At 59.9% G+C, this 47257-nt stretch carries 43 protein-coding genes; 23 read left to right on the top strand and 20 right to left on the bottom strand.

Going from position 1 to position 47257, the window contains the following annotated elements:
* The first annotated feature begins 253 nt into the window (after positions 1-253).
* From pqqC to IAI51_RS24390, 4 genes are read left to right on the top strand one after another with little or no spacing between them, the layout of a single operon-like run.
* On the top strand, positions 254-1006 hold the full coding sequence (gene pqqC / locus IAI51_RS24405; RefSeq protein ID WP_187680800.1) for a pyrroloquinoline-quinone synthase PqqC: 753 nt from the start codon (positions 254-256) through the stop codon (positions 1004-1006).
* A complete protein-coding gene (gene pqqD / locus IAI51_RS24400) occupies positions 1003-1278 on the top strand; it encodes a pyrroloquinoline quinone biosynthesis peptide chaperone PqqD (protein ID WP_187680799.1) in 276 nt (91 codons plus the stop codon). Before pqqC ends, pqqD begins: the two co-directional genes overlap by 4 nt.
* A gap of 7 nt (positions 1279-1285) precedes the next feature.
* Positions 1286-2422, top strand: a complete 1137-nt coding sequence (gene pqqE / locus IAI51_RS24395) for a pyrroloquinoline quinone biosynthesis protein PqqE (RefSeq protein ID WP_410458018.1) — start codon at positions 1286-1288, stop codon at positions 2420-2422.
* Positions 2388-4196, top strand: coding sequence for a S9 family peptidase (locus IAI51_RS24390; protein WP_187680797.1), 1809 nt, complete (start codon positions 2388-2390; stop codon positions 4194-4196). Before pqqE ends, IAI51_RS24390 begins: the two co-directional genes overlap by 35 nt.
* Positions 4197-4306: 110 nt before the next feature.
* On the opposite strand, the gene IAI51_RS24385 is transcribed toward IAI51_RS24390, so the two are convergent.
* Both IAI51_RS24385 and IAI51_RS24380 read right to left on the bottom strand, forming a co-directional pair.
* Positions 4307-4465 carry a YqaE/Pmp3 family membrane protein gene (locus IAI51_RS24385; protein ID WP_003228885.1) on the bottom strand — a complete coding sequence of 53 codons (159 nt, stop codon included), beginning with the start codon at positions 4463-4465 and terminating at the stop codon, positions 4307-4309.
* Between the two features lie 196 nt (positions 4466-4661).
* Positions 4662-5945 carry an aspartate aminotransferase family protein gene (locus IAI51_RS24380; protein ID WP_187680796.1) on the bottom strand — a complete coding sequence of 428 codons (1284 nt, stop codon included), beginning with the start codon at positions 5943-5945 and terminating at the stop codon, positions 4662-4664.
* A gap of 169 nt (positions 5946-6114) precedes the next feature.
* Between IAI51_RS24380 and IAI51_RS24375 the strand changes: the two genes are divergently transcribed.
* The gene (locus IAI51_RS24375; protein ID WP_187680795.1) at positions 6115-7044 is read left to right on the top strand and encodes a LysR family transcriptional regulator; all 930 of its coding nucleotides are present in this window, start codon (positions 6115-6117) and stop codon (positions 7042-7044) included.
* Between the two features lie 227 nt (positions 7045-7271).
* On the opposite strand, the gene IAI51_RS24370 is transcribed toward IAI51_RS24375, so the two are convergent.
* The 10 genes from IAI51_RS24370 to bioB all read right to left on the bottom strand — a co-directional run bounded on the left by IAI51_RS24370 (position 7272) and on the right by bioB (position 19726).
* Positions 7272-9050, bottom strand: a complete 1779-nt coding sequence (locus tag IAI51_RS24370; RefSeq protein WP_187680794.1) for an acyl-CoA dehydrogenase C-terminal domain-containing protein — start codon at positions 9048-9050, stop codon at positions 7272-7274.
* Between the two features lie 211 nt (positions 9051-9261).
* Positions 9262-11058 carry an acyl-CoA dehydrogenase C-terminal domain-containing protein gene (locus IAI51_RS24365; protein WP_187680793.1) on the bottom strand — a complete coding sequence of 599 codons (1797 nt, stop codon included), beginning with the start codon at positions 11056-11058 and terminating at the stop codon, positions 9262-9264.
* Between the two features lie 90 nt (positions 11059-11148).
* Complete coding sequence (locus IAI51_RS24360) at positions 11149-12438, bottom strand: GGDEF domain-containing protein (RefSeq protein WP_187680792.1); 1290 nt, start codon at positions 12436-12438, stop codon at positions 11149-11151.
* Positions 12439-12660: 222 nt separating this feature from the next.
* Positions 12661-14466 (bottom strand): phenylacyl-CoA dehydrogenase, encoded by a 1806-nt coding sequence (locus IAI51_RS24355; RefSeq protein WP_187680791.1) that lies wholly within the window; start codon positions 14464-14466, stop codon positions 12661-12663.
* Positions 14467-14742: 276 nt separating this feature from the next.
* On the bottom strand, positions 14743-15039 hold the full coding sequence (locus IAI51_RS24350; RefSeq protein WP_187680790.1) for a pyrroloquinoline quinone biosynthesis protein PqqE: 297 nt from the start codon (positions 15037-15039) through the stop codon (positions 14743-14745).
* Positions 15040-15147: 108 nt separating this feature from the next.
* Positions 15148-15828 (bottom strand): dethiobiotin synthase, encoded by a 681-nt coding sequence (bioD, locus tag IAI51_RS24345; protein WP_187680789.1) that lies wholly within the window; start codon positions 15826-15828, stop codon positions 15148-15150.
* Positions 15825-16637 carry a malonyl-ACP O-methyltransferase BioC gene (bioC, locus tag IAI51_RS24340; RefSeq protein WP_187680788.1) on the bottom strand — a complete coding sequence of 271 codons (813 nt, stop codon included), beginning with the start codon at positions 16635-16637 and terminating at the stop codon, positions 15825-15827. Before bioC ends, bioD begins: the two co-directional genes overlap by 4 nt.
* A complete protein-coding gene (locus tag IAI51_RS24335; RefSeq protein ID WP_187680787.1) occupies positions 16630-17361 on the bottom strand; it encodes an alpha/beta fold hydrolase in 732 nt (243 codons plus the stop codon). The genes bioC and IAI51_RS24335 overlap by 8 nt, the downstream gene beginning before the upstream one ends.
* The gene (gene bioF / locus IAI51_RS24330) at positions 17354-18532 is read right to left on the bottom strand and encodes an 8-amino-7-oxononanoate synthase (RefSeq protein WP_187680786.1); all 1179 of its coding nucleotides are present in this window, start codon (positions 18530-18532) and stop codon (positions 17354-17356) included. The genes IAI51_RS24335 and bioF overlap by 8 nt, the downstream gene beginning before the upstream one ends.
* 138 nt (positions 18533-18670) lie before the next feature.
* A complete protein-coding gene (gene bioB, locus IAI51_RS24325; protein WP_064388191.1) occupies positions 18671-19726 on the bottom strand; it encodes a biotin synthase BioB in 1056 nt (351 codons plus the stop codon).
* Between the two features lie 91 nt (positions 19727-19817).
* Between bioB and IAI51_RS24320 the strand changes: the two genes are divergently transcribed.
* The 5 genes from IAI51_RS24320 to rarD all read left to right on the top strand — a co-directional run bounded on the left by IAI51_RS24320 (position 19818) and on the right by rarD (position 25676).
* A complete protein-coding gene (locus tag IAI51_RS24320) occupies positions 19818-20558 on the top strand; it encodes a ComF family protein (RefSeq protein ID WP_187680785.1) in 741 nt (246 codons plus the stop codon).
* A 192-nt stretch (positions 20559-20750) separates the two neighbouring features.
* A complete protein-coding gene (locus IAI51_RS24315; protein ID WP_187680784.1) occupies positions 20751-21515 on the top strand; it encodes a TOBE domain-containing protein in 765 nt (254 codons plus the stop codon).
* 69 nt (positions 21516-21584) lie between these two features.
* Positions 21585-23486, top strand: coding sequence for a PhoX family protein (locus tag IAI51_RS24310; RefSeq protein WP_187680783.1), 1902 nt, complete (start codon positions 21585-21587; stop codon positions 23484-23486).
* Between the two features lie 166 nt (positions 23487-23652).
* Entirely contained in the window at positions 23653-24627 is a 975-nt protein-coding gene (locus IAI51_RS24305) for a serine/threonine protein kinase (RefSeq protein ID WP_187680782.1), read from the top strand.
* 161 nt (positions 24628-24788) lie between these two features.
* Complete coding sequence (rarD, locus tag IAI51_RS24300) at positions 24789-25676, top strand: EamA family transporter RarD (RefSeq protein ID WP_187680781.1); 888 nt, start codon at positions 24789-24791, stop codon at positions 25674-25676.
* Between the two features lie 222 nt (positions 25677-25898).
* Here rarD and IAI51_RS24295 read toward each other — a convergent pair whose 3' ends face one another.
* Entirely contained in the window at positions 25899-26417 is a 519-nt protein-coding gene (locus IAI51_RS24295; RefSeq protein ID WP_187680780.1) for a glycine cleavage system protein R, read from the bottom strand.
* Positions 26418-26870: 453 nt separating this feature from the next.
* Between IAI51_RS24295 and IAI51_RS24290 the strand changes: the two genes are divergently transcribed.
* A complete protein-coding gene (locus tag IAI51_RS24290) occupies positions 26871-29048 on the top strand; it encodes a malate synthase G (RefSeq protein ID WP_187680779.1) in 2178 nt (725 codons plus the stop codon).
* Between the two features lie 248 nt (positions 29049-29296).
* Here IAI51_RS24290 and IAI51_RS24285 read toward each other — a convergent pair whose 3' ends face one another.
* Positions 29297-29758: a response regulator gene (locus tag IAI51_RS24285; protein WP_187680778.1), complete on the bottom strand. Its 462-nt coding sequence runs from the start codon at positions 29756-29758 to the stop codon at positions 29297-29299.
* 253 nt (positions 29759-30011) lie between these two features.
* Between IAI51_RS24285 and IAI51_RS24280 the strand changes: the two genes are divergently transcribed.
* From IAI51_RS24280 to IAI51_RS24245, 8 genes are all read left to right on the top strand, one after another.
* Positions 30012-31952 (top strand): DUF294 nucleotidyltransferase-like domain-containing protein, encoded by a 1941-nt coding sequence (locus IAI51_RS24280; RefSeq protein ID WP_187680777.1) that lies wholly within the window; start codon positions 30012-30014, stop codon positions 31950-31952.
* The gene (locus IAI51_RS24275) at positions 31949-32656 is read left to right on the top strand and encodes a PolC-type DNA polymerase III (protein ID WP_187680776.1); all 708 of its coding nucleotides are present in this window, start codon (positions 31949-31951) and stop codon (positions 32654-32656) included. The genes IAI51_RS24280 and IAI51_RS24275 overlap by 4 nt, the downstream gene beginning before the upstream one ends.
* Before the next feature lie 158 nt (positions 32657-32814).
* Positions 32815-33291, top strand: a complete 477-nt coding sequence (locus IAI51_RS24270; protein WP_222944273.1) for an RNA polymerase sigma factor — start codon at positions 32815-32817, stop codon at positions 33289-33291.
* Positions 33288-34262 carry a FecR domain-containing protein gene (locus tag IAI51_RS24265; RefSeq protein WP_187680774.1) on the top strand — a complete coding sequence of 325 codons (975 nt, stop codon included), beginning with the start codon at positions 33288-33290 and terminating at the stop codon, positions 34260-34262. The genes IAI51_RS24270 and IAI51_RS24265 overlap by 4 nt, the downstream gene beginning before the upstream one ends.
* Before the next feature lie 208 nt (positions 34263-34470).
* Positions 34471-36897, top strand: coding sequence for a TonB-dependent siderophore receptor (locus IAI51_RS24260; RefSeq protein ID WP_187680773.1), 2427 nt, complete (start codon positions 34471-34473; stop codon positions 36895-36897).
* A gap of 74 nt (positions 36898-36971) precedes the next feature.
* Complete coding sequence (locus IAI51_RS24255; RefSeq protein WP_187680772.1) at positions 36972-38102, top strand: PepSY-associated TM helix domain-containing protein; 1131 nt, start codon at positions 36972-36974, stop codon at positions 38100-38102.
* Complete coding sequence (locus tag IAI51_RS24250) at positions 38099-38278, top strand: hypothetical protein (protein ID WP_187680771.1); 180 nt, start codon at positions 38099-38101, stop codon at positions 38276-38278. Before IAI51_RS24255 ends, IAI51_RS24250 begins: the two co-directional genes overlap by 4 nt.
* Positions 38279-38412: 134 nt before the next feature.
* The gene (locus tag IAI51_RS24245; RefSeq protein ID WP_187680770.1) at positions 38413-39042 is read left to right on the top strand and encodes a glutathione S-transferase; all 630 of its coding nucleotides are present in this window, start codon (positions 38413-38415) and stop codon (positions 39040-39042) included.
* A 178-nt stretch (positions 39043-39220) separates the two neighbouring features.
* Here the strand turns inward: IAI51_RS24245 and creD are convergent, their stop codons facing one another.
* The 4 genes from creD to IAI51_RS24225 form a co-directional block, all read right to left on the bottom strand.
* The gene (gene creD / locus IAI51_RS24240; protein ID WP_187680769.1) at positions 39221-40591 is read right to left on the bottom strand and encodes a cell envelope integrity protein CreD; all 1371 of its coding nucleotides are present in this window, start codon (positions 40589-40591) and stop codon (positions 39221-39223) included.
* A gap of 174 nt (positions 40592-40765) precedes the next feature.
* Entirely contained in the window at positions 40766-42184 is a 1419-nt protein-coding gene (gene creC / locus IAI51_RS24235) for a two-component system sensor histidine kinase CreC (protein WP_187680768.1), read from the bottom strand.
* Positions 42184-42864 carry a two-component system response regulator CreB gene (gene creB / locus IAI51_RS24230; protein ID WP_187680767.1) on the bottom strand — a complete coding sequence of 227 codons (681 nt, stop codon included), beginning with the start codon at positions 42862-42864 and terminating at the stop codon, positions 42184-42186. The genes creC and creB overlap by 1 nt, the downstream gene beginning before the upstream one ends.
* Positions 42865-42937: 73 nt before the next feature.
* The gene (locus IAI51_RS24225) at positions 42938-43444 is read right to left on the bottom strand and encodes an ATP-dependent zinc protease (RefSeq protein ID WP_187680766.1); all 507 of its coding nucleotides are present in this window, start codon (positions 43442-43444) and stop codon (positions 42938-42940) included.
* Between the two features lie 276 nt (positions 43445-43720).
* Here IAI51_RS24225 and IAI51_RS24220 point away from each other — a divergent pair, with 276 nt between their 5' ends.
* Positions 43721-44608, top strand: a complete 888-nt coding sequence (locus IAI51_RS24220) for an acyltransferase (protein WP_187680765.1) — start codon at positions 43721-43723, stop codon at positions 44606-44608.
* A gap of 1 nt (position 44609) precedes the next feature.
* Here the strand turns inward: IAI51_RS24220 and IAI51_RS24215 are convergent, their stop codons facing one another.
* Positions 44610-45167 carry a DUF2780 domain-containing protein gene (locus IAI51_RS24215; protein ID WP_187680764.1) on the bottom strand — a complete coding sequence of 186 codons (558 nt, stop codon included), beginning with the start codon at positions 45165-45167 and terminating at the stop codon, positions 44610-44612.
* Between the two features lie 149 nt (positions 45168-45316).
* Here IAI51_RS24215 and IAI51_RS24210 point away from each other — a divergent pair, with 149 nt between their 5' ends.
* The 3 genes from IAI51_RS24210 (at position 45317) to IAI51_RS24200 (ending at position 47086) form a co-directional block, all read left to right on the top strand.
* Positions 45317-45952: an RNA polymerase sigma factor gene (locus IAI51_RS24210; RefSeq protein WP_187680763.1), complete on the top strand. Its 636-nt coding sequence runs from the start codon at positions 45317-45319 to the stop codon at positions 45950-45952.
* A complete protein-coding gene (locus IAI51_RS24205; protein WP_187680762.1) occupies positions 45949-46623 on the top strand; it encodes an anti-sigma factor domain-containing protein in 675 nt (224 codons plus the stop codon). Before IAI51_RS24210 ends, IAI51_RS24205 begins: the two co-directional genes overlap by 4 nt.
* A 139-nt stretch (positions 46624-46762) precedes the next feature.
* Positions 46763-47086, top strand: a complete 324-nt coding sequence (locus tag IAI51_RS24200) for a hypothetical protein (RefSeq protein WP_187680761.1) — start codon at positions 46763-46765, stop codon at positions 47084-47086.
* A 37-nt stretch (positions 47087-47123) separates the two neighbouring features.
* On the opposite strand, the gene IAI51_RS24195 is transcribed toward IAI51_RS24200, so the two are convergent.
* On the bottom strand, positions 47124-47257 hold a 134-nt coding region (locus tag IAI51_RS24195; protein ID WP_187677109.1), incomplete at its 5' end, for an integrase core domain-containing protein.

Here is a 47257-nt window from a genome sequence, read left to right as displayed (position 1 = left end):
TAGTCCATTACTGTGTCCCATGACTAACTCGTCGTATCGTTTTGTCAGTCGGGCATCTAGCCCGGTCATTTGATATCCATGCCGTCCTTTTATAGACCAGGATCGGGAGATGTGTAGATACCAATGCTCATCGCTGGCAAGCCAGCTCCCACAGGGTTCTGTGGCGTACACAAAAACTGTGGGAGCTGGCTCGCCAGCGATGACGTCCGAATAGACACAAGTGATTCCAACGGTTGTTCCCCGGAGAACCGCAATGACCGACCAACCGATGTCCCCCGCCGAATTCGAAGCGGCCCTGCGCGCCAAAGGCGCCTACTACCACATCCATCACCCGTACCACGTGGCGATGTATCAGGGCCGCGCCACCCGCGAACAGATTCAGGGCTGGGTCGCCAACCGCTTCTACTATCAGGTGAACATTCCCCTGAAAGACGCGGCGATCCTCGCCAACTGCCCGGATCGCGAAATCCGTCGCGAGTGGATTCAGCGCTTGCTCGACCACGACGGCGCCCCGGGTGAAGACGGCGGCATCGAAGCCTGGCTGCGCCTGGGTCAAACGGTCGGCCTCGACCCGGATCAATTGCGCTCCCAGGAACTGGTGCTGCCCGGCGTACGCTTCGCCGTCGATGCCTACGTCAACTTCGCCCGCCGCGCCAGTTGGCAGGAAGCTGCCAGCAGCTCGTTGACCGAACTGTTCGCGCCGCAGATCCACCAGTCGCGCCTCGATAGCTGGCCGCAGCATTACCCGTGGATCGACCCGGCCGGTTACGAATATTTCCGCACCCGCCTCGGTCAGGCGCGCCGTGATGTCGAGCATGGCTTGGCGATCACGCTGGAGCACTACAAGACGCGCGATGGCCAGGAGCGCATGCTGGAAATTCTCCAGTTCAAACTGGACATCCTTTGGAGCATGCTCGACGCCATGAGCATGGCCTACGAACTGAACCGCCCGCCGTATCACAGCGTGACCGAACAACGGGTCTGGCATAAAGGAATCACCCTATGAGTTTCGACCGCAGCAAGACCCCGACCTGGCGCCCCGGTTACCGTTTCCAGTACGAACCGGCGCAAAAAGGCCATGTGCTGCTGTACCCCGAAGGCATGATCAAACTCAACGACAGCGCCGCGCTGATCGGCGGTTTGATCGACGGTGAGCGCGATGTCGCGGCGATCATTGCCGAACTCGACAAGCAGTTCCCCGGCGTGCCCGAACTCGGTGAAGACATCGCGCAATTCATGGAGGTTGCCCGTGCGCAGCACTGGATCGAACTTGCCTGATTCGTCGGTGAACCTGCCGCCCAAGCCTGAGATCGGCCTGCCGCTGTGGTTGCTCGCCGAGCTGACCTACCGCTGCCCGCTGCAATGCCCGTACTGCTCCAATCCGCTGGATTTTGCCGAGCAGGGCAAAGAGCTGAGCACCGAGCAGTGGATCAAGGTATTCCGCGAGGCGCGGGAGATGGGCGCGGCGCAACTGGGCTTTTCCGGTGGTGAGCCGCTGGTGCGCCAGGATCTTGCCGAGCTGATTGCTGAAGCTCGCAAACTGGGCTTCTACACCAACCTGATCACCTCGGGCATCGGCCTCACCGAACAGAAAATCAGCGACTTCAAGAAGGCTGGTCTCGATCACATCCAGATCAGTTTTCAGGCCAGTGACGAGCAAGTGAACAACCTGCTCGCCGGCTCGAAAAAGGCTTTCGCGCAGAAGCTGGAAATGGCCCGTGCGGTGAAGGCCCACGGCTATCCGATGGTGCTGAACTTCGTCACTCATCGGCACAACATCGACAAGATCGACCGCATCATCGAGCTGTGCATTGCGCTCGAGGCGGATTTCGTCGAACTCGCCACCTGCCAGTTCTACGGCTGGGCGCAGCTCAACCGAGTCGGTCTGTTGCCGACCAAGGAACAACTGGTGCGCGCCGAACGCATCACCAACGAATACCGCGCCAAACTGGAAGCCGAAGGGCATCCGTGCAAGCTGATTTTCGTCACCCCGGACTACTACGAAGAACGCCCGAAAGCCTGCATGAACGGCTGGGGCAGCATCTTTCTGACAGTCACCCCGGACGGCACTGCCCTGCCCTGTCATGGCGCCCGACAGCTGCCGGTACAATTTCCCAACGTGCGCGACCACAGCATGCAGCACATCTGGTACGACTCGTTCGGCTTCAACCGCTTTCGCGGTTACGACTGGATGCCCGAGCCTTGCCGCTCCTGCGACGAGAAAGAAAAGGACTTCGGCGGCTGTCGCTGCCAGGCGTTCATGCTCACGGGGGACGCGAGCAACGCTGACCCGGTGTGCAGCAAATCCGAACAGCACGGCGTGATTCTCAAAGCCCGCGAGGAAGCCGAACACGCTACTCAAACCATCGAACAACTGGCCTTCCGTAATGAACGAAATTCACGCCTCATCGCTAAAGGCTGAGCCTTTCAGCGCCGCTCAAGCCGTCGCCGCCGGGATGGATTTCGCCGAACTGCAACTCGGTGCCAACGGTTTGTTCTGGAATGAATATCGTCCCGAAGATGCCGCGTGCCGGATCTGGCACTGGCGTGACGGCGTGGCGAAATGTCTGACGCCGGCCGGTTTCAGCGTGCGCAGTCGGGTGTACGAATATGGCGGTGGCGCGTTTTGTCTGACGCCTGACGGGGTAGTTTTCGTCGGCGAGGCGGATCAGCAACTGTATCGGCAAACGCTGGATGGCGAGCCTGAGGCGCTGACGTCGGGCGAGTGCCGTTATGGCGATCTGCATTTTGCCGATGGCCAGGTGTTGGCGGTTGAGGAACAACATGACACGCATCGGCTGGTGGCGATTGATCTGGCTGACGGCAAGCGTCATCTGCTGGCCGAAGGGGCGGACTTTTACGCCGCACCGACGGTAAGTCCTGATGGCCAGCGTCTGGCGTGGATCGAGTGGAGCCGCCCGCATCAGCCCTGGACGTCGACTCGGTTGATGGTGGCCGAAGGTGATTTTTCGGCGCCCCGTTGCGTGGCGGGCGAACAATTTGAGGAATCCATTCAACAGCCGCGTTTCGATGCTGAAGGCCGTTTGTATTGTCTGACCGATCGTGGCGGATTCTGGCAACCGTGGATTGATACATCGAATGGCCTTCAGCCTTTGCCAAGTGCTGAAGCCGATCATGCACCCGCGCCTTGGCAGCTAGGCGGTTGCACCTGGCTACCCGTTGGTGAGTCTTACCTGGCCAGTTGGAGCGAGGGTGGGTTCGGCTGCCTAGCGCTGAACGGCGAAGACTTTACCGGCGACTACAGCCGCTTTCGTCATCTGGCACTGGATCAGCAATTCATCTATTGCATCGCCGCGTCGCCGATCAGTCCTTCAGCGGTGATCGCCATTGATCGCGTATCCCGCGCAGTCAAAGTGCTGGCCGGCGGTGTTGCACCGTTGCCCGCCGAACGCATCAGCCGCCCGCAAACCCTGCGTTACCCCAGCGTTGCGGGCGAGGCCCACGGGTTCTTCTATCCGGCCATGAGCGGCGAGACGAAACCGCCGCTGGTGGTGTTCATTCATGGCGGCCCGACGTCGGCCTGCTACCCGATGCTCGACCCGCGCATCCAGTACTGGACGCAACGCGGCTTCGCCGTGGCCGACCTTAACTATCACGGCAGCAGCGGTTATGGCCGCGACTATCGACAGGCGTTGCATTTGAGCTGGGGTGACGTCGACGTCGAAGATGCCTGCGCGGTGGTGGCGTATCTCGCCGAGCGTGGCATGGTAGATGGTGATCGCGCATTTATTCGGGGCGGCAGCGCGGGCGGTTACACGACGCTGTGCGCCCTGGCGTTCCATCAGGTGTTTCGTGCGGGCGCCAGCCTTTATGGCGTCAGCGATCCGGTAGCCCTTGCCCGAGCCACGCACAAGTTTGAAGGCGACTACCTCGACTGGCTGATCGGCGATCCCGAGGAAGACGCCGAACGTTACGCCGCCCGCACTCCGCTACTGCATGCGAGCAATATTCGCGTGCCGGTGATTTTCTTTCAGGGTGAACTGGATGCCGTCGTCGTACCGCAACAGACCCGCGACATGGTCACGGCGCTGGAGCAGAACGGCATCCCGGTCGAGGCGCATTACTACGCCGATGAACGCCACGGCTTCCGCCGCGCGGTGAATCAGGCGCATGCGCTGGAACAGGAGTGGTTGTTTTATCGGCGGGTGATGGGGCTAACGTTCACACAGAATTAGCGGTGTCCCTTTCGCGAGCAGGCTCGCTCCCACAGGGGATTTGTGAACGACACAGATCCAGTGTGGGAGCGAGCCTGCTCGCGAAGGCAACCTACCTGGCGCTGCAGGACTCAGCGCTTGGCGATGATGTACACCGCATGCACGATCCCCGGAATGTAGCCACACAACGTCAGCAGAATGTTCAGCCAGAACGCCCCGCCGAACCCGACCTGCAGAAACACACCCAGTGGCGGCAACAGAATGGCGATGATGATACGAATGAAATCCATGGGTCAGCTCCTGATTGGGGGTTGGCTCACTTGAGCCATACAAGCTAATCGACATTTGCCGTTCGTCAGGGTTCAGTGCTATCGCCATTTGTTCGCCACTACCCCACACAAAAAAACGCCCCACGCCAAAAGAATCAGGCGTGGGGCGTGCGTTATACCGCGAGACGGTTCTTCAATTCGGGTAGGACGTTTCGGATCAGACGGCAATCCCTTTACGGCATTGCAGTTGCGCAGTGCGCACGCGGGAAAAGGCGCGGGCCAGACGCAGGAGCATTTCATCGATATTGGTTTTGCTGACGGTGAGTGCCGGGGTGAAACGCAGGCAGTTGGCTTGCGGGGCGTTGAGCAGCAGGCCTTCGTGCAGTGCGGCATTGATGACAGCAGCCGCAGAGTCGTCTGACAGGCTCAGTCCCCAGAACAGGCCTTGACCGCGCAGTTCACCGTGGCCGTAGCGGTGGGCCAATCGCGCCAGACCTTCGCGCAGGTGCTGGCCGTTTTCTCTAACCTGTTCGAGAAAAGTCCGGTCCTGCACGCTGTCGAGCACCACCAACCCCGCTGCTGTCATCAGCGCATTGCCGTGATGGGTGCCACCCAGTTCGCCGGCGTCGAAACAACACGCCTTGCCTCGCGCCAGCAGCGCCGCCAATGGCACGCCACCTCCGAGACCTTTGCCGAGCACGACGATATCGGCGTGTACACCGTAGGACTGTTCCGCGAGCAAGGTGCCGCATCGCCCGATGCCGGTCTGCACTTCGTCGAGGATCAACAGGATGCCCAGTTCACGGCACAAACGCTCGACGCCTTTGAGGTAATGCTCGGTGGCGGGAATGACGCCAGCATCGCTCTGGATCGGTTCAAGCATGATCGCTACGGTTTGCGCATCCACTGCAGCATGCATTGCCGGCAAATCGTTGAATGGCACCAGATCGAAGCCAGGCAACAACGGCGCGAAGCGGTTGGGCAGGTTCGCACTGTCCGACGCCGAGATCGTCGCCAGACTACGGCCGTGGCAGCCCTGCTTCGCAACGATGATCCGCGAGGCGCCGCCGCGATGCAGTTGACCCCACTTGCGCGCCAGTTTGATCGCCGCTTCACAAGCTTCGCTGCCGCTGTTGAGCAGATAAGCCTGATCGCTGGAGGTGCTCGCACACAGGCGTTCGGCGAGGCTGAGCATGACGCGATTGTGCAGATTGAAACCGGGATTGATCAGCGCCTGGGCCTGACTGGCGATGGCTTTGACCAGCGCCGACGGACTGTGACCGAGGCTGTTGGCGCCGCCAGCCTGAGAGAAGTCGAGATAAGCGCGGTCGTTGCTGTCCCACAACCAGGAACCCTGGCCACGGACGAAGACCTGCTGGGGCCGCTCGACGCTGGGCATCAGCCGATCGGCGTTCAGGCTGCCCCCAGCAACAGGCTGATCGGCCTCGAAAGCAAGGTCATCCAGACTCGGCACCGGGCGGCGCAAACTGAACAGATTCATTGGAAAAAACCTCCATTGAGGTTTTTTGAACTGCCTATGCAAACACTGTCGAAGCAAACGCTATTCATCGCGCTCTCTGGCCCTGTAAGCCTTGTGAATGCGGTTAGACTAGGCTCACTGACGGCTCCGGGCCATTTCGATTTCCCAGCATTTTCGATTAGCATTACTTATGGATTTCAAACAACTGCGTTATTTCGTCGCGGTCTACGAAGAAGGTCATGTCGGGAGGGCCGCCGAACGCCTGTCGATCTCGCAACCGGCACTCTCGCAGCAGATCCGCCAGCTCGAACAGAACCTCGATGTCACTCTGTTCGAACGCAGCAGCAAACGCCTTCTGCCGACCCTCGCCGCCCATACGTTGTACAACCACGCGTTGCCTTTGCTCGATGGTTTGCAACGGGCCCGGGAGGCGTTGGGCAACTTCAAGGGCCAGGCACTGCGCACGTTGGCAATCGGTGTGCTGCAAACGGTGCACACCAGCCTCGTCCCGCAAATGCTTGAGCGGGTGCGCAAGGCGCAACCGCATCTGGTTGTGCAGATCTATGAACTGACGGGACTGGAGATCGAGCGGCGCCTGCTCAATGGCTCACTGGATATCGGCATCAGCTATCTGCCGCCGCGTCAGCCCGGGCTGCATGGTGTGCTGCTGTATGAAGATGAGCTCACGCTGGTCATCCCGGCGGATCATCCGTTGCGTGAATTCAAGAAAGTCTCGATCCGACAGGCTGCCGAATTGCCGATGTTGCTGCTCGGAGAAGAGTTTCAGATTCGCCAGATCTGGCAGGCTCAATTGACCAGCCTCGGTCGGCGCCCGCAGGTGCAGGCAGAACTGAACAATATGGTGGGGATTCTCGACAGTTTGCCGCACACCAAACTGGCAACAGTGCTGCCAGGCCAATCGCAAAAAGAATACGACGATGAGGATTTGCTCTGGAAACCATTGAGCGAACCACGGGTGCCGCTGAAGGTGGGCTTGGTGTGTCGCGACGTACAACGTCAGCAGGCGTCTTTGGCGTTGCTGCGGACATTGCTGGAAGAAGTGATGGGGCGTGAAGAGAAACCGCTCAAGGGTGCGCCGCCGCTGGATTCCCGGGCCTGAAAACTTTTCTGCAGACAAAAGAAAACCCCGCCGAAGCGGGGCTTTGCAGACTGTTTCCCTGACATCCATTTCACTCCGCCACCCTGGCAGAATCCTACGTGTCCCTGTTGTTGCTTTGCGCTTCCTGCGCGACGTCCATGAAATGTAGATTAGCCGTGGATCCAATCTACGCATATGGGAGAAGAGCAGCACGTGATGTAAGCGAATGCTTACATCACGTCATCGCATCAGAATTGCGCTGCATCCAGAAGGAACAACGACTCGCTACCAGCCTTCACCGACGCGCTCAACGAGTGAATGCGCGGCAGCAGACGGGCGAAATAGAAGCGCGCGGTGCCGAGCTTGCTGGCGTAGAAATCTTCCTGCGATTCTTTGCCAAACGCGGCTTTGGCCATCAGTGCCCACATGTAGGCATAAGCGGTGTAACCAAACGCTTGCAAATATTCGACCGAGGCTGCGCCGATTTCGTTCGGATTGTTTTTCGCCCGATCCAGCAGCCACGCCGTCAACTCGTCGAGGGTATCGACAGCGTCGTTCAGCGGCTTGGTGAATTCCCCCAGATCACCACTCGCCGAAGCGGTGAAGTGGCGGATCTCGTCGGCGAACAGTTGATAGTACGCGCCGCCGCTGCCGACGATCTTGCGCCCCACCAAGTCCAGCGCCTGAATACCGTTGGTGCCTTCATAGATCTGCGTGATGCGCACATCACGCACCAGTTGCTCTTGGCCCCACTCGCGGATGTAGCCGTGGCCGCCGAAAATCTGCTGGCCGTGGACGGTGGTTTCCAGACCCAGATCGGTCAGGAACGCCTTGGCCACCGGCGTCAGCAAGGCGACCAGATCTTCAGCACGCTTACGCGTGGTTGCGTCTTCGCTGAACTTGGCCGTGTCGAGTTGCATCGCCACGTAGGTGGAAAATGCACGGCCACCTTCGTTCGAGGCTTTCATGGTCAGCAGCATGCGCCGCACGTCCGGGTGGACGATGATCGGGTCAGCGACTTTGTCTTTGTTCTGCGCGCCAGTTGGCGAACGGCTTTGCAGACGGTCGCGCGCGTATTCGACGGCGTTCTGATAGGAGCGCTCGCCAGTGGCCAGGCCCTGAATGCCGACGCCCAGACGCTCGTAGTTCATCATGGTGAACATCGCGGCGAGACCCTTGTTCGGCTCACCAACCAGATAACCGACCGCTTCGTCGAAGTTCATCACGCAGGTGGCGGATGCCTGGATACCCATCTTGTGTTCGATAGAACCGCAGTTCGCCGGATTGCGCGCGCCCAGGCTGCCGTCGGCAATGACCATAAACTTCGGCACCAGGAACAGCGAAATACCTTTCGGGCCGGCCGGTGCGTCAGGCAGCTTGGCCAAAACCAGATGAATGATGTTTTCCGTAAGGTCGTGTTCGCCACCAGTGATGAAGATCTTGGTGCCGCTGACCTTGTAGGAACCATCGGCCTGAGGCTCGGCCTTGGTGCGAATAATGCCCAGGTCGGTGCCGGCGTGCGGCTCGGTCAGGCACATGGAACCGGCCCAGACGCCGGCGTACATGTTCGGCAGGTACGCGGCTTTCAGCTCTTCGCTGGCGTGGGCGTTGATCGACAGGCAGGCGCCGGCAGTCAGCATTGGGTACAGACCGAAGGACAGGCTGGCGGAGTTGACCATTTCTTCGACTTGGGCCGAAACGGCTTTGGGCATGCCCATGCCACCGTATTGCGGATCACCGCCAACGCCGACCCAACCGCCTTCAGCGTAAGTCTGATAAGCCTGTGGGAAACCGGCCGGCGTGGTGACGGCACCGTCGGCCCAGTGGCAACCTTCTTCGTCTGCCACACGGCTCAGGGGCGCGATGCTTTTGCTGGTGACCTTGCCGGCCTCTTCGAGAATCGCTTCAACGGTCTCGGCGTCGACAGTCTCGGCCAGCGCCGGCAGTTCGGCCCAGAGTTTGGCGACTTCGAACACTTCATTGAGGACGAAGCGCATATCGCGCAGCGGCGCTTTGTAGTCAGCCATGGCAAACCTCGCAAGATCTAAAAAGGTATTCGTGGAAGGGTGTTTTCATTGAGGCCGAGTGTACCCCAACAACTTTTGCGACACATAGGGTCAACCGGTGACTGATTTGTTATTTTTAGTCACCAGAAAAAATCGCAGCCTTCGCCAGCTCCTACAGGTAAAACGCGATCCCGTGTAGGAGCTGCCGCAGGCTGCGATCTTTTGATCTTCCTTAAAGCGCAAACATTTCGGCCGGCAGCTTCATCAAGCAATCACTCCCCGCCTCAATCGCCGCACGGTGCGCAGCCGTTCTTGGCAGCAACCGCTTGAAATAAAACTCGCACGTCGCCAGTTTGCCCCGGCAGAAATCCCCATCGCCCTCGCCCGCCTCCAGTTGCGCCTGCGCCACCAGCGCCATGCGCAACCACAGATAACCGAGGATGATGTAGCCGCTGTACATCAGGTAATCCACCGACGCGGCACCGACTTCGTCCGGATTCTTCATCGCCGCCATGCCGACCTTCATGGTCAGGTCGCCCCACTGCTGGTTGAGGTCGTTGAGCTGCGCAACAAAACTGCCTAGTTGCGCATGCCCGGCATTCGCCGCGCAGAACTTGTGGACGATTTTGGTGAAACCGCGCAGCAGCTTGCCCTGACTGCCGAGCACTTTGCGCCCGAGCAGATCCAGCGCCTGAATACCATTGGTGCCTTCGTAGATCGGCGCAATCCGACAATCGCGAACCAACTGTTCCATGCCCCATTCACGAATGAAGCCATGGCCGCCGAACACCTGCATGCCGTGGTTGGTCACTTCCAGCCCGGTGTCGGTCATGAAGGCCTTGCAGATCGGCGTAAGGAACGCCAGCAAGTCTTCGGCCTCCTGACGCGCATCGGCATCACTGCTCAGGTGCGCGGTATCGAGCAGTTGAGCGGTAAAGTAAGTCAGCGCGCGGTTGCCTTCGTTGAAGGCTTTCATGGTCAGCAGCATGCGCCGCACGTCGGGGTGAACGATGATTGGGTCGGCCGGTTTATCCGGGGCTTTGGCACCGGTCAGGGCACGCATCTGCAAACGGTCGTTGGCGTATTTGATCGCGCCCTGGAAACTCGCTTCACCCAGACACAAACCCTGCATGCCGGTGCCGAGCCGCGCGTGGTTCATCATGGTAAACATGCAGTTCAGGCCTTTATTCGGCTCGCCGATCAGAAATCCTTTGGCGCCGTCGAAGTTCAACACGCAAGTAGCTGAAGCCTTGATGCCCATCTTGTGTTCGATCGAACCACAGGAAACGCCGTTGCGTTCACCCGCCTCGCCCACAGCATCCGGGAGGTATTTCGGCACGATGAACAGTGAAATCCCCTTGGTGCCCGCCGGCGCGTCCGGCAGCTTGGCCAATACCAGATGGATAATGTTGTCGCTCATGTCGTGCTCGCCGGCAGAGATGAAAATCTTGCTGCCGGTGACCGCATAACTGCCGTCGGCTTGAGGCACGGCGCGGGTCTTGATGATGCCCAGATCAGTGCCGCAATGGGCTTCGGTCAGGCACATGGTGCCGGTCCATTGGCCGGCCGTGAGTTTGCTCAGGTAAGTGGTTTTCTGATCTTCGGTGCCGTGGGCGTGTATCGCCGACATCGCACCGTGGGTCAGGCCCGGATACATGCCCCAAGAGGTGTTGCTGGAGCCGACCATTTCGCTGATCACCAGCCCCAGCGAACTCGGCAGACCTTGGCCACCGTAGGTCGGATCCGCTGCCAGACCATGCCAGCCGCCCTCGACGTATTGTGCGAAGGCTTGCTTGAAGCCTGTAGGCGTTGTCACCACACCGTTGTCGAAATGGCAGCCCTCTTCGTCACCGCTACGATTGAGCGGTGCCAGAACGTTCTCACAGAACTTGGCGCCCTCTTCGAGGATCGCGTTGATCATGTCCGGGCTGGCGTCGTGGGCGCCGAGGGCGGCGTAGTTGCCGTGGAAGTCGAAGACGTGGTCGATCAGAAAGCGCATGTCGCGCAGGGGAGCTTTGTAGTCGGGCATGGTGGCTTCTCCGTCAGCAGATTTCTTCAACCTACTGCCGGCCACCACGCCCCACAATCACTGTCCAGACGCTGAATGCGCCGTCATCACTCAACCTGCGGCGGAGTCCATGCGTACCGCGCCACGGCGGTTTTGCCCGAACGCCACCACGCAGTTACGTCCCGCGCCCTTGGCGCTGTAGAGCGCCTCGTCCGCGGACTTGAGGACTTGTTCGGGGTTGCGCTGCTCTATCCGTTCGGCGACGCCGATACTGACAGTGACCGAAACGCTGGAAGCACCGGAACCTGCGCGACGCTGACGACCTTGCTGATCGTCCTGCGGGCGGTTTTCCTGGTTGCGCAGTTGAATGTTGTAGGACGCGATCGACTCGCGGATTACCTCCAAGTGCGGCATGCACTCCTCAAGGGTTTTGCCTGCAAACACCAGGGCGAATTCCTCACCGCCATAGCGATACGCCCTACCGCCTCCACTGATTTTGGAGAGTTTGCTGGCGACCAGACGCAGCACCTGGTCACCGACATCGTGGCCGTGGGTGTCGTTGAATTTCTTGAAGTGATCGACATCACTCATCGCCAGCACATAGTTGCGGCCCAGACGCTGCATGCGTTCGTTGAGCGCGCGACGTCCCGGCAGACCGGTGAGTTCGTCGCGGAAGGCCATTTGATAAGCCTCGTGTGCAACGGCGGCGGCGATCATCAACATCACCTGGCTGCACATGATGTTCAGGGTAAACGGCAGGATGAAGGTTTTCGGCAGCATCCAGAACACGCCGAGCAACCCGACCAATTGCGCCGCGTGCAACGGACGCGGGTTGCGCCAGTATTGCCACGCCAACAGCAGGAATGCCGAGATAAAAACGGGATAAGACAACTGGATCAGGCTCATCCACGCGCCGTGCAGCGCCGGCCAGCGGATCTCCGAAAGCCACATCAGCAGCGCCTGTGGGTAACTTTGCTCAAGCCCCAGCGCCACGCTGCCGAACGCCAGCAGCACGGCAAACCGGGCGACCATGTCTTGAAACAGGTGGGTGCGCTCCTGCCACGCGGCGAATAACCCGAATAACAACGGCAGGAGCAGACAGACGAGATGGAACACCACCGCGGCGTCTTCGCGCACTTTGCCGTTGTCGCGGTAATAGTCGGTCTGGGTATCGAGCAGAAAGTAGGCGATGTACACCGTGAGCATCAGAAACAGTTCGCGCTGACGTCGGTAAACCGCGCAGTAAGCGCCACCCAACAGCAGCACCAGAGTGGGCAGTACGTTAAACAGGGACGTGAAAAACACGTTGAGGTCTTTGACGTACGCAGCCGCCAACCCCGCGAGCAACAACAGCAGTGAAGGTATGAAATGGCTGAAACGTACAGCGGAAGAACGCGGCAAGGGGTAGGACTCCGACCCGGCAAAAGATGGCATTGTGCCTGCATTTTGAGCAGTTAAGCACATGCGGTGTGACGTGCGTCACATCGAAGCCTCTTTAACGGCAGGAAAACCGCTTTTCTTAGCGTTTTAGTGGGGAATTTTCATCGCTTAAACAATTTTTCATCAGGCATGAAAAAGCCGCTGTCCCCGAAGGAACAGCGGCTGTGAAAACCTCCCTGGGACTTAGTAGCCCAGTGCGAAGTCTTCTTCTTTCATGTCCATCAGGTTGTTGGCGCCCGACAGCATGGTTGCCACGTGTGTACGGGTACGCGGCAGGATGCGCTGGAAGTAGAAGCGCGCGGTTTGCAGCTTGGCGGTGTAGAACGCCGCATCGCCAGTGCCTTCTGCCAGCTTCTCGGCTGCCAGACGCGCCATGTCGGCCCAGAAGTAGGCCAGGCAGGCGTAACCGGAGTACATCAGGTAGTCCACGGAGGCCGCGCCGACTTCTTCGCGATCTTTCATGGCAGCCATACCGACCTTCATGGTCAGCTCGCCCCATTCTTTGTTCAGTGCAGCCAGCGGAGTAACAAATTCCTGGACGGCTTCGTTGCCTTCGTTGGTCTGGCAGAATTTGTGGACGATCTTGGTGAAGCCTTTCAGAGCCTCGCCTTGAGTCATCAACACCTTACGGCCAAGCAGGTCGAGTGCCTGGATGCCGGTGGTGCCTTCGTACAGCATCGAAATGCGGCTGTCGCGGACGTTCTGCTCCATGCCCCACTCGGCGATGAAGCCGTGGCCGCCGTAGATCTGTACGCCGTGGTTGGCGGCTTCGAAACCGACTTCGGTCATGAACGCTTTGGCGATTGGAGTCATGAAGGCCAGCAGTGCGTCGGCTTTCTTCTTCTCTTCTTCGTCCACGCCGTATTTGACGATATCGACCTGTTTGGCGGTGAAGTACACCATCGCACGGTTGCCTTCGGCGAATGCCTTCATGGTCAACAGCATGCGGCGTACGTCAGGGTGCACGATGATCGGGTCAGCGGCTTTGTCCGGCGCTTTCGGGCCAGTCAGGGAGCGCATTTGCAGACGATCGCGAGCGTATTTCAGGCCGCCCTGGAAGCCGATTTCGGCGTGGGCCAGACCTTGCAGCGCGGTGCCCAGACGTGCGGTGTTCATAAAGGTGAACATGCAGTTCAGACCTTTGTTCGCCGGGCCGATCAGGTAACCGGTGGCGCCGTCGAAGTTCATCACGCAAGTAGCGTTGCCGTGGATGCCCATCTTGTGTTCCAGCGAACCGCAGGTCACAGCATTGCGCGCACCAACGGTACCATCGGCATTCGGCATGAACTTTGGAACGATGAACAGGGAAATGCCTTTGGTGCCAGCCGGTGCGTCCGGCAGGCGGGCCAGTACGATGTGGACGATGTTGTCGGCCATGTCGTGTTCACCGGCCGAGATGAAGATCTTGGTGCCGGAAACTTTGTAGGAACCGTCGGCCTGAGGTTCGGCCTTGGTGCGCAGCATGCCGAGGTCGGTGCCGCAGTGCGGTTCGGTCAGGCACATGGTGCCGGTCCACTCGCCGGAAACCAGTTTGGTCAGATAGGCTTCTTGCTGCTCAGGGGTGCCGTGCTCGGAGATGGTGTTCATCGCGCCGTGCGACAGGCCTGGGTACATGCCCCACGACCAGTTGGCTTCGCCAACCATTTCGCTGACCGCCAGACCCAGCGACTCAGGCAGACCTTGACCGCCGTGCTCGACGTCATGGGCAAGGCTTGGCCAGCCGCCTTCAACGAATTGCTTGTAAGCCTCTTTGAAGCCAGTCGGGGTTTTCACGCCGGACTCGCTCCAGGTGCACCCTTCGATGTCGCCCACGCGGTTCAGCGGCGCCAGTACCTGCTCACAAAACTTGGCGCCTTCTTCGAGAATGGCGTCAACCATGTCCGGAGTTGCGTCTGCGCAAGCCGGGAGGCTCTGATAGTGCGCTTCGTAGCCGAGCAGTTCGTCACGAACGAAGCGAATATCACGCAAGGGGGCCTTGTAGTCAGGCATAGCGATAAACCTCTGCTGATGTAACCGGGAATGAACGACCGTGTTGATTTGTTGTGACGGTCAAACAGTTGTTTGAAACATACGTTTACGCCGAAATCTTGTCAAGCGTCGATCTTTTGCCGTTCGTCATCGCATTTTTCAAACGCCGGACACAACAAACCGCCCTTGGCTCGATCGAGCCAAGGGCGATAAAAAAAGATTAGTTGAGATAGAGGGACTTAGAACGAAAAACGCCGCGACAAGGCGCGGCGTTTAACATGCACGGAGCTTAAAAAATCAGGCGAACGTGTCGATGATCGTGCCAAGCATTTCATCGGATGCTTTGGCGACTTTCACACCCAGCTCTGCCTGAATCTTGCCCTGAGACATCTCGACCATGTTACTGGCCAAATCTGACTGCTGGCTGCGATCCACGCCACGCAGACGATCAACCTGTACTTCGGAAGACTGGCTGGTGACTGAACGTTCGATGGTGTTATTGGCGATCTGGCTGGCTGCCTGATCGACACGATTCTGCCCGGTCTGAATGGAGCTCAAACCCGCATAAAAAGCTGTGTTACCGGAGATTTCCATAACAGTTCTCATCCTTGGGAAGGATCAATTGCCGCCATTGAAACAGAGGCGCCAGAAAAACACCCGTCAAAAACACTAATGGCACAGTGCCCGCTCATAGGCAAAAGCTTAGTCGAGCAGATCCAGTTGCAAATGTTCAGCCACGGCCTCAGCGCTCATCGCTTTCAATTTCGGCACCCGCCCCAGGCACGGCGCCGGAATCCGCTCGGCCAGTGTTGCCAGGTTTTCCTCCAGTCGCGATGTCTTCGGATCGATGATATTCGCCACCCAACCCGCCAGTTGCAGGCCATCCCGGGCAATCGCCTCGGCCGTCAGCAGCGCATGACTGATGCAACCCAACCGCACGCCGACCACCAGAATCACCGGCAGCTTCAGCGCAATGGCCAGATCCGAAAGATTATCCTGATCCGCCAGCGGCACCCGCCAGCCGCCCGCGCCTTCGATCAAAGTGAAATCGGCATTCATCGCCAGAATCTCGCGCATCGGCGCCAACAACGATTGCACCGTCAGCGCGACACCCGCCTCGCGCGCCGCCAGATGCGGCGCAATCGCCGGTTCGAACGCCACCGGATTGACCTGTTGATAACTCAGTGGCAATGAGCACTCGGCCAACAGCGCCAATGCATCGGCGTTACGCAAACCCTTGGGCGTCACTTCGCAACCGGAGGCGACCGGTTTGCCCGCCGCTGTGCTCAAGCCTGCCGAGCGCGCCGCGTGCAGTAATCCAGCAGCGACGGTGGTTTTGCCGACGTCGGTGTCCGTTCCGGTGATGAAATAGGCTGCGCTCATACGGGTTTCTCCAACACGGCATAAACCACTTGATAAGTCGCCGGCAGTCCCTGTGCCTGACGGAATTGCTCGTAAGCCTCGACCAACCCCAGAATCCGCGCACGCCCGGTCAATCCACCCGGGCGCCCGGGGTTCAGATTGTGCGCACCCAATGCCTTCAATTCATGGGTCAGACTGCGCACATCGGGGTAATGCAGCACATGCGCCTGCTTCTCCAGACTCACTGTTCGCAAACCACTGGCCACACACAACTGTTCATAACGGGCGAACTCGCGGAAGCGGTTGACGTGTACCAGGCCATCGACCTGACGCCAGCTGTCACGCAATTCGTACAACGTTCCAACACAAAGACTAGCAAACGCGAAAACACCGCCCGGTTTCAGCACGCGAAAAGCTTCGCTGAGCACCGCATCGAAATTCGCACACCACTGCACCGCCAAGCTGGAGAAGATCAAATCGCAGGTCGAATCCTGCAACGGCAGCCGTTCCGCATCACCGGCGATGAAATGCTCAGCGCCGCCCAACGGACGAGCGTGCTCAAGCATGCCCTCGGCGATATCCAGCGCCAGCCCTTGTCCATCGGCAAAACGCTCGGCCAATGTGCGAGTGAAATAACCGGTGCCGCAACCCATATCCAGCCAACGCGCCGGTACAAAATCCATCGGCAAGCGCTGCAGCAACTGTGTACCGACATCACGTTGCAACTCGGCGACACTGTCGTAGCTGGCCGCCGCGCGGGAGAAAGAGGCCGCGACCTGGCGCTTGTCAGGCAAGCCACCGGGCAGCGCAACAAGGGACAAATCAGTCATCACCGCACTCATGTAAAAAAGCCTGGATTGCACCCGCCACTCCATGGGGGTCTTCCAGAAGAAACGCATGGCTGGCCTGTTCGATCAGACCAATTTCGATATCCGGCAACAGGGCGAACAATTCGCCCGCCGCCTCTGCCGGCACCAATCCGTCCTGCCCGGCGAACAGATGCAACTGCGGGCCGCGAAACGCCTGCAAGGCTTCGCGCGTGTCCAGTTGCGCGAGCAGCTCCAGCCCGGCCATCAGTGTTGCCGGCGCAGCACTGGGAGCAGCGCCTAGTAACAGCCGTGACAAGCCACGCGGGTCTTGCGCGCCTTGGGCACACAGCAAAGAAAATCGTTTGAGGGTCATCCGGGGATCAGCTGTACATCCGGCAAGAAACGCATCGAATGTCTCGCCGGGCATCGCGCTCGGCCATTGTTCGTGGGCGACAAAAGAAGGATTACTCGCCAGCGTCAGCAAACCGCAGCACCGATCGCCCCGACGCGCCGCCAATTCGGAGGCGAGCATGCCACCCAGCGACCAACCGCCGAGCCACGCGTCTTGAGGAATGCGCTCGTCGAGTTCATCGAGCCAATCGTTCAAATCACTGGAATCGAGCTCCGGCAACGGCTCTATCTCGACATGCAGGTGTTCGTCGAGGCCTTGCAATGCGGCGGCCAAGGGTTCCATCGGCGAAACACCGAGGCCCCAGCCCGGCAGCAGAATCAGGCGATCACGCATGGCTTGGCTCCGACGACAGTTGCGCAAAGCAATCGGCCAGTCCTTCCAACAATAGCTGTACCTGCGCCTCGCTGTGGGCGGCGGTCAGGGTCACCCGCAGTCGTGCACTGCCAGCTGGTACGGTCGGCGGACGGATTGCAGTGACCATCAGCCCACGCTCACGCAGCATTTGCGACAGACGCACCGCGCGACCAGCGTCGCCGATCATGATCGGCTGGATCGGCGTGAAGCTGTCCATCAGCTCCAGACCGATCTGTTCGGCGCCGTGGCGGAACTGGCGGATCAACGTCTGCAAATGCTCGCGTCGCCAGTGTTCGCTGCGCAGCAATTCAAGGCTTTTCAGCGTTGCGCAGGCCAGTGCCGGCGGCTGGCTGGTGGTGTAGATGTAGGGCCGAGCGAACTGGATCAGGCTTTCGATCAGCTCTTCACTGCCGGCGACAAACGCGCCGGCAGTGCCGAAGGCTTTGCCGAGGGTGCCGACCAGCACCGGCACATCGTCTTGGCTCAAGCCGAAGTGCTCGACGATGCCACCTCCATTGGCGCCCAGCGGGCCGAAACCATGCGCATCGTCGACCATCAGCCACGCGCCTTTGGCCTTGGCCTCACGGGCCAGCGCCGGCAAATCGGCAATATCGCCGTCCATGCTGAACACGCCGTCGGTGACCACTAATGTATTGCCGGTGGCTTTCTCCAGGCGCTTGGCCAGACTGTCGGCATCGTTGTGCAGGTAACGATTGAAGCGTGCGCCGGACAACAACCCGGCATCCAGCAACGAGGCATGATTGAGCCGGTCTTCCAGCACCGTGTCGCCCTGCCCGACCAGCGCCGTGACCGCCCCGAGGTTGGCCATGTAACCGGTGGTAAACAGCAGCGCACGCGGGCGACCGGTGAGATCGGCCAGCGCTTCTTCCAAGGCGTGATGCGGGCCGCTGTGGCCGATCACCAGGTGCGACGCACCACCGCCCACGCCCCAGCGTTCGGCACCGGCGCGCCAGGCTTCGATGACTTGCGGGTGATTGGCCAGGCCCAGGTAGTCGTTATTGCAGAACGCCAGCAACGGCTGACCGTCGACCACTACTTCAGGTCCTTGGGGGGATTCGAGCAGCGGTCGCTGCCGGTAGAGATTTTCGGCACGGCGGGCAGCAAGGCGTGCGGCGAGATCGAAAGACATGCAGGCCTCACAATTTGAAAAATATCCTCCTGTAGGAGTTGCCGCAGGCTGCGATCTTTCGACTTTGGTTTTTAAAACCAGATCAAAAGATCGCAGCCTGCGGCAGCTCCTACAGGGGTTTGTATCGCATCAAAAAATTCACACCGCGGCGTTGTAGAACTGCTCGCTGCTCTTCTGCTCCACCAACGCCTGCTCGATGGCAGCCTGATGCACTTCATCGGCATGTTCTTCACGAGCTTCCGGTTGAATGCCCAGGCGCGCGAACAGTTGCATGTCCTTGTCCGCCTGCGGGTTGGCGGTGGTCAGCAACTTGTCGCCGTAGAAAATCGAGTTGGCACCGGCGAAAAACGCCAGGGCTTGCATTTGTTCGTTCATCGCTTCGCGGCCGGCGGACAGGCGCACATGGGATTGCGGCATGAGGATGCGCGCCACGGCGAGCATGCGGATGAAGTCGAACGGGTCGATGTCTTCGGCATTTTCCAGCGGCGTACCGGCGACTTTCACCAGCATGTTGATCGGCACCGATTCCGGATGCTCCGGCAGGTTGGCCAACTGGATCAGCAGATTGGCGCGATCATCGAGCGACTCGCCCATGCCGAGAATGCCGCCGGAGCAGATCTTCATCCCCGATTCACGCACGTAGGCCAGGGTTTGCAGGCGCTCGCTGTATGTGCGGGTGGTGATGATGCTGCCGTAGAACTCAGGCGAGGTGTCGAGGTTGTGGTTGTAGTAATCAAGACCGGCCTTGGCCAGCGCTTCGGTCTGGTCCTGATCGAGACGTCCGAGGGTCATGCAGGTTTCCAGGCCCATGGCTTTCACGCCTTCGACCATCTTCAGCACGTAAGGCATATCTTTGGCCGACGGATGTTTCCACGCCGCGCCCATGCAGAAACGGGTCGAGCCGATGGCTTTGGCGCGGGCAGCCTCTTCGAGGACTTTCTGCACTTCCATCAACTTTTCTTTTTCCAGGCCAGTGTTGTAGTGACCGGACTGCGGACAGTATTTGCAGTCTTCCGGGCAGGCGCCGGTCTTGATCGATAGCAGTGTGGAAACCTGAACGCGGTTGGCGTTGAAATGGGCGCGGTGCACCGTCTGTGCCTGAAACAGCAAGTCGTTGAATGGCTGTACGAAGAGTGCTTTGACTTCGGCCAATGACCAATCGTGACGCAGGGTGGCGGTGGTGCTCGCGCTCATGGGTAATTCCTTGGTTATGCTTGGCTGGCGTGTGGGTAAACGGAATACCCACAGGCGCTACACGGATGTTCGGCATATTTAAGGAAGAGTCATGCGCTGTCAACCACGATACGAAGGACAGGTTTACATCTGTTTAAAAAACGTACAGACCTGTTTGCTGTGCGATGAGCCGGTAGAAGCAGAAACGCCAATCTGCGTCCCCTGCGAAACCGAATTGCCCTGGCTCGGCGACCACTGTCAGACCTGCGCCCTGCCACTTCCCGCAGCGGGCCTGACCTGTAGCGAGTGCCTGCTAGAGCCGCCGGCGTTCGAACAGGTTGCCGTACCCTGGCTTTATGGCTTCCCGGTGGACAGTTTGATTACGCGCTTTAAACACAACGCAAAATGGCCGTTTGGTCACCTGCTCGCCGACGTTCTCGGACAATACCTGCTATATCGCTTCGATGAAGATTTGCCGCGCCCGGATATGTTGTTGCCGGTGCCACTGGCCAGCAAACGTCTGCGTCAGCGTGGGTTCAATCAAGCGGCGATGTTGGCGCGGTGGTTGAGCCGGCAGTTGGATTTGCCGTGCGATGAAAACGTACTGCGAAGAATCAAGGACACCAACGCCCAGCAGGAACTCGATGCCAAGGCGCGCAAGCAAAATCTGCGTAGTGCCTTCGGTCTGGCGCCGGATGCAGACGTCAAAGGCCGGCATCTGGCGTTGATTGATGATGTGCTGACCACTGGAGCGACCACCCGGGCTCTCGCTCGATTGCTAAGGGATGCAGGCGCTGCAAGGGTCGACGTGTATTGCCTGGCGCGCACTCCAAAACCGGGGGATGCCACCTGACCCAAGGACACTACAAAAACCTGTGGGAGCGAGCTTGCTCGCGATAGCGTCATCACTGCCAACATCCATGGTGGCTGATCCACCGCTATCGCGAGCAGGCTCACTCCTACAGGGATCTTTGTCCAGCTTGACTCGCGCGTCGCAAGCGGCCAACTTCAACTCCCACAGCCACAGCAAAAAAAGCATCCATTCATGTCCCTGCCCACCCTGTTGTCCCAGCACATCGTCCGCCGTCCGCAGCGTATTGCCCTGTTGCAACATATCGCCGAACAGGGCTCGATCACCCGTGCTGCGAAAAGCGCAGGCCTGAGCTACAAAGCGGCGTGGGACGCTATCGATGAGCTGAACAACCTGGCGCAGAAACCGCTGGTCGAACGTGCGGTCGGCGGCAAGGGTGGCGGCGGCGCCAGACTGTCCAGCGAAGGCGAGCGGGTGTTGCGCCTCTATCAAAAGCTGCAAGCCTTGCAGGCCCAAGTGCTGGAAGCAGCTGAAGATGCCAGCGACCTCGATCTGCTCGGTCGCTTGATGCTGCGCACAAGCGCGCGCAACCAGTTGCACGGCAAAGTCGTGGCGATCGAAAGCCAGGGACGCAATGACCTGATCCGCCTGCAACTGGCCGAGGGCCTGTGCCTTGACGCGCAAATCACCCACGACAGCACCCTGCATCTGGAGCTGCAAAACGGCACCGAAGTGGTGGCGCTGATCAAGGCCGGCTGGCTCGAATTGCTCGCCAGCGATCAACCGGCAACGTCCGGACACAATCTTCTCAAGGGCACCATCGAAGCGATTCTCGACGCCGAAGACGGCCCCAGCGAAGTGCGTATCTCCCTGCCCAACGGCCACACCCTCTGCGCGCTGGCCGAGCCGATCGATTTGCGCACTCGCGGGCTGACCGTCGAACAACCGGTGCAGGTGCAGTTTTCGCCGTCCAACGTGCTGATCGGCACACCGCTTTAATCTGCCCTGCAACGAAAGCGTCATCGACGCTCATTAAGGTAGCTGCCAAAACCTAGCAGGGAGCCTGATGTGAGCCTATTAGAAGAAAACCAATCCACTGATCTGGAAAAAATGGTCGGCCTCAGCCGTCGCGGTTTCATCAGCGCCGGTGCGCTGTGCGGCGCAGCGATGTTTCTCGGTGGCAACCTGCTGACCCGCAGCGCACTGGCTGCGGGTGTCAGCGCAGGCAACAGCCGTTTGCTCGGCTTCGAGAGCATTCCGGCGGCGACCACCGACGTCATCAGCCTGCCCAAGGGCTACAAATCCTCGGTGTTGATCAGTTGGGGCCAGCCGTTGCAAAAGAACGGCCCGGCTTTCGACCCGAGCGGCAATGGCACCGCTGCCGCACAGGAAGTGCAGTTCGGCGACAACAACGACGGTATGAGCCTGTTCGAATTCCCCGACGACAGAAACCGCGCGTTGATGGCCATCAACAACGAATACACCAACTACCGCTACCTCTACCCGCACGGCGGCATGCCGCAATCGGCCGAAGACGTGCGCAAGGCGCTGGCCTGCGAAGGCGTGTCGGTGATTGAAGTGCAGCGCAGAAACGGTCAGTGGCAGTTCGTCCAGGGCTCGCGCTACAACCGTCGCATCCACGGCAATTCGCCGCTGCGCATCGGTGGCCCGGCCGCTGGCCATGACTTGATGAAAACCAGTGCCGACAAGCACGGCAAAAAAGTCCTCGGTACGTTCCAGAACTGCGCCAACGGTAAAACCCCGTGGGGCACGTATCTGACCTGCGAAGAGAACTTCACCGACTGCTTCGGCAGCAGCAACGCCCAGCAGCAGTTCGACCCGGCGCAGAAACGCTACGGCGTCTCGGCCGCCAGCCGCGAGATCAACTGGCATCCGTTTGATCCGCGCTTCGACATGGCCAAAAACCCTAACGAACTCAACCGTCACGGCTGGGTGGTCGAGATCGACCCGTTCGATCCGCAATCGACCCCGGTCAAACGCACCGCGCTGGGCCGCTTCAAGCATGAAAACGCTGCTCTGGCCGAAACTGACGACGGCCGCGCCGTGGTGTACATGGGCGACGATGAGCGTGGCGAGTTCATCTACAAGTTCGTCAGCCGCGACCGCATCAACCACCGCAACGCCAAAGCCAACCGCGACATCCTCGATCACGGCACGCTGTACGTGGCGAAGTTCGATAACGGCGACAGCAATCCCGACCACCCGAAAGGCCAGGGCCAGTGGATCGAACTGACCCACGGCAAGAACGGCATCGACGCCAGCAGCGGTTTCGCCGATCAGGCCGAAGTGCTGATCCACGCGCGCCTCGCTGCCAGTGTCGTTGGCGCCACGCGCATGGACCGCCCGGAATGGATCGTGGTCAGTCCGAAAGACGGCCAGGTTTATTGCACCCTGACCAACAACGCCAAACGTGGCGAGGACGGCCAACCGGTCGGCGGGCCGAACCCGCGCGAGAAGAACGTCTATGGGCAGATTCTGCGCTGGCGCACCGACCGCGACGATCATGCGTCGAAGACGTTCTCATGGGATTTGTTCGTGGTCGCCGGCAACCCGGGCGTGCATGGCGGCACGCCGAAGGCTGGTTCGTCGAATATCACCCCGAAAAACATGTTCAACAGCCCCGATGGTCTGGGTTTCGACAAGGCTGGGCGGTTGTGGATTCTCACTGACGGCGATTCGAGCAATGCCGGGGATTTCGCCGGGATGGGTAACAACCAGATGCTCTGCGCCGATCCAAAGACCGGGGAGATTCGCCGGTTCTTGGTCGGGCCGATTGGTTGTGAAGTGACCGGGATCAGCTTCTCGCCGGATCAGAAGACGTTGTTTGTCGGGATCCAGCATCCGGGAGAGAACGGCGGGTCGACCTTCCCTGAGCACTTGCCGAATGGCAAGCCGCGGTCTTCGGTGATGGCGATTAGCCGAGAAGATGGCGGAATCGTCGGCGCCTGATAGACCGTTTTCGCGAGCAGGCTCGCTCCCACAGGGGATCGCATTCCAAATGTGGGAGCTGGCTTGCCAGCGATGGCGTCAGCAAAGACACCAACCAACTTCCCCGCTGCCATCTGCGCTACCATGCTGGGCCGGACGCGGCAGCCTGCTGCGCGCAGGAGTCAGCATGGCCCACCCGTTTGAAACCCTCACACCAGACCTCGTACTCGATGCCGTCGAAAGCATCGGGTTCCTGAGCGATGCGCGCATTCTGGCGCTCAACAGCTACGAAAACCGCGTCTATCAGGTCGGTATCGAAGACTCCGAACCGCTGATCGCCAAGTTCTATCGTCCGCAGCGCTGGACCAACGAAGCCATCCTCGAAGAACACAAGTTCACCTTTGAACTGGCCGACGTCGAGATCCCGGTGGTCGCGCCGCTGATCCACAACGGCGAAACCCTGCACGAGCACGCCGGCTTCCGCTTTACCCTGTTTCCCCGCCGTGGCGGTCGGGCGCCAGAGCCGGGCAATCTTGATCAGTTGTATCGCCTCGGCCAGTTGCTCGGGCGCATTCATGCGGTCGGCGCGACCAAGCCCTTCGAACACCGCGAAGCGCTGGGCGTGAAAAACTTCGGCCATGCCTCGCTGACCACTTTGCTCGAAGGCAACTTCATCCCCAAAAGCCTGCTGCCGGCCTACGAGTCCGTCGCCCGTGACCTGCTCAAGCGCGTGGAAGACGTCTACGCCGCCACACCGCACCAGAACATCCGCATGCACGGCGACTGCCACCCCGGCAACATGATGTGCCGCGACGAGATGTTCCACATCGTCGACCTCGACGACTGCCGCATGGGCCCGGCGGTGCAGGACATCTGGATGATGCTTGCCGGTGACCGGCAGGAATGCATGGGGCAATTGTCGGAACTGATGGACGGCTACAACGAATTCCACGATTTCGATCCGCGCGAACTGGCGCTGATCGAGCCGCTACGCGCGTTGCGCCTGATGCACTACAGCGCCTGGCTGGCGCGGCGCTGGGATGACCCGGCGTTCCCGCACAGCTTTCCGTGGTTCGGGACTGAGCGTTATTGGGGCGATCAGGTGCTGGCGTTGCGTGAGCAACTGTCGGCACTCAATGAAGAGCCGCTGAAACTTTTCTGATTAAAGATCAAAAGATCGCAGCCTTCGGCAGCTCCTACTCTGGAATACATTTCCCCTGTAGGAGCTGCCGAAGGCTGCGATCTTTTTCCTTTCTGACACGACACATCTATACAACCTCCTTACAATCCCTGCTTTGTTAGCTGCCTAAGCAAGGATTCTGCATGCAAGCCGCCAACCCGCGTCGCGGGTACATTCTGGGTCTGAGTGCCTACATCATCTGGGGCCTGTTCCCGATTTACTTTAAAGCCATCGCCGAAGTGCCGGCGGTCGAGATCATCATCCATCGGGTGCTGTGGTCGGCGCTGTTTGGCGCGCTGCTGTTGATGGTTTGGAAGCACCCGGGCTGGTTGCGCGAATTGCTCGACAACCCCAAGCGTCTGGCGATTCTGGCGTTGAGCGGCACGCTGATCGCCGCCAACTGGCTGACGTATGTGTGGTCGGTGAACAACGGGCGCATGCTTGAAGCGAGCCTCGGTTACTACATCAACCCGCTGGTGAACGTGTTGCTGGGGATGATGATTCTTGGAGAGCGTCTGCGGCGTATGCAGTGGCTCGCGGTAGGGCTGGCGGCGGTCGGTGTGGCGCAGCAGGTGTGGCAGGTCGGCAGTCTGCCGTGGGTGTCGCTGGTGCTGGCGTTGACCTTCGGTTTCTATGGCTTGATCCGCAAGCAGGCGCCGGTCAAGGCGTTGCCGGGGCTGGTGGTGGAAACCTGGATGCTGGTGCCTATCGCCATCGCCTGGTTGCTGTTCAATCAGACCGCGACCAGCGCTCAACCGGAATTCTGGACAACGTCGCAAGCCTGGTGGCTGGTCGCGGCCGGCCCTGTGACTTTGGTACCGCTGGTGTGCTTCAACGCCGCCACCCGGCACCTGCCCTATACCACCATCGGCTTCCTGCAATACATCGCGCCGACGCTGGTGTTGTTGCAAGCGGTGCTGCTGTTCGGCGAGCACTTGTCGTCGAGCACGCTGATCGCGTTCATGTTTATCTGGGCCGGTCTGGCCGTGTACAGCGTCGATGCGTGGATAAGTTTACGCCGCCGCACCTGATCAAAAAACGTACAAACCCTCACAGGCCACGGTTCTCGTGGCCTGCATCGTTCCTTCCCAAGGTTATCCACAGCGTGATCCCCGCCGTTTGTGCGCAAGTCACTGAATGTTGGCGGTTTTTTGATCAACTTAAGCAAAGCCACGGCCAACGTGGGCTGGCGATCAGTCTCTACAGGTTATCCACAGGCAGGCTCACCTTTAAACTGGATAACCTGACTCCGCTCAAACGTCTGTGCGTAACACCAGTTCCACCATCAAATCATCAGCCAGAGTTTCCAGGCGCGATTGCAGCACATCCAGCGACAGCGTCAGCGGCACCGCGAGAATCGCTTCGGCGTGGAACAACGGCTCGCTGCTCATCGGTGCCGGGCGCACTTCGGTTATCAGCCGTTCGAGGTTGACGCCCTGCTCGCTCAGCAGCCGAGTGATGTCGCGAACAATTCCCGGACGATCATTGCCCACCAACTCCATGGCGATTGGTTTCCAGGTGCAGGATTGCTCGATCCCGCTCTCAGCGATCAACACACGAATGCCGTGAGCCGACAGCGCTTGTAGGGAATCGACTAATTCGTCGTAAGCCTCCGCCGGTACGCCCACTCGAAGAATCCCGGCGAACTGCCCGGCCATCCGCGACATGCGGCTTTCCAGCCAGTTACCGCCATGTTCGGCGATGCATTGGGCGATGCGCTCGACCTGCCCGGGCTTGTCCGGAGCGAAGACGGTGAGTACGAGATGGTCCATGGCGCAGCCCTCTTGTCATGACTTTTGTTATAGAAGGGCAAGTATAGGCAAGGGATGGACTGTCGCCTCAGACGCTCGAAACAACAAATCGTGTACAACTTTTTATATTTAGCTGGAACAATCCAATGGTTTTTTGAGAACATCCCGTTCCGCGCTGTGACCGCAATGCGTCATGTGGTCGCAGAACGACGTAATTAGTCTGATTTTCACAAGCGCAACTCATCATGTAGTATGCCTCGGCACGCACTACATAACGCTGAATCGATGTCTGCCCAAGGCATGTTCGCAACCCTGAAAGCCCCGTCATCAAGGCCCCAAGCCGTTGATTGGTCCCAGCCCAGCCGCCAGCGATGGCATGTACTGGTCGGAAGGTTTGTGGTTTAAATGGCCAGAGGCTTCATTGTCAAATTGAAGAGCTGAAAAGCGAAATAGCTGAGCAGAGTGAGGCAAGCAATGACTGAACACGTTCAAGTCGGTGGCCTGCAGGTCGCCAAAGTCCTGTTCGACTTCGTGAACAACGAAGCCATTCCCGGTACCGGCCTCACCGCCGAAAAATTCTGGGAAGGTGCCGACAAGGTCATTCACGACCTGGCACCGAAGAACAAAGCCCTACTCGCCAAACGCGATGACTTCCAGGCCCGTATCGACGGCTGGCACCAGTCCCGTGCCGGTCAGTCACACGACGCCGTGGCCTACAAAGCCTTCCTGCAAGAAATCGGTTATCTGCTGCCAGAAGCGGCCGATTTCCAGGCAACGACGCAAAACGTCGATGACGAAATCGCCCGTACCGCCGGCCCGCAACTTGTTGTACCGGTGATGAACGCTCGCTTTGCCCTCAACGCCTCGAACGCCCGCTGGGGTTCGTTGTACGACGCCCTCTACGGCACCGACGCGATCAGCGAAGAAGGTGGCGCGGAAAAAGGCAAAGGCTACAACAAGGTGCGCGGCGATAAAGTCATCGCCTTCGCCCGTGCTTTCCTCGACGAAGCCGCGCCACTGGCCGCCGGCTCCCACGTCGACTCCACCGGCTACAAAATTGCTGACGGCAAACTGATTGTCACCCTCAAGGGCGGCAGCAACAGCGGCCTGCGTGACGACGCTCAACTGATCGGTTTCCAGGGCGACGCCAACGCGCCAATCGCAGTCCTGCTGAAACACAACGGTCTGCATTTCGAAATCCAGATCGACGCCAGCACCCCGGTCGGCCAGACCGACGCAGCCGGCGTCAAAGACGTCCTGATGGAAGCGGCGCTGACCACCATCATGGACTGCGAAGACTCCGTAGCCGCCGTCGATGCCGATGACAAAGTGGTGATCTACCGTAACTGGCTCGGCCTGATGAAGGGCGATCTGTCGGAAGAAGTCGCCAAGGGCGGCCAGACCTTCACCCGCACCATGAACCCGGATCGCAGCTACACCACAGTCGATGGCGGTGAAGTGACGCTGCATGGTCGCTCGCTGTTGTTCGTGCGCAACGTCGGTCACCTGATGACCATAGACGCGATCCTCGACAGCCAAGGCAACGAAGTGCCGGAAGGCATCCTCGACGGTCTGATCACTTGCCTCGCGGCCATGCACAACCTCAACGGCAACACCTCGCGCAAGAACACCCGCACCGGTTCCGTCTACATCGTTAAACCGAAGATGCACGGCCCGGAAGAAGCGGCGTTCACCAACGAGATGTTCGGCCGCATCGAAGACGTGCTGGGCCTGAAACGCAACACACTGAAAGTCGGGATCATGGACGAGGAGCGCCGCACCACGGTCAACCTCAAGGCCTGCATCAAGGCCGCCAGCGAGCGCGTGGTATTCATCAACACCGGTTTCCTCGACCGTACTGGCGACGAAATCCACACCTCCATGGAAGCCGGCCCGATGGTGCGCAAAGCCGACATGAAGGCCGAGAAGTGGATCGGCGCCTACGAGAACTGGAACGTCGATATCGGTCTGAGCACCGGCCTGCAAGGTCGTGCGCAAATCGGTAAAGGCATGTGGGCGATGCCCGACCTGATGGCCGCGATGCTCGAACAGAAAATCGCCCATCCACTGGCCGGTGCCAACACCGCTTGGGTTCCATCGCCGACCGCCGCCGCGCTGCACGCGTTGCACTACCACAAGGTTGACGTGTTCGCCCGTCAGGCCGAACTGGCCAAACGTGCCCGCGCTTCGGTGGACGACATCCTGACCATCCCGCTGGCAGTCAATCCGAACTGGACGCCGGAGCAGATCAAGAACGAACTGGACAACAACGCCCAGGGCATTCTTGGTTACGTGGTGCGCTGGATCGACCAGGGCGTGGGTTGCTCGAAAGTGCCGGACATCAATGACGTCGGCCTGATGGAAGACCGTGCCACGCTGCGCATCTCCAGCCAGCACATCGCCAACTGGCTGCGCCACGGCATCGTGACTGAAGCGCAAGTGATGGAAAGCCTCAAGCGCATGGCGCCGGTGGTGGATCGTCAGAACGCCAACGACGCGCTATACCGCCCGCTTGCACCGAACTTCGACAGCAACATCGCCTTCCAGGCGGCGGTCGAACTGGTGATCGAAGGCACCAAACAGCCGAACGGTTACACCGAGCCGGTGCTGCATCGTCGTCGTCGCGAGTTCAAGAAGGCCAACGGCCTTTAACTTGCGCTGAATGCCGGACATGAAAAAGCCCTGATCGAGAGATCAGGGCTTTTTTGTTTGTGCGGTGTGGGGGATTTGTGGAGGACTTTAGATCGATCCCCCTCACCCCAACCCTCTCCCCCATTGGGGGCGAGGGGGAAAGGGAGCCGATCTTTGTGCTTTGCAAAACCGGAGTTCGACTGAGGAATTTCAGTTCGGTGTACCTTGCACATCCACCGCGGTCAGTCCCCTCTCCCTTTGGGAGAGGGCTAGGGTGAGGGGCTAGCAGACTCAATACCCAATTCATGTTTGACCAGACCGAGCAACTTGGCCGTATCAATCGGCTTGAGCAGAAAATCCACCACGCTCAGGTGCATCGCCGCAATGGCGTCTTTTACATCGGCATCGCCGGAAACGATGATGATCGGCAGCGCCGCCCTTACCGATTCACGCACCTGACGAATCAGATCCAGGCCATCGACATTGCCCATGCGCAGATCAGTGATCACCAGCCCGATCGAGGGTTTCTCGGCCAACATCTTCAGTGCGGTTTCACCGCTGGCAGCGGTCATGCAGCGAATGCCGTCGAGCGCCAGAATCTCCGAGAGCAGCTCCCGGGCATCCTTGTCGTCATCGACGATCAGGACTCGCTGCGGAGGCAGATCAGGTTCGAGCATCACAGCGCTGAGTGCTTCGCGCTCGGCGTCGCTCAAAATATCGTGGTCGGGCATGGCGTTCTCTACGTTTTCAAATCAATCACCTGGCACAGTCGTCAGACATCGCCAGGCAGAGCTTCAATGTGCACTTCGTCGGATTTTTTTCCAATAGCCAAGCGGTCGAATTTCCGACTGTTTTTGTAGGGTTCTTCCCAAATGTGCTCAACGGCATGGCAAACCTAGACTTACGTCCAATGGGCACCCCGGCCAGAGGGGTCGACCATGGCTGCAACGATCCGACAACAACAATTCGAAAAAGACTGCGGTAATGGTTATGAGTAAAGCGGACGCCTTCACCCAGGCAGGGAAAACCGCGGTGTTGCAGAACATTCAGGGCACTCTGCAATTCCTCCAGCGCTTCCCGCCCTTCAATCAGATGGAACACGCCCACCTCGCCTATCTGGTGGAGCAATGTCAGCTGCGCTTCTACGGCCAGGGCGAGAGCATCATCAAACCCGCCGATGGCCCGGTTGAACACTTCTATATCGTCAAACAGGGCCGCGTTGTCGGCGAGCGTCCGCACACGGCCAAGGGTGGCACCGAAACCACGTTTGAAATCACCACCGGCGAATGCTTCCCCCTCGCCGCGTTGCTGGGTGAGCGGGCAACGCGCACCGAGCATCTGGCCGGGGAAGATACCTTTTGTCTGCAACTGAACAAACTGGCATTCATAAAGCTGTTCGCCCTGTCCAACACCTTTCGCGATTTCGCCTTGCGCGGGGTCAGCAGCCTGCTCGATCAGGTCAACCAGCAAGTCCAGCAAAAAGCCGTGGAAACCCTCGGCACCCAGTATTCACTGAATACCCGCCTCGGCGAGCTGGCAATGCGACACCCGGTGACATGCAGCCCTGAAACGCCGTTGCGTGAAGCGGTGAAATTGATGCACGAGCAGCAGGTCGGCAGCATCGTCGCGGTGGATGAGCACAAGGCGCCGCTGGGGATTTTCACCCTGCGAGATCTGCGCCATGTGGTGGCCGAAGGGGTGGACGATTTCAGCGAAGCCATTGAACGCCACATGACCCGTGCGCCGTTCTATCTTTCGCCGGATCACAGCGCCTTCGACGCAGCGATTGCCATGACCGAACGGCACATCGCCCACGTTTGTCTGGTCAAGGATCAGCGCCTGTGCGGCGTGGTGTCCGAGCGAGATCTGTTTTCCTTGCAGCGGGTCGATCTGGTGCATCTGGCCCGCACGATTCGCAGCGCCCAGCGCGTCGAACAACTGGTAACCCTGCGCGGCGAGATCGGCCAACTGGTCGAACGCATGCTCGCCCACGGCGCGTCGTCGACGCAGATCACCCACATCATCACCCTGCTCAACGATCACACCGTGTGCCGGGTGATCGAACTGACCCTCGCCGAAAAAGGCGATCCCGGCGTGCCGTTCAGTTGGCTGTGTTTCGGCAGCGAAGGCCGGCGCGAGCAAACGCTGCACACCGATCAGGACAACGGCATTCTGTTCGACGCCCGCGATGCCGCGCACGCGGCGGAAATTCGCGGCAAGCTGCTGCCCATCGCGCAGCAGATCAACCAGAGCCTGGCGCAGTGCGGCTTCACCCTGTGCAAGGGCAACATCATGGCCGGCAACCCGGAGCTGTGTCTGTCCCGGGCGGAGTGGGCGCGGCGCTTTGCAGCGTTTATTCGCGAGGCAACGCCGGAGAACCTGCTGGGCTCGAGCATCTATTTCGATCTGCGGGTGGTCTGGGGGGATGAACAGGGCTGCGCGCAATTGCGCCGGGGGATTCTCGATCAGGTCGGCGACAACCGTTTGTTCCAACGCATGATGGCCGACAACGCCTTGCGCAATCGCCCGCCGGTCGGGCGTTTCCGCGAGTTCGTGCTGGCGCGCAAGAACGGTGAAAAAGCCACACTGGATCTGAAAGTCCAGGGCCTGACGCCGTTCGTGGATGGCGCGCGCCTGCTCGCGCTGGCCAACGGCATCGACAGCAACAACACCCTTGAACGCTTCCGCCAACTCGTGGAAAAAGAAGTCATCGAGCGACTGGACGGCGCCGCGTATGAAGAGGCGTACCACTTCATTCAGCAGACGCGCATGCAGCAGCATCAGCTCCAGACCCGGGAAAATCTGCCGTATTCCAATCGTGTCGATCCCGACAGCCTCAATCATCTCGACCGACGCATCCTGCGCGAATCCCTGCGTCAGGCTCAGCGCCTGCAAAGCAGCCTGACCTTGCGGTATCAGCTATGAGCCTGTTCTCGTGGTTGCGTCCCGCCAATCCGGTGGTGCCGGTGGATTTGCAGCAGCGTCTGACCAAGCTGCCAGCGATCAGTGAACTGGGCGAATGCAGCCTGCGCGAACAGCGCTGGGTGGTGCTGGATCTGGAAACCACCGGGCTGAATATGAATAAGGATCGAGTGTTGTCGATTGGCGCGGTGGTGATCGAGGACGGCGCGATCGATTTCAGCCAGCAGTTCGAACGCACGCTGCAATGTCGTGAATTGAAGCTCAGCCCCAGCGTGTTGATTCATGGGCTGGGGCCGAATGCGATTGCCGCTGGCAGCGAACCTGCCGAGGCATTGCTGGAGTTCATGGAGTTTGTCGGTGACAGCCCGGTGCTGGCGTTTCATGCGCCGTTCGATCAGCACATGCTTGGGCGGGCGCTGAAGGAGCACCTGGGATACAAGTTGCAGCAGACGTTTCTGGATGTCGCGGATATTGCACCGCTGGTGTGCCCGCAGGCGAACATTCGCGAGGCCGGGCTGGATGAGTGGATCGACTGGTTCAAGCTTGAAGTGTTCGAGCGGCACAATGCGAGTGCCGATGCGCTGGCGACGGCGGAGCTGGCGTTGATCCTGTTCAGTCGGGCGCGGGGGCAGCAGATTCATAGCCCGCTGAATTTGCAGCAGCGGTTGAGTCAATGGAAGCGCAGGCAACAAACCCACTCTTTCTAACCCCCGAAGGAGCTGCGTCCCTCCCACCCGACCAGTGGCCAATTGCTAACCATTCCCACCTCTGCCAGAATCGCGAACAATTCTCGTTGGTTAACATTTCCCAATCGGTGCGTCTGGTGTCGTCAGTCCCAAGCCCTCACAGTGAGCTCGTCGGTGCGATGTATCGCGACCATCGCGGTTGGCTGCTGGCGTGGCTGCGGCGCAATGTGGCGTGTCCGCAACGTGCCGAAGATCTGAGTCAGGACACCTTCGTGCGTCTGCTCGGTCGCGATGAACTGCCATCGCCGCGCGAGCCCCGGGCTTTCCTGGTGGCGATCGCCAAGGGTCTGCTGTTCGATTACTTCCGCCGTGCCGCGCTGGAACAGGCCTACCTCACCGAACTGATGCTGATTCCCGAAGGCGAACAGCCATCGGTGGAAGAACAGCAACTGATCCTCGAAGACCTCAAAGCCATCGACCGTCTGCTCGGCAAACTGTCGACCAAGGCCCGCGCCGCTTTCCTTTATAACCGCCTCGACGGCCTCAGCCATGCCGAGATCGCCGAGAAGCTCGGCGTGTCGGTACCGCGTGTGCGCCAGTATCTGGCGCAAGGGATTCGTCAGTGCTACATCGCCCTGTACGGTGAGCCGACATGAGCCCGGCCAGTTCCAGACCTGTACCGGCGCATGTGCTGGACGCGGCGATTGCCTGGCAGCTGACGCTCGATTCGAGCAGCCCGCTGGAGCGCGAGGAATTCGCCAAATGGCACGCGGCCCATGAAGAACATGCCCGGGCATGGCGCCAATTGGGCATGCTCGATCAGCGTTTCAGCGTGGCCAAAGGGCCAGCCCGCAGCGCCTTGCTGCAATCGCGCGAAGGCATTCGTCGTCGAGTGCGCAAGCTGGGCAGCGGATTGGCCAGCGTGGTGGCGGTGGTGGGGCTGGCACTTTTTGCGGGCGATCGTTATCTGCCGCTGGATTACTGGCTGGCGGATCAGCGTACTGCGACTGGCGAACAGCGCACCGTGCGCCTGGCCGACGGTACCGTGCTCAACCTAAACACCCACAGCGCCGTGGATGTGCGCTTCGATGACAAGCAACGCCTGATTGTTTTGCAGGAAGGCGAAATCCTCGTCGAAACCGGCCACGGTGACGCGAGGCCATTCATTGTGGAAACACGCGAGGGCAGCATGCGTGCATTGGGCACGCGTTTCATGGTCAAGCGCGAAGAAGAAAGGACGCGCCTGAGCGTGTTGCAGTCGGCAGTCGCTGCGCATACGCAATCGAACCCTGAAGAACAGATCCTGCGTGAAGGCCAACAAGTGCTGCTGCGCCATGACGGACTGGACGCCATTGTCGCGCTCAACCCTGGCGCCGATGCGTGGACGCGCGGGATGCTGGTGGTCGATAACGCGCGGCTGGGGGATCTGGTGCACGAGTTGGGGCGTTATCGACGCGGGTATTTGGGTGTGGCACCGGACGTGGCTGACTTGCGGATAACCGGCAGCTTCCCGTTGCACGACACCGATAAAGCCTTGAGCGCCCTGCTGCCGACCCTGCCGGTGCAGATCGAACAGCACACGCCATTTTGGGTCACCGTAGCCAAGGCTGATACCAAACCTGATTAATGTGGTGCCTGAGCTTTAGCTTTCGCGAGCAGGCTCGCTTCCACATTGGGATGCGTTACCCCTGTGGGAGCGAGCCTGCTCGCGAAGACGTCATCTGCCACAACTCGATTTTCAGTTAATCGAAATTATTTTCATCCAGCCCTATCACTTTTCCGATCTCGTCCGGCACACAGGCAATTGAGAAATATTTCCATTCAGGAGCCGCCGTATGTCCCGTTCGCTAGACACCTTGTTGCGCCCCAGTCTGCTGGCTGTCGCCATCGCTCTGGGCGCCCCGCTGATCAGCAGCCCGTTGTTCGCCGCTGAACAAGCGTCCAGCGTGCGAGCCTACAACCTGCCGGCCGCGCCTCTGTCCACCACGTTGAACCAGATCGCCAGCCAGGGTGGCCTCGCGCTGTCGCTGAATCCGTCACTGGCGGCAGGCAAGACCTCGGCCCCGGTGAACGGCCAGTACGACGCCACTGGCGCGTTGCGTGCAGCGTTGCAAGGCACTGGCCTGCAACTGGAACAAAGCAGCACCGGCACTTACACCTTGGTCGCTGTGCCTGAGGGTGTGATGGCGCTGCCGGAAACATCGGTGATCGGTGTGGAAAATCTGGAAACCGCCTGGAGCCCTGTCGAGGGCTACACCGCCACGCGCACCGCCGCCGGCACCAAGACCGACACCGCGCTGGTCGAAGCACCGCGCTCGATCTCCGTCGCCACCCGTCAGCAAATGGACGACCGTGGCGTGCACAGCCTCGATGACGCCGTGCGCTACATGCCGGGCATCACCGCCAGCAGCTACGGCAGCGACACCCGCGCGGACTGGCTGCGCGTACGCGGCTTCGAGCCGACCCAGTTCCTCGACGGCCTGCCACTGCCAAAAGGCGTGTACGCCAATCCAAAACAGGAAACCTGGAACCTCGACCGCCTCGCCCTGCTCCGTGGCCCGGCCTCTTCGGTGTACGGCCAGACCCCGCCGGGCGGCCTGCTGGATATGGTCAGCCGCCGTCCAAGTGACATCGCCAGCAGCGAAATTCAGCTGCAATACGGCAGCGACAACCATCGCCAGATCAACTTCGCCAGCACCGGCAAGATCGATGAGGCGGGTCAGTTTCTCTATGGCATCAGCGGCGTCGTACGTGACAGCGGTACTCAGGTCGACCACGTTGACAACAAGCGCTACAACATCGCGCCGAGCCTGACGTGGAACATCAACGACGACACCAAATTCACCCTGTTGAGCCAGTTCACCCGCGACGATACCGGCATCACCAGCCAGTTCTTGCCGATTCAGGGCACCAAGATCAAGTCGCCGCTGGGTGACATTTCCCATCACAAGAATCTGGGTGACCCGGATTGGGAATATTACGACCGCACTTACTACGCGCTGGGCTACGCGTTCGAACATCGATTGAACGATACGTGGCAGTTCAAGCAGAACCTGCGTTACACCAAGTCGGATCTGTCGTTCCAGGCACTGACCGTTGGCTCTTACCCGTTCACCGAAGTGGATGATCAGGGCAACGTCGGCCGTACCAGCACCAGCGTCGATGAAGACATCAGCCAGTTCGCCGTGGACAACAACTTCCAGGCCGATTTCGCCACTGGCGATATCCGCCACACCTTGCTGCTGGGTCTGGATCACCAGCGCAGCAACACCAACTACACCTCGATATTTGGTGATGGTCTTCAAACCAACGTGATCAACCCGATCTACGGCCAGCCGATCGTGCGTCCGGCGCGTTCGACAGCGTTCTACGACTACAACCAGAAGACCTACCAGACCGGCCTCTACGTCCAGGATCAAATGGCCCTCGACCAATGGCGCCTGACCCTCGGCGGCCGTGAAGACTGGGTACACACCAGCACCCGATTCATCAACAAGGGCGATGCCACCAACACCCAGCGCGACAAGAAATTCAGCGGCAACGCGGCACTCAGCTATGTGTTCGACTCGGGCTTCGTGCCGTACCTGTCGTACGCCGAATCCTTCCAGCCGACCACGGGCGCCGACGCTACCTCCACCGGTTCGCTCAAACCAACCGAAGGCAAGCAATGGGAGCTGGGCATCAAGTACCAGCCGCCGGGCAGCAAGACGCTGTTGAGCGCGGCCGTGTATGACCTCACCCAGAAAAACGTCTCGGTCAACACCTTCGTCGACGGCGTGTCGATCACCAGCCAGACCGGCGAAGTGAAAGTCAAAGGCCTGGAGCTGGAAGCGGTCTCGGACGTTACCGATAACCTGAAAGTCATCGCCGCCTACACCCTGGCCAAGTCCGAAGTGCAGAAGGGCACCGACAAGGGCAATCGCCTGCAACTGATGCCCAACCAGCAAGCGTCGTTGTGGACCGATTACACCTGGCACACCGGCGTACTCGACGGCTTCGGCATCGGTGCCGGCGTGCGTTACACCGGCAACACCTACGGCGACAAGGCCAACACCTGGCTGGGCAAGGCGGACGCCTACACCGTGTTCGACGCGAGCGTGCATTACGACCTCGGCCGTCTGGACAACAGCCTCAAGGGCGCGTCGCTGGCACTCAACGCGACCAATCTGTTCGACAAGGAATACATTTCCACCTGCGACAGCTTCTACTGCTACTACGGCGACACGCGCAGTGTCGTCGCCAGCGCCACTTACAAGTGGTAAGCGATTGAGCTGAAACAGGTCATATCACCCGGCCGTCCTTCGTGGACGGCTTTGGTGTTTTTGAAGGTCATGAAATGAAAAGTAAAACAATTCGCCGCTGGTCGTTCATCCACACCTGGACCAGCCTGATCTGCACCGTGTTTTTGCTGATGCTGGCCTTGACCGGCCTGCCGTTGATTTTCAGCCATGAAATCGACCACCTGCTCGGCGATGCTCCGGTAGTACGCGAGATGCCGGCCGACACGCCGCGCCTGAATCTGGCGCAACTGGTCGAGGCTGCGGAAAAACATCGCCCGGATGACGTCGTACAGTACTTCGGCTTCGACGACGATGAGCCGAACGCCGTGCTGACGATCATGGCGAAAACCGCCGGCACCGAGCCCAACTCTTCGCACACCTTCATGCTCGATGCCCGCACCGGCGAAGCGCTGGAAACGCCTTCGGCGAACGGCGGTTTGATGCTGTTCATCCTGCGCCTGCACGTCGACATGTTCGCCGGGTTGCCGGGCAAGTTGCTGCTGGCGTTCATGGGGCTGTTGTTTGTCGTGGCGATAGTTTCCGGGACGGTGCTGTACCTGCCGTTCATGCGTCGTTTGAAATTCGGCACCGTGCGCCAGGACAAATCCACCCGCCTGCGCTGGCTCGACCTGCATAACCTGATCGGCGTCGTCACGCTGACCTGGGCGTTGGTTGTCGGCGTGACCGGTGTGATCAGCGCCTGCGCCGACTTGCTGATCGCTGCATGGCGCAACGACTCGCTCAATACCTTGATCGCGCCCTATCGCGACGCACCGCCGCTGACCCATCTGGCCCCGGCCACCCGCTTGCTCGACATTGCCGGCGAAGTCGCGCCGGGCATGAAGCCGGATTTCATCGCCTTCCCCGGCACGCGCTTTTCCAGCGAGCACCATTACTCGGTGTTCATGAAGGGCGGCACGCATTTGACCTCGCACTTGTTGACGCCGGTGTTGATCGACGCCACGACCCTGCAAGTCACCGCCGTGGCGGAACGACCGTGGTACATGGACGCCATGGGCATGTCCCAGCCGCTGCACTTCGGTGACTACGGCGGCATGCCGATGAAGATTCTCTGGGCCGCCCTCGATGTACTGACAATCATCGTGCTCGGCAGCGGCGTGTATTTGTGGGTAGTACGGCGCAGAGCGGCCAAGCCTGAACTGGAAACGACGGAGGCCTCCGCATGAAGCCGCGTCAGTCGAATTTCTGGAAGGTGTTCAGCACGCCGCTGGTGATCGCGCTACTCAGTGCGGCGGGGTTGTTTGCGGCGTTGTTGGGGGATGGCATCTGGGATGCATTGAGCTGGGTTGGGTTGGGCGTTCCGGCGTATCTGGCCATAAGAGGTTTGGTGGTGCGAAGCTGAACACCTGTAGGAGCTGCGGCACGCTGCGATCTTTTGATCTTGATCTTAAAAACAGGATAAAGATCAAAAGATCGCAGCGTTCCGCAGCTCCTACGGCTAACCTCCTGCTCTTCGACGATCACCGAGGTTTGCCAATGTCCGTCCCCAGCATGACCCTGTTCCACAACACGCTCTCCCCGTTCGTACGCAAAGTGATGGTGTTGCTGCACGAGACCGGCCAGCAGGATCGCGTCGCGTTGCAAGACTGTGTGCTCAGCCCGGTCAGCCCCAGTGCCGAGCTCAACGCCGACAACCCGCTGGGCAAGATCCCGGCACTGCGCCTGGCCGACGGCAATGTCATCCATGACAGCCGCGTGATCCTCGATTACCTCGACCACCAACACGTCGGCAACCCGCTGATCCCTCGCGACGGTTCGGCCCGCTGGCGACGTCTGACCCTGGCCTCGATGGCTGACGGAATCATGGATGCCTCGGTGATGGTGCGTTACGAGCAGGTGCTGCGTGCACCGGAAAAACACTGGGACGAATGGCTCGAAGCCCAGCGCGACAAGATCCGTCGCGCCTTGGCCGTTTTGGAAAGTGAAGCGATTGCCGAGCTGACCAGCCATTTCGATGTGGCCGCGATCAGCGTCGCCTGTGCGCTGGGTTACCTTGATCTGCGCTTCCCCGATCTGGGCTGGCGCGAGGCCAATCCGCAACTCGCCAACTGGTTCTTCGAAGTGAGCCAGCGACCGTCCATGATCGCGACCATGCCCAAGCCTTAAAACGGCGGCGCCTGTTCCGGCCTCTTCGCGAGCAGGCTCGCTCCTACAAGTGATTTGTGTTCATGCACAGTGTGGGAGTGAGCCTGCTCGCGATGGCACCACCTCGGTTCCGGCGGCAGTGACGCAAAGATCAGCGTCACCAACACCTCAGCCTCCCGCTGATCCTCACGCAGCCCGCTCATTGCACCACCCCGATATCAAACTCCAGCGGCTTTTGCGGCTTCTGCCCGATACCGTACCAATCCAGTTTGCGCGTCAGCACCATGAACACACCGAGCAAGCCGAACAGCAGCAGCGAACCCATGAGCAGCGCGTAATCCTCGGCACTCAACAAGCCATAGAGCAGGCCATACAACGCCGCCAACCCCGCCGAAAAACTCAAGCCATGACGCACGCTGTGCAGCACGTGGCAGACATAGAACCCGATCAGCAACACACAACCACTGGCCGACAACAGATACGCAGGGGCAAACCCGATGTGTTCCGACAGCGACAGCAGCAACAGGTAAAAGAACGCCAGCGCCACCCCCACCAACGCATATTGCACCGGGTGCACCGCCAGGCTCTTGAGCACTTCGAAGAGAAAGAAACCGGCGAACGTCAGGACGATAAACAACAGCGCATATTTGATCGCCCGGTCACTCTTCAGATATTGATCCACCGGGTCGATGAAGCTCACGCCGAAGCTACGGGCATTGAACCCATCGCAATCATTGCTGCTGACACAGCGGCTCATGGCGTCTTGCAGGTTGGTGGAGAAGAACGTGGTCTGCCAGTCGGCGCTGAAACCGGCGTCGTTGATTTCCCGTTTGGCCGGCAGGAAGTTGCCGATGAAGCTTGGATGCGGCCAGTTGGCGGTCAGGCTGACGCTGCTGCTCTTGCCCACGGGCAGCACCTGCAATGAACCGGTGCCTTGCAGACGCAGGTCGAAACCAAACGCCAGTTCGTTGGTTTTGCTGGTGTCGAGCTGCGGCAGCGTCACTCGCACCCCCTCGCCGAGCCAGCCGACTTGAGTCCCGGGAACGAAGTCCAGGCGCTGGCCGTCGAGTTCCAGTTTCAAGGCATTTTCGATGCCGCGAATGTCGCTGATGCCGACCGCGAGAAATGGCGCATCGAACTGGTAATCGGTGAAGTCTTCCTTGATGCCCAATTGCGCTGGCAGCGAAAAACTGCCGTTGATGCGGTTCTCGGCATGGAACAGCCGCGCTTCGTAAATGCCCCGGGCGCGCAGTTCGGTCTGTACCTGGCCATCGAGTTCGAACCGTTCCGGCAGAAAGTACAAACGCCCGCGTTCTTCGCTCGGCTCGTCATAGCGCTTGTTGGTTTTGTCGTTGAGCTTCCAGTTGTGAATCACTTTGCGGTACGGCACCACCATCACCGGGCCGCTGATCTGCTGGCTGTAACTGGAGCTGCGGGCAATGTCTTGCAGCACGCCGTCGCGCAGTTGCTGGCGCTCGTCGATGACCCCGTCGATCATCAGCAGTGGTATCAGCAACAGCAGGATCAACAGGGCAATGGCCCCGAGCTTTATGGTCAGATTCTTGTTCATGGGACTCTCCCTGTTTTGATGGGCAGAGTCTGGATGGGGTGTATGGGGAATTTGTGGGGGGAATGTGGAGATTGTGTGGAGACTTCACCGGCCCTATCGCGATCAGGCTCACTCCTACAGTTGATCGCATTCCCCTGTAGGAGTGAGCCTGCTCGCGATGGCCACGACGCGGTGTCAGGGCAAGCGCAGGGTCACCTCAACGCCGTTTTCAACATTGCGAATGCTCATTGAACCACCATGCAACTTGACCACTTCCTCGACGAAGTTGAGTCCCAGTCCGGTACTTTTGCGTCCACTGTCCGGGCGCGGCAATGAGTAGAAGCGTTCAGTCAAACGCGGCAAAGCGTAGTCAGGAATCGCCGCCGTCTCATTGAACAAACGAAATTCGATTTGCTCGCCAACCCGCTCGGCACTGAACCGCAGCAACCCCTCGACCGGGGTGAAATCCAGCGCATTCTCCAGCAGATTACCCAGCGCCTGACGCAGCAAAAATGGCTCGCCGATCAGCAGCAGACTCGCCGAGATCGCCTGTTCGATGCGCAATTGCTTGCCTTCGATCCGCGCCGCCTGCCCCTGCAACAACTCATCGACCAACACCGCCAACGGCACCGCCACCCGCTCTTCAAGACCCTGGCGCTGCTCCACCTGCGCCAGGTTCAGCAAGCGCTCGATCAACTGCTGCATCCGCGCACTTTCGCTGTCGATATTGCCGACAAAGCGCAGGCGCTGAACCGGCGGCATTTCACCTTGCAGCAGCTCCGCCGCACCGCGAATCGCCGCCAGCGGACTTTTCAATTCATGGGTCAGCGTGTGCACATAGCGTTCAACGTAGGCCTTGCCTTCCAGTTGCGTACGCATCTGCTCGACCGCCGTGGCCAGTTGCTCAAGTTCGCCACCGCGATAGTGCGGCACTTCCACTCGCCGGCCTTCACTGACGGCCTGGGCATAACCGGTCAAGCGATGCAGTGCGCGGCTCAGCCACCATGACAGCAAGGCGCCGAACAACAAACCGAGGCCAATCAGACCAGCGCCATAAAACAGCAAGCGCCGTTCGGTGCGATCAACGTAAGGCTGTAGCGAGCTGTTGGGTTTGGCCACGGTCACTACGCCAATGATCTGGCCGTTGTCGCGGATCGGCGCGCCGACGTGCATCACCGACGAGCTCGGGTCATCCGGATCGCTGCGGCTGGAACGCGCGCCGTATTCGCCGCGCAAAGTCAGGTAGACGTCATTCCAGCGCGAATAATCTTGCCCCACCGCCACACCGCTGGAATCCAGCACCACCCGGCCCTTGGCGTCGGTGACATAGATGCGATGGTTGACCTGATTCTTCGGCAGGCCCCAGATCGTTGCCTGCGGCTGGCGTTCGCCGTAGGCGCGCAGCAACTCGGGCCAGCGATTTTCGCTGAGGGTGCCAGCCTTGAAATCGTCGCGCAGGATTTCCGCCAGCAGGTTGGCGGTGTCGACCAGGGTTTCTTCGGTGGACTGACGCACACCGGGACGGATCTCCTCCATCACCGTGTTGAGCACGAAATAACCGGTCAGGCCGACAAACAGCACATACACCAGGAAAATCCGCAGCCCCAACGACATCAGCTGTGCCCCGGGCTGTAGCTGTAACCGAGGCCACGATGGGTCTGGATCGGCTCGGCTTCGGCACGCACCAGACGCAGCTTGGCGCGCACGCTTTTGATGTGGCTGTCGATGCTGCGCTCGTAACCGGCATCCGCCGCCACACCCAATGCGTCGAGCAATTGCTCGCGGCTGAACACCCGTTCCGGTTGGTCGAGCAGGCATTGCAGCAGGCGGAATTCGTGACGGGTCAGGCTCAGAGGCTGACCGCGATAAGCAATCTGCACGCGCTCGGGATCGATGCGAAACAACGCCGAGGACACCTCAACCGTGGGCCGTGGCGCCATGCGCTTGAGAATCGCGCGAACCCGCGCCGCCACTTCCCGTGGGCTGAACGGCTTGACCACGTAGTCGTCGGCACCGATTTCAAGCCCCACGACACGGTCGATCTCGGCGTCCCGCGCACTGAGGAACAGCACCGGCACTTCACTGAAGCGGCGCAGCTGTTTGCAGGTTTCGAAACCGCTGATGTCCGGCAGGCCGATGTCGAGAATGATCAGATCGGCCGGGGTCTGGCGCTGATGTTCCAGCGCCGCCGCGCCGAGGCTCACCCAAGTGGTGGTGAACCCATCGCCCTGCAAGGCAAAAATCAGCGTATCGGCAATCGCCGCTTCGTCTTCGACAATCAGGATATGAGGCATGGCGTCCGAGCCCGTGGGTTAAGTGCGCGAACGGTGCCCCAAGCCTGACGTTACGTCAATGAGACCACTTGGCTTAACAGTCCGGTTTGTCGGCGGTGAAGCGCCGCGCCGGGTTCACTGCTGCGCCAAACTCGCGCAAGGCCTTGGCACCGATCAGCAGCGGATAGTTGAAGTTGCTGCGGTCGGTCAGGTTGACCTCCACGGTGCGCTTGACGTTGCCCAGGCACAGCTCCAGATCGACCACCGGGCGCTTGGCGACTTCGGTGGCTTCGCGATCTTCGTCTTCTTCATCGGAGCGGCTCTTGATCTTGCTGATGCGCGCAACCTTGTGTTCGTAGACCTTGTTGCTGGCGTCCTTGGTGCCGAGACGGAAGCGCACCCAGTCGTCGCCATCGCGGGTGAAAGTCTCGATGTCCTTGGCCGACAGCGACGCGGTCAGCGCGCCGGTGTCCATTTTGGCCTTGAGCACTTCACCGCCGATTTCCGGCAGCGCGATGTATTCGTAACGCCCGTACAGGGTCGGCTCGGCGGCCATGACTGGCAGGGCGACGAGGGCAAACAGTGCAAGGAGGGATTTCACGTAAGGGGCTTCCTTGAAAAATGAGGGCGGCAGACGTGGGATTTTAGACCTTGTTCCACCCGATCGTTCCCACGCTCTGCGTGAGCATGCATCCAGTGACGCTCTGCGTCACAGGGACGCGGAGCGTCCCGGGCGGCGTTCCCACGCAGAGCGTGGGAACGATCATCCAACCCGCAGCATAGCGGTACAACAGTGAAACATTCGTCAGGTGCAAATTTGGCCTGTCGCCCGAAGCCACTTATCATGGCGCGTCCATCCGCTTTCATAGAGTTGCTTATGCGCCGCCTGCTCACCGGCTGTTTCGTCACCCTGCTGCTGTTGCTCAACACCCTGATTCTGATCGGGCCGTTGATGATCTTTGCCCTGCTCAAACTGGTAGCGCCCGGGCGCTGGCGTGATTACGCGTCGGGGGCGGTAATGTGGATTGCCGAGACCTGGGCAGAAATCGACAAGCTGATTTTTCGCCTGTGCATTCCTACTCAATGGGACATTCGTGGCGGCGAAAACCTGCGCGGAGACACCTCTTATCTGGTGGTCAGCAACCATCAGTCGTGGGTCGACATTCCGGCGCTAATCCAGACCCTCAACCGGCGCACGCCGTTCTTCAAGTTCTTCCTCAAGAAAGAACTGATCTGGGTGCCGTTTCTGGGCCTGGCCTGGTGGGCGCTGGATTACCCGTTCATGAAGCGCTACACCAAGGCGTTTCTGGCGAAAAACCCGGAACTGGCGGGCAAGGATCTGGAGATCACCAAACAGGCGTGCGAGCTGTTCAAGCGTCAGCCCGTGACCGTGGTGAATTATCTGGAGGGCACCCGCTACACCGCCGCGAAAAGCGCGCAGCAACAGTCACCGTTCAGCCACTTGCTCAAGCCCAAGGCTGGCGGCGTGGCGTTTGTATTGGCGGCGATGGGTGAACAACTGGATGCGATCCTCGACGTCACCGTGGTTTACCCACAGGCGACGATTCCAGGATTCTGGGATTTGATCAGTGGCAACGTGCCGCGAGTGATCATCGACATCAAGACCCGCGAACTCGACCCGGCGCTGTGGCAGGGCGATTACGAAAACGATGCGGTGTTTCGCCAGAAGGTCCAGAGCTGGGTCAACCAGCTCTGGGACGAGAAGGATCAGCGCATCGCTGAACTGAAGAACGGGCGCGGCTGAATCAGCTACCGGTGCCAGTGCCCCAGATGCCGCCCAGACTGCTCAGCAGCGAGCCGCCAACGCCCTGCTGACCGAGGTATTGCAGAATCACCGGGGCAAACTGGCCGATCATGCCGCTGTCCATGCCCAAGGCGCTGAACGCATTGTTCAGGTCATTGGTGTCCTTGACGTTGCCCAAGGCATTTTCCAGCCCGGCCGACTTGCCCGACGAGCCGAGCAAACCGCTCAGCGCAGCCAGATTGCCACCGCCGCCGGAGAGTTTGTCGATGCCCGGCACTTCCTTGGCCAATTGCGAATAGTCGGTGCTGCTCAGCTGGTTCTTCGCCAGCCCCAGCATCGCACTGGTGCCGCCCACGGCTTGCTGCGGGGTAACGTTCAGCGCACTCAGAGCGCTCAACAAACCAGCGGTTTCCGAAGTCGGTGCCGCAGCGGCAGCCTTGTCGCCGCCCTGCATGCTCGAAGCTGCCTTGGTCACATCTTCCAGGCTGAAACCGGCGAACACCGGGCCGGCCGCCAGGGTCATGAGTGATGCCAAGGCAAAACCGCGTGAAATCTTCATTCAGACATCCTCTTGCGCTGTGGAAACCGCCCGTTGAATAGGCGGTGAAGCTGCCGGTTTGACCGGGTATCCGCCGGCATGTTCCTCGCCCGCGCATCCATTTTCAGCATCGCCACGTATATAAAACGTGAAACCCTGGAATTGCCGCGATGAATGGCACAAGCGCCGTCACTGAACTAGCCTGTGAACAGCCCGAGATCAGTCCTTGTCGCCCACGCCTTGCCTGGAGACTCATCATTTCCATCGCCGACACCGATCAGCTGCGACACCTGTTGGCCCAGTGTTCACTGGGCGACCGTCGCGCCTTCGAAACCCTGTACCGCAGCGTCGGCCCGCGCCTGCACGGCGTTGCCTTGCGCTTTATGGGCCGACCCGATCTGGCCGAAGAAGTGCTGCAGGAAAGCTTCGTGCGCATCTGGAACAACGCGTCGCGCTACGAAGCGCATCTGTCGGCGCCGCTGACCTGGATGATCAACATCACCCGCAATCAGGCCATCGACCAACTGCGCAAACAGCGCGACCGGCCGCTGAGCGATCTCGAACAGGACGTACTGCCGGACGAAAGTCCTTCGGCGCATGAACAATTGAGCAGCGCCCGCGAGGCTCATGCGCTGAACCGTTGCCTGGAAACCCTCGACAGCATGCAGCGCCAGTCGATCAGCGTGGCCTACTTTCAGGGCCTGTCGTGTACTGAACTGGCCGAGCATCTGGCCACGCCGCTGGGCACAGTTAAGTCGTGGATCCGCCGGGGCATGGAGCGCCTGCGCCGGTGCCTTGAATCATGAACTACCAGACCCCTGCAATGCGCCGCGCCCTCGCCGCCGATTACGTGATCGGGTTGATGGGTTCGGCTGCGCGTCGACGCTTCGAACAATTGCTGCTCGACGACGCGGCACTGCGTGCCGAGCTGGCGCACTGGCAAGACACTCTGGCGACCCTCACCGAATCCCTGCCGGAGCAACCGGTGCCCGACCGCGTATGGCATGGCATTACCGCGCGGATTGAGCCGCAAGTCCTGCATGTGCCGGAAAAACGTCGGTTCTGGAACTGGCTGCGTATCACGGCTGCGCTGTGCTCGATCGTGGTGCTGGTGTTCCTCGGCTCGCTGTACAACCGCGACGACGCCCGCTACCGCGCCACCCTGCTGAGCGCCGACGCGCAACCGGCGCTCAAGGTCGAGGCGCATGCTGATTATCTGCAAGTCGAGCCGCTGACCCTCGCCGCCATCGATTCAACTCGCAGCCTGGAACTGTGGGCGATCCCGGCGGATGGCAAGCCGATCTCGCTGGGGGTGATCCCGGCCGGGGGTAAAGGCAAGGTTGAGTTGAGTGATGCGCAGAAAGTGTTGATCGGCAAGCCGGTTGCGTTGGCGGTGACTCTTGAGCCGAAGGGTGGCTCGCCGACGGGCAAACCAACGGGGCCGGTGTTGTATCAAGGGGCGTTGGCGGCGCTCTGACTTTGAATCCATTAGCTCAGATTCTTCTTACCAGGCTTATCACCATCTCAAAAAAAGCTAAAAAACTGTCAGATCTGACAGTTGGTGCCAGTCCCCTACAAGGCCAACATTGGTGCTCCCATTACGTAACGGAGTACAAATGATGAAGTTGAAAATTGTCGCTGGTGTCCTGGTTACGGTGGCTATGATGAGCACCGCCTATGCAGCAACGTGCCCTACTCTCTCGGTGACCCATTCTCAAGACGCCGAAGACCTCACCTTCACCTCTGCACGGCTTAAAGACAAAGACAGTCCCAATTCAGTTGTTATCTGCCGACTTGAAGGCAAGGACGACCTCGCCGCCTCGATCGGTTACAGAAATGACACTGCGGTAAAAGCGACCAACCCTGAGAATTGGAGCGGCGATGATTGTTCTGTCAAGGACGGTGATGCCCGCAAATGCGCGTTCGAGGTAGCGAAATAATGTCTAGTCCTGAAATAGGTTTACACCTGTTTCAGCCTCAAAACGCCCGATGCACCGCATCGGGCGTTTTGTATTTCAGCGACAGATGAGGCCGCTCGTTGTTATAGATCTGCACCGACTCGTCCACCATCCGGATGGCCTCTGCAAAATCTTTGGGGCGATGCAGCAATA

This window comes from Pseudomonas sp. N40(2020), assembly GCF_014472415.1.
Taxonomy (GTDB): domain Bacteria; phylum Pseudomonadota; class Gammaproteobacteria; order Pseudomonadales; family Pseudomonadaceae; genus Aquipseudomonas.
Note: the sequence above shows the minus strand (reverse complement) of the source record. Positions and strands in the feature narration are given on the sequence as shown.

What these genes read in the sequence shown, in the direction of transcription:
- pqqC (WP_187680800.1), top strand. Translation starts at nt 254, where the DNA reads ATGACCGACCAACCGATGTCCCCCGCCGAATTCGAAGCGGCCCTGCGC.
- pqqD (WP_187680799.1), top strand. Translation starts at nt 1,003, where the DNA reads ATGAGTTTCGACCGCAGCAAGACCCCGACCTGGCGCCCCGGTTACCGT.
- IAI51_RS24390 (WP_187680797.1), top strand. Translation starts at nt 2,388, where the DNA reads ATGAACGAAATTCACGCCTCATCGCTAAAGGCTGAGCCTTTCAGCGCC.
- IAI51_RS24385 (WP_003228885.1), bottom strand. Translation starts at nt 4,465, where the DNA reads ATGGATTTCATTCGTATCATCATCGCCATTCTGTTGCCGCCACTGGGT.
- IAI51_RS24380 (WP_187680796.1), bottom strand. Translation starts at nt 5,945, where the DNA reads ATGAATCTGTTCAGTTTGCGCCGCCCGGTGCCGAGTCTGGATGACCTT.
- IAI51_RS24375 (WP_187680795.1), top strand. Translation starts at nt 6,115, where the DNA reads ATGGATTTCAAACAACTGCGTTATTTCGTCGCGGTCTACGAAGAAGGT.
- IAI51_RS24370 (WP_187680794.1), bottom strand. Translation starts at nt 9,050, where the DNA reads ATGGCTGACTACAAAGCGCCGCTGCGCGATATGCGCTTCGTCCTCAAT.
- IAI51_RS24365 (WP_187680793.1), bottom strand. Translation starts at nt 11,058, where the DNA reads ATGCCCGACTACAAAGCTCCCCTGCGCGACATGCGCTTTCTGATCGAC.
- IAI51_RS24355 (WP_187680791.1), bottom strand. Translation starts at nt 14,466, where the DNA reads ATGCCTGACTACAAGGCCCCCTTGCGTGATATTCGCTTCGTTCGTGAC.
- IAI51_RS24350 (WP_187680790.1), bottom strand. Translation starts at nt 15,039, where the DNA reads ATGGAAATCTCCGGTAACACAGCTTTTTATGCGGGTTTGAGCTCCATT.
- bioD (WP_187680789.1), bottom strand. Translation starts at nt 15,828, where the DNA reads ATGAGCGCAGCCTATTTCATCACCGGAACGGACACCGACGTCGGCAAA.
- bioC (WP_187680788.1), bottom strand. Translation starts at nt 16,637, where the DNA reads ATGACTGATTTGTCCCTTGTTGCGCTGCCCGGTGGCTTGCCTGACAAG.
- IAI51_RS24335 (WP_187680787.1), bottom strand. Translation starts at nt 17,361, where the DNA reads ATGCGTGATCGCCTGATTCTGCTGCCGGGCTGGGGCCTCGGTGTTTCG.
- bioF (WP_187680786.1), bottom strand. Translation starts at nt 18,532, where the DNA reads ATGTCTTTCGATCTCGCCGCACGCCTTGCTGCCCGCCGTGCCGAAAAT.
- bioB (WP_064388191.1), bottom strand. Translation starts at nt 19,726, where the DNA reads ATGAGCGCGAGCACCACCGCCACCCTGCGTCACGATTGGTCATTGGCC.
- IAI51_RS24320 (WP_187680785.1), top strand. Translation starts at nt 19,818, where the DNA reads ATGCGCTGTCAACCACGATACGAAGGACAGGTTTACATCTGTTTAAAA.
- IAI51_RS24315 (WP_187680784.1), top strand. Translation starts at nt 20,751, where the DNA reads ATGTCCCTGCCCACCCTGTTGTCCCAGCACATCGTCCGCCGTCCGCAG.
- IAI51_RS24305 (WP_187680782.1), top strand. Translation starts at nt 23,653, where the DNA reads ATGGCCCACCCGTTTGAAACCCTCACACCAGACCTCGTACTCGATGCC.
- rarD (WP_187680781.1), top strand. Translation starts at nt 24,789, where the DNA reads ATGCAAGCCGCCAACCCGCGTCGCGGGTACATTCTGGGTCTGAGTGCC.
- IAI51_RS24295 (WP_187680780.1), bottom strand. Translation starts at nt 26,417, where the DNA reads ATGGACCATCTCGTACTCACCGTCTTCGCTCCGGACAAGCCCGGGCAG.
- IAI51_RS24290 (WP_187680779.1), top strand. Translation starts at nt 26,871, where the DNA reads ATGACTGAACACGTTCAAGTCGGTGGCCTGCAGGTCGCCAAAGTCCTG.
- IAI51_RS24285 (WP_187680778.1), bottom strand. Translation starts at nt 29,758, where the DNA reads ATGCCCGACCACGATATTTTGAGCGACGCCGAGCGCGAAGCACTCAGC.
- IAI51_RS24280 (WP_187680777.1), top strand. Translation starts at nt 30,012, where the DNA reads ATGGTTATGAGTAAAGCGGACGCCTTCACCCAGGCAGGGAAAACCGCG.
- IAI51_RS24275 (WP_187680776.1), top strand. Translation starts at nt 31,949, where the DNA reads ATGAGCCTGTTCTCGTGGTTGCGTCCCGCCAATCCGGTGGTGCCGGTG.
- IAI51_RS24270 (WP_222944273.1), top strand. Translation starts at nt 32,815, where the DNA reads ATGTATCGCGACCATCGCGGTTGGCTGCTGGCGTGGCTGCGGCGCAAT.
- IAI51_RS24265 (WP_187680774.1), top strand. Translation starts at nt 33,288, where the DNA reads ATGAGCCCGGCCAGTTCCAGACCTGTACCGGCGCATGTGCTGGACGCG.
- IAI51_RS24260 (WP_187680773.1), top strand. Translation starts at nt 34,471, where the DNA reads ATGTCCCGTTCGCTAGACACCTTGTTGCGCCCCAGTCTGCTGGCTGTC.
- IAI51_RS24255 (WP_187680772.1), top strand. Translation starts at nt 36,972, where the DNA reads ATGAAAAGTAAAACAATTCGCCGCTGGTCGTTCATCCACACCTGGACC.
- IAI51_RS24250 (WP_187680771.1), top strand. Translation starts at nt 38,099, where the DNA reads ATGAAGCCGCGTCAGTCGAATTTCTGGAAGGTGTTCAGCACGCCGCTG.
- IAI51_RS24245 (WP_187680770.1), top strand. Translation starts at nt 38,413, where the DNA reads ATGTCCGTCCCCAGCATGACCCTGTTCCACAACACGCTCTCCCCGTTC.
- creD (WP_187680769.1), bottom strand. Translation starts at nt 40,591, where the DNA reads ATGAACAAGAATCTGACCATAAAGCTCGGGGCCATTGCCCTGTTGATC.
- creC (WP_187680768.1), bottom strand. Translation starts at nt 42,184, where the DNA reads ATGTCGTTGGGGCTGCGGATTTTCCTGGTGTATGTGCTGTTTGTCGGC.
- creB (WP_187680767.1), bottom strand. Translation starts at nt 42,864, where the DNA reads ATGCCTCATATCCTGATTGTCGAAGACGAAGCGGCGATTGCCGATACG.
- IAI51_RS24220 (WP_187680765.1), top strand. Translation starts at nt 43,721, where the DNA reads ATGCGCCGCCTGCTCACCGGCTGTTTCGTCACCCTGCTGCTGTTGCTC.
- IAI51_RS24215 (WP_187680764.1), bottom strand. Translation starts at nt 45,167, where the DNA reads ATGAAGATTTCACGCGGTTTTGCCTTGGCATCACTCATGACCCTGGCG.
- IAI51_RS24210 (WP_187680763.1), top strand. Translation starts at nt 45,317, where the DNA reads ATGAATGGCACAAGCGCCGTCACTGAACTAGCCTGTGAACAGCCCGAG.
- IAI51_RS24205 (WP_187680762.1), top strand. Translation starts at nt 45,949, where the DNA reads ATGAACTACCAGACCCCTGCAATGCGCCGCGCCCTCGCCGCCGATTAC.
- IAI51_RS24200 (WP_187680761.1), top strand. Translation starts at nt 46,763, where the DNA reads ATGATGAAGTTGAAAATTGTCGCTGGTGTCCTGGTTACGGTGGCTATG.